Origin of the sequence: Pseudomonas sp. FBF18 (assembly GCF_024261405.1) — a bacterium.
Taxonomy (GTDB): domain Bacteria; phylum Pseudomonadota; class Gammaproteobacteria; order Pseudomonadales; family Pseudomonadaceae; genus Aquipseudomonas; species Aquipseudomonas palmensis.
The window spans coordinates 57,089-99,299 of sequence record NZ_QKRS01000020.1 but is presented as its reverse complement, the minus strand read 5'-3'; the positions used below and the strand labels follow the sequence as shown (position 1 = coordinate 99,299).

Below are 42,211 nucleotides of genomic sequence, written 5' to 3'. Positions count from 1 at the left end.
AGGCGGCGCAAGGCGCGGTCGTCGACCTGCTGCGGCCAGCACAGCACCGCGCCGCAACTGCCCGAGCGCAGGCACTGCTCGGCGGCCCACAGGGCCTCGACGCGGGAGGCCTGGATCAGCGACAGCCAGCGCAGGTCGACACCGGCTGCCAGCCAGGCGGGCGGGTACGGAATGAACGGCGGCGCCACCAGCACCACCCGTTCGCCGCTGGCAGTCAGGCGCGCCAGGCTCGGCCAGAGCAGGTGCAGCTCGCCGGCGCCCTCGGCAGCCAGCAGCAGTTCGCTGAGCGCACCCGGTGGCCAGCCGCCGCCGGGCAGCACCGCGTCCAGCGCGGCATGCCCGGTGGGTTGCAGGCCCCGGGGCTGGGCCAGCGGGCGCCCCTTCCAGACCCGCCGCTCGTCGAGCAGCCCGTCGAGGCTGACCACCGCGCCCATCAGTCGCGCCTCAACAGGCCGCAGAACACCCCTTCGATCACGAAGTCGCGTTCGGGCCCCACGTCTATCGGTGCATAGGCCGGGTTGCGCGGCAGCAGGCGGTAGTGCGTGCCTGCGCGCTGGAAGCGCTTGATGGTGACCTCGCCATCGAGCCGGGCCACCACGATCTGCCCGTCGCGGGCATCGGGCTGCTGGTGAATGCCCACCAGGTCGCCGTCGAAGATACCGTCGTCGATCATCGAGTCGCCGCGCACCTTCAGCAGGTAGGTGGGGGTACGGCTGAACAGGTGCGCATCGAGCATCAGCTGTTCGTGGATGTCCACGTCGGGCCCGATCGGGCGGCCGGCGGCCACCTGGCCCAGTACCGGGATCTCCAGCACCTCGGGGCGGCGCAGCGCACCGGCCAGGCGGATGCTGCGCGCCTGGTTGGGGGTGACCTCGATGAAGCCGGCCTCGCACAGCGCCTGGATGTGCTTGCGCGCCACGCTGCGCGAGGCAAAACCGAAGGCCTGGGCGATGTCGGCCAGGCTCGGGGGCTGCCCTTGCTGCGCGATGCGGTCGCGGATGAAGGTCAGGATGGCGGCACGTTTGGGCGATAGTCTGTTCATGGAGCACATTTGTACTCTTTTCGGGTTTATCTGACCAGCCCCGCTGATCGCCACGGCAAAATGGTTATGATGGCCCGCCGTGCAATGGAAACCGCGCCCCATGCTTGAAGCCCTGCTGTTCGACCTCGATGGCACCCTGACCGACACCGATACCCTGCATTTGCAGGCACTGCAGCAGTTGCTGCGTGAGCAGGGTCGCGAACTGAGCGAGGCCGAGTTCGACGCCCACGTCAGTGGCCGGGCCAACGCCGACATGTGCCGCTACCTGTTCCCCGGGCGCCCGGTGGCCGAGCATGAGGCATTCGCCGACCGCAAGGAGGCGCGCTTTCGTGCGCTGTCGCCGACCTTGCAGCCCACTGCCGGCCTCGAACGCCTGCTGGCGCATGCCGAGCGCCGCGGCATCGGCATGGCCGTGGTCACCAATGCGCCACGGGCCAATGCGCAGCACATGCTGGCAGCCATGGGCCTGGCCGAGCGCTTCGAGCATGTGCTGGTGGCCGAGGAACTGGCACGGGCCAAGCCCGATCCCCTGCCCTACCTCACCGGCCTGGAGCGTCTGGGGGCCAGGGCAGACCATGCGCTGGCGTTCGAGGATTCGGTGCCGGGCGTGACGGCAGCGAGCCGCGCGGGGATCCTTACCGTGGGCCTGTCGACCAGCCAGGCGCCACAGGTGCTGCTGGAGGCCGGTGCGCAGCTGGTGGTGAAGAACTTCGACGATGAGCGCCTGTGGCAACTGATTGCGCAGATGAGCGGCTGAAGCCACCCACCGCGCCGGTTTCGCCAGCCGGGCTGGCACGTGCACCATCGGGGGTCACCTTCGAGCGGTGCACGCTCGCTGTCGGTGCACCCCTGAGCCGGCCAATTCACAAAACATGACCAACGGGTCACATTTATCCCGCCCCTCTCCTACACTGTTCAATCGACCTGATACCGTCCGGAAAACTCGATCGAAAATAGTCGAAACTTCTGCAAACCCGGTAGGTCAGCAACTAAGTAGGCCAACGACTCTGGTTACCCAGGCGCAGCCCACCCCCCACTCGTCAGCACGCCATCGGCAGGAGCGCCGGCTGGCGTAGCGCTTGCACGTGTGTCCGGGGCGTTTCACCGCATCACATGACATAGCGAGAACAACAGTACAGACATGCAGCGGGTGGGATACGCCCGCAGAACAAGGGACGGAGACAAGTATGATCAGCGCCGCTGTCGAACCTCATGCAGAGCATTTCAACCCGGATACCAGCGCGCAGGTGCGTGCTGCCCAGATCGTCACGACAGCCAAGGCCCCTGCCCTCGATACCCGGCGCAACCCGAACAAGCGCAAGGTGCTGTTCGTGACCTCGGAAATCGCCGACCTGGTCAAGACCGGCGGCCTGGGCGACGTCTCTGCCGCCCTGCCGCGCGCCATGCGCCACCTGCACGATGTACGCGTGCTGATCCCCGGCTACCCGCAGGTACTCGAAAGCGACAACCCGATCCACCTGGTGGGCGAGCTGGGCGGCCATGCCGCACTGCCCCCGTGCAAGATCGGGCGCATGGACCTGGCCGACGGCCTGGTCATCTATGTACTGATCTGCCCCGAGCTGTACCAGCGCGAAGGCACCCCCTACGGCGCCAACAATGGCCGTGACTGGCCCGACAACCATATCCGCTTCGCCCGCCTGGGCCTGGCCGCCGCCGAAATCGCCGCGGGCGAGGGCATGGTGCACTGGAAGCCCGATCTGGTGCACGCCCACGACTGGCCTGCCGGCCTGGCCCCGGCCTACATGCACTGGCGCGGCCTGAACACTCCCACCCTGTTCACCATCCACAACCTGGCCTACCAGGGTGTGGTCAGCCGCGGCTGCTGCCCGGAACTGGCGATTCCCGAACACGCCCTGCAACAGGAAGGCATGGAGTTCTACGGCAAGCTGTCGTTTCTCAAGGCCGGCCTGGCCTACTCCAGCCACATCACCACGGTCAGCGCCACCTATGCCCGGGAAATCACCACCCCGACCTTCGGCTGCGGGCTCGACGGTTTTCTTGGCAGCAAGGCGCAGCAGGGCCTGCTCAGCGGCATCCCCAACGGCATCGACGAAAGCTGGGATTCGGCCACCGACACCCACCTGACCCACCGCTTCAGCATCAACGACTGGGAAGGCAAGGCGGCCAACAGCAGCCAGGTGCGCGAGCTGTTCGAGCTGGAGCCCTCCACCGGCCCGCTGTTCGCCGTGGTCTCGCGCCTGGTGTACCAGAAGGGCCTGGACCTGACCCTGGGGGTGGCCGAGTACATCGTCGAACAGGGCGGCCAGATCGCCATCATCGGCCGCGGCGAACCGGAGGAAGAGCAAGCCATGCGCGAGCTGGCCAGCCGCTTCCCGGGCCGCGTGGGGGTGCGCATCGGCTTCAACGAGACCGACGCACGGCGCATGTTCGCCGGCAGCGACTTTCTGCTGATGCCCTCGCGCTACGAGCCCTGCGGCCTGAGCCAGATGTACGCGCAGCGCTTCGGCTCGCTGCCGGTGGCGCGCAACACCGGCGGCCTGGCCGACACCATCGAGAATGGCGTCACCGGCTTTCTGTTCGACGAATCGAGCGTGGAGAGCTACCGCGAAGCACTCTCGCGGGCCTTCTACGTATACGGCAAGAAACACCTGCTCAATGCCATGCGCTGCCTGGCCATGACCCAGCCATTCAACTGGTGTCAGGCCGTGGAACCCTATGCCCACCTGTACGAGGAACTGGTGACGCGCGCCACGCTCAACGCAGGCTGAGGAGAACTGCCGTATGCCCTTCAGGTCACAGGAACACGCGACCCACGGGGCCGTGATGCTGGACAGCCACACCACCCGCTTCGCCCTCTGGGCGCCCGATGCCCGGCAGGTGGAGGTGGAATGTGAAAACGCCGCCCCGCAACCCATGCAGCGCAGTGACGACGGCTGGTTCGTGCTGCGCCTGCCCTGCCCGGCCGGTACGCGCTATCGCTACCGTATCGACGGCGACCTGTCGGTCGCCGACCCGGCCAGCCGTGCCCAGCCCGACGGCGTGCACGGCCCCAGCCAGGTGCTGGGCACCGAATATGCCTGGCAACACCCCGACTGGCAGGGCCGCCCCTGGCACGAGGCAGTCATCTATGAAGTGCACGTGGGCCTGCTGGGCGGTTACGCCGGCGTGGCCAGGCACCTGCCGCGCCTGGCCGCACTGGGCGTGACCGCCATCGAGCTGATGCCCATCGGGCAGTTTCCCGGCCAGCGCAACTGGGGCTATGACGGCGTGCTGCCGTTCGCCCCGCAAGCGAGCTATGGCACTGCGCAGCAACTCAAGGCGCTGATCGACCAGGCCCACGCGCTGGGGCTGATGGTGCTGCTGGATGTGGTGTACAACCACTTCGGCCCCGACGGCAATTACCTGCACCGTTATGCCCAGGGCTTCTTTCGCGAAGACCGGCATACGCCCTGGGGCGCGGCCATCGATTTTCGTCGCCGCCAGGTGCGCGACTTCTTCATCGAGAACGCCCTGATGTGGCTGCACGACTACCGCTTCGACGGCCTGCGCCTGGATGCGGTGCACGCCATCGACGACCCTGATTTTCTGCATGAGCTGGCCCGCCGCGTGCGCGCCAGCACCGCACCGGGCCGGCAGGTGTGGCTCACCCTCGAGAACGAGCGCAACCAGGCGCACCTGCTCCAGGAGGGCTACGACGCGCAGTGGAACGACGATGGCCACAACGCCCTGCACGTGCTGCTGACCGGCGAGCAGGAAGGCTACTACGTCGATTACCGCGAGGCGCCGCTGAACAAGCTGGCGCGTTGCCTGAGCCAGGGGTTCGTGTTCCAGGGCCAGCCGGACCGCAACGGCGAGCCGCGTGGCGAAGCCAGCGGCCACCTGCCGCCCAGTGCCTTCGTGCTGTTTCTGCAGAACCATGACCAGATCGGCAACCGCGCGCTGGGCGAGCGGCTCGAGCGCCTGTGCCCGCCCCAGGCCCTGCGCGCCGCCACCGGGCTGCTGTTGCTGGCACCGATGATCCCGCTGCTGTTCATGGGCGATGACTGGGGGTGCCGCCAGCCCTTCCTGTTCTTCACCGATCACCACGACGACCTTGCCACCGCCGTGCGCGAAGGCCGACGCGCCGAGTTCAAGGGGTTCAAGGCCTTCGCCGACCCCGAGCAACGGGCGCGCATCCCCGACCCGAACGCCGCCCAGACCTTCCTCGACTCGCAACCGCAATGGGGCGAGGACAGCGAGCAATGGGTGGCGCTGTACCGTCGCCTGCTGTACCTGCGCCACCAGCACATCATCCCGCGCCTGCCGGGCACCCGCGCCCTGGGCGCCCAGGTGGTCGACGGCCAGGGCGTGAGCGCCCGCTGGCAACTGGGCGATGGCAGCGAGCTGCGCATCGACCTCAACCTCGGCCAGCAGCCACTGGCCCTGGACCTGCCGGCCCGCGAGCGGCACCTGTTCGAAAGTTGCGAACTGCCCCCGGGCCCACCCTGCCTGCCGCCGTTGAGCTGCGTGGTGAGCCTGACCCCTTCCTGCCCCACGGAGCCTGTGCATGCCTGACCTACCCTTGCTGCAACTGGCCGAACGCGCTGGCCTGGCGGTGGACTGGATCGACGCCAACGGGCGCGCCCAGCGTGTCAGCGAACCGGTCCTGCGGCGCATCCTGGCCGCCCTTGGCCACCCGGCCGCCGACGACATCGCCATCGCCAACAGCCTCAAGGCCCTGGAAAAAGCCCACGATTCCCGTCACCTGCCGCCACTGCTGACGGTCGACCAGCACCAGCCGCTGGACCTGTCGCGCTACTTCGCGGCCAACAGCCGCTGCGAGGTGCAGCACGAGGACGGCACCCGCCAGCAGCTGCAGCTGGATGCCCAGGCCCTGCTGCCGCCAGGGCTGCCACTGGGGTATCACCAGCTGCATATCGACGCCACCACCTTCACCCTGGCCGTGGCCCCGGCGCAGTGCTACAGCCTGGCCGATGCGCTGGGCACCCCGCACCCACGGTGCTGGGGCCTGAGTGCCCAGCTGTACAGCCTGCGCCGCCCGGGCGACGGCGGGCTGGGCGACTGCCTGGCACTGGAGGGCCTGGCACGCAGCGCCGCCGAGCGTGGCGCCACGGCCCTGGCCATCAGCCCGGTGCACGCCATGTTCACCCGCAACCACCCCAGCTACAGCCCGTATTCGCCGTCCAGCCGGCTGTTTCTGAACAGCCTGTATGCCAGCCCCCAGGCGGTGATCGACGAGCGCACGGTGCGCATCACGGTCCAGGCCCTGGGCCTTGAGGCCCAGCTCGAACAGCTCGAAGGCCTGCCATTGATCGACTGGCCACGGGCGGCCGGGGCACGCCAGCAGATATTGCAGGCGCTGTACCAGGGCTTTATCAAGGGCGAGCAACCGCAGCGCGCCGACTTCGACAGCTTTCGCCACGCCGGCGGCCAGGCGCTGGAAGACCACTGCCGCTTCGAAGCGCTGCTCGATGCCGCCGCCGAACGCGGCGAAAGCCAGGACTGGCGCCAGTGGCCGGCCGCCTGGCTCGACCCGCGCAGCGCCGAGATTGCCGCGTTTGCCGCCGACCACGTCGAGCAGATCGGCTTCTATGCCTTCTGCCAGTGGCTGATCGCACGCAGCCTGGAACGTGCCCAGGAAGCGGCGCGCGGCAGCGGCATGGCGGTGGGCCTGATCGCCGACCTGGCAGTGGGGGCCGACGGCACCGGCAGCCAGGCCTGGAGCCGCCAGGACGAGCTGCTGGCCGAGCTGCACGTCGGCGCCCCGCCCGACATCCTCAACCGATCGGGGCAAAGCTGGGGCATCTGCGCGTTCTCCCCCGAGGGCCTGCGCCGCAACGGCTACCGCGCCTTCATCGAGATGCTGCGGGCCAACTTCGCCCACGCCGGGGGCCTGCGCATCGACCATGTGATGGGCCTGCAGCGCCTGTGGCTGATCCCCCAGGGCGCCGCCCCCAGCGAAGGCGCCTACCTGCACTACCCACTGGACGACCTGCTGCGCCTGCTGGCCCTGGAGTCGGTGCGCCACAAGGCCATCGTGCTCGGCGAAGACCTGGGCACGGTGCCCGAAGGCCTGCGCGAAAAGCTCGCGGCCCGCGCGATCCTGGGCATGCGTGTGCTGCTGTTCGAGCAGGACCCGCCCGGGCAGTTCACCCCCATCCTCGACTGGCCCGACAACGCCCTGGCCACCACCAGCACCCACGACCTGCCCCCGCTGGCAGGCTGGCTGCAGGCCCGCGACATCGACTGGGGCCAGCGCCTGGGGGCGATCGACGCGATCACCGAGCGCGACTGGCGCGACAGCCGCCAGCATGAAATCCAGGGCCTGCGTCGCCTGCTGCACAGCAGCTACGGCGACACCAGCAGCGAAGCCGACACCCTGATCGATGCCAGCCTGCGCCTGCTCGGGCATACCCGTGCGCCGCTGGTGCTGGTACCGCTGGAAGACCTGCTGGGCGTGGACGAACAACCCAACCTGCCCGGCACCGTCGACACCCACCCCAACTGGCGCCGCCGCTTCGCGTTGCCCGCCGCACAGCTGCTGGACGACAGCGATGCGGCGCGACGCCTCGAGCTGCTGGCCCAGGCCCGTGAACAAGCCTTCGAGCGTGACCGATGAACAGCCTCACCGCCACACTGCGCCTGCAATTTCATGCCGACTTCAGCCTCGACGATGCGGTGCCGCTGGTGCCCTACTTCGCCCGGCTGGGTATCAGCCACCTGTACGCCTCGCCCCTGTTGCAGGCGCGGCCCGGTTCGCGCCACGGCTACGACGTGGTCGACCCGACCCGGGTGAGCCCCGAACTGGGTGGCGAGGCGGCGCTGGAACGCCTGGTGGCCGCGCTGCGCCAGCACGGCATGGGCCTGATCCTGGACATCGTGTCCAACCACATGGCCGTGGGCGGCGCACACAACCCCTGGTGGCAGGACCTGCTGGCCTGGGGCCGGCGCAGCCCCTACGCCGAGTTCTTCGACATCCAGTGGCATTCGCCCGACCCGTTGCTCAAAGGCCAGTTGCTGTTGCCGTTCCTGGCCAGCGACTATGGCGCGGTGCTGCAGGCCGGGGAAATCCCGCTGCGTTTCGACGCCCGCCACGGGCGCTTTCACATCGAGCACCACGAACACCGCTTCCCGATCAGCCCGCCGGACTATGCGCGCATCCTGTGCGTCAGCGGCCACCCGGAACTGAGCGAACTGGGGGCACGCTTTGCCGCCTTCGAGGGCCAGCGCCACGCCCCGGCCAACGTCGAGGCGGTGCACCAGGCCCTGGCCGAACTGGCCCGCGAGCCGCGCATCGGCCAGGCCATCGACCAGGTGCTGGCCGCCTTCGACGGGCGCACCCCCAGCGGTTTCGAGCACCTGCATCAACTGCTCGAACAGCAGCACTACCGCCTGGCCAGCTGGCGCACCGCCGGTGACGACATCAACTGGCGGCGCTTTTTCGACGTCAACGAGCTGGGCGGCCTGCGCGTGGAGCGCCCGGCGGTGTTCGAGGCCACCCATGCCAAGGTGTTCGAGCTGATCGAGCGCGGCCTGGTCGACGGCCTGCGCATCGACCACATCGACGGCCTGGCCGACCCGCGCGGTTACTGCCGCAAGCTGCGCCGACGCGTCGACGGCCTGCTCCCACGCCGGCCGCTGAGCGCTGCGCTCGAGCACTTTCCGATCTACGTGGAGAAGATCCTCGGCCCCGGCGAGCGCCTGCACGACGACTGGCGGGTGGACGGCAGCACCGGCTACGAATTCATGAACCAGGTCTCGCTGCTGCAGCATGACCCGCAGGGCGAAGCCGAACTGACCGCGCTGTGGCACGACCTGAGCGAGCGCCCGGCGTTCGTCGAGGAACTGCGCCTGGCCCGCCAGCTGGTGCTCAATGCCAGCCTGGCCGGCGACTTCGAATCGGTGGCCCAGGCCCTGCTGCAGGTGGCGCGCAACGACATCATGAGCCGCGACCTGACCCTGGGCGCCATCCGCCGCGCGTTGCAGGCGCTGGTGGAGCACTACCCGGTGTACCGCACCTACATCAATGCCTGCGGGCGCCCGGCGATGGACGAGGGGTTCTTCCAGCAGGCCCTGGCCGATGCGCGTTCGAGCCTGGGCGAAGCCGACTGGCCGCTGCTGGACCACCTGCAGCGCTGGCTGGGCGGCCAGCCCTGGCGCGAGCTGGGCCCGGGGCGGGCGCGCAAGCAGTTGCGCCACGCCTGCGTTCGCTTCCAGCAGCTGACCTCGCCCACCGCTGCCAAGGCCGTCGAAGACACCGCCTTCTATCGCTCGGCGGTGCTGTTGTCGCGCAACGACGTGGGCTTCGACGCCGAGCGCTTCAGCGCGCCGGCCGAGGCCTTCCATGCCAGTTGCCAGCAACGCCTGGCGCACTTCCCCGACAACCTGCTGGCCACCGCCACCCATGACCACAAGCGTGGCGAAGATTGCCGCGCACGCCTGGCGGTGATCAGCGAACGCAGCCACTGGTTCTGCCAGCGCGTGGAGCTGTGGCGTGAACTGGCCTCGCCCCTGCGCACACAACTGGCCGATGGCGTGGCACCGAGTGCCGGCGATGAACTGCTGCTGTACCAGACCCTGCTCAGCAGTTGGCCGATGACGCTGCGCTGCGATGACACCCAGGCCTTGCGCGGCTACGCCGAACGCCTGCGCCAATGGCAGCGCAAAGCCCTGCGCGAGGCCAAGCTGCGCAGCAGCTGGAGCGCCCCCAACGAGGCCTACGAGCAGGCCTGCGCACGCTTCATCGACGCCCTGCTGCTGGAGCCGCAATGCCAGCAGCTGCGCCAGTCGGTGGCCGAGGCGGCGCAGGCCCTGGCCTGCCCGGGCGCGCTCAACAGCCTGGTGCAGAGCCTGCTGCGCATGACCGTGCCGGGGGTGCCCGACCTGTACCAGGGCAACGAATGCTGGGACCTGAGCCTGGTCGACCCGGACAACCGCCGCGCGGTGGACTACGCCGCGCGTCGCCAGGCCCTGGACGACAGCCTGCCCCCCGCCGAACTGCTCGGGCACTGGCAGGACGGGCGGGTCAAGCAGGCCCTGATCGCCCAGGTGCTGGAGCAGCGCCGGGCCTACCCCGAGCTGTTTCGCCACGGCCGCTACCAACCCCTGGAGGTACGCGGCAAACACGCCGAGCGGGTGCTCGCCTTTGCCCGTATCGGCGAGGCGCAACGTGCGGTGGTGGTGGTGCCGCGGCTGGCCTCGGGCCTGCTGGGCAACGCCACGCAACCCTTGATCCCGGCACAGAACTGGGACGATACCCGTGTGCTTTTACCGTTCGCCTTGTGCGCTGCCAATTGCACGGGACTTTTCGCCCAGGGCGCAGTCACACCCTCTAACGAGCTGTGGCTGAGCACTGCGCTCAAAGCCTTCCCCGTCAATCTCTTCATAGAACAGACTGAGTCATCAGGAGCGTCGAGATGAGTGCTGAGGAAAAACGTATCCGCGAATTCGCCTACCAGATCTGGGAGTCGGAAGGTAAACCCGAAGGCCAGGAGGAGCGCCACTGGGAGATGGCGCGCAAGTTGGCCGAAGCCGAGGCCATTGCGCCCAAGGCCGCCCCGCGCAAGCCCCGTACCACCCCGCCAGGCGCACCGCCGGTAGCCCCTGGCGCCAAGCCAAAGCCCGGCGCCGCCGCGTCCAAGGCCAAGCCACCGGCCCCTGCGGCCAAGCCCGACCCGGCAAAGAAGCCGCGTACCGCGAAGAAGCCCGCCACGCCCTGACGCCGCCGTACCTTGCGTCACTACCGCCCCGGGGCAGCGCAACGCTGCCCCGGCGCCCAGTGCGTCGCCTTTCGCCCCCCAAGGATCGCTACAAGGATTGCCATGACCCAGCCCAAGTCCAAACACAACACCCAGCCCGACGCCGTTGAACCTTCGCGCATCCGCGAGGGCCTGCCCTTCCCCCTGGGCGCCACCTGGGATGGCCTGGGTGTGAACTTCGCACTGTTCTCGGCCAACGCCACCAAGGTCGAACTGTGCCTGTTCGACGCCAGCGGCGAACATGAGCTCGAGCGCATCGAACTGCCCGAGTACACCGACGAGATCTACCACGGCTACCTGCCCGACGCGCACCCGGGGCAGATCTACGGCTACCGCGTGTACGGCCCCTACGAGCCGCAGAACGGGCACCGTTTCAACCCCAACAAGCTGCTGATCGACCCGTATGCCAAGCAGCTGGTCGGCGAGCTGCGCTGGTCCGAGGCGTTGTTCGGTTACACCATCGGCCACCCCGATGGCGACCTCAGTTTCGACGAGCGCGACAGTGCGCCGTTCGTGCCCAAGTGCAAGGTCATCGACCCGGCCTACACCTGGGGCCGCGACCAGCGCGTGGGCGTGCCGTGGGATCGTACCGTGTTCTACGAAGCGCACGTGCGCGGCATCAGCATGCGTCACCCGGCGGTGCCGGAAGCGGCGCGCGGTACCTTCGCCGGGCTGATGAACGACGAACTGCTGGGGCACATCAAGGGCCTGGGCGTCAGCTCCATCGAGCTGCTGCCGATCCACGCCTTCGTCAACGACCAGCACCTGCTGCAAAAGGGCCTGAACAACTACTGGGGCTACAACAGCATCGCCTTCTTCGCGCCCCACCCGCGCTACCTGGCCAACGGCAAGATCGCCGAGTTCAAGGAGATGGTCGCGCACCTGCACGACGCCGGCCTGGAGGTGATTCTGGACGTGGTCTACAACCACACCGCCGAAGGCAACGAGCAGGGCCCCACGCTGTCGATGCGCGGTATCGACAACGCCTCGTACTACCGCCTGATGCCCGACGACAAGCGCTACTACATCAACGACTCGGGCACCGGCAACACCCTGGACCTGAGCCACCCCTGCGTACTGCAACTGGTCACCGACTCGCTGCGCTACTGGGCAGGCGAGATGCACGTTGATGGCTTTCGCTTCGACCTGGCGACCATCCTGGGCCGCTACCACGAAGGCTTCGACGAGCGGCACAGCTTTCTGGTGGCCTGTCGCCAGGACCCGCTGCTGAGCCAGGTCAAGCTGATTGCCGAACCCTGGGACTGCGGCCCCGGTGGCTACCAGGTGGGCAACTTCGCGCCGGGCTGGGCCGAATGGAACGACCGCTTTCGCGACACCGTGCGCGCCTTCTGGAAAGGCGACGAAGGCCAGCTGGCCGACTTTGCCGCGCGCATGACCGCCTCCGGCGAGCTGTTCAACCGCCGCGGCCGGCGCCCCTATGCCTCGGTCAACTTCATCACCGCCCACGACGGCTTCACCCTGCGCGACCTGGTGTCGTACAACGACAAGCACAACGAGGACAACGACGAGAACAACCAGGACGGCAGCAACAACAACATCTCCTGGAACCACGGGGTCGAGGGGCCCACCGACGACCCCGAGATCAACAGCCTGCGCCAGCGCCAGATGCGCAACTTCTTCGCCACCCTGCTGCTGGCCCAGGGCACGCCGATGATCGTGGCCGGCGACGAGTTCAGCCGCACCCAGCACGGCAACAACAACGCCTACTGCCAGGACAGCGAGATCGGCTGGATCAACTGGGACCTGGACGAGCAAGGCAGCGCCCTGCTCAAGTTCGTCAAGCGCCTGACCAAGCTGCGCCTGGCCTACCCGATCCTGCGCCGCAGCCGCTTCCTGGTGGGCGACTACAACGAGGCGATCGGGGTCAAGGACGTGACCTGGCTGGCGCCGGACGCCAGCGAGATGAGCGTGGAACAGTGGGAAGACCCGCAAGGGCGTTGCCTGGGCATGCTCATGGACGGGCGCGCGCAGGTCAGCGGCATCCTGCGCCCGGGGGCAGACGCCACCTTGCTGCTGATCGTCAACGCGCACCACGACGGCGTGGACTTCACCCTGCCCGACGTGCCCGAGGGCGAGTACTGGAACTGCCTGATCGACACCGACCGGCCGCAGCTGCGCAAGGCCCAGCGCCTGGAATTCGGCAGCGTGTTCAACGTCACCGGACGCTCGTTGCTGCTGTTGGAACTGCAACGGGACGAGGACGCCTGACGCTTTAGCAATCATTCGAAATAGCCAGCCGCGTTGTCATTCGCAACGCGGCTATGCCCATTCAGTAACCGCTATTTTTCAACCGCTTACCCCCTCCAACACGGGCATCACAAAATAATCACACAATCTTGACGCCTGCCTGCGACTCTCCTTAGCTACACCTAGAACCACCGTGTTCAACTTCATTCCGGGCCTCTGGCACGCGGCTTTGCGCGCGCCATGGGGCAGGTTTGCTGGTTTGGGTCGCTCTCTGTTCCTGCCTTACAGCCCGTGACATCAGGCCAGACCTTTGGCTGTAACACACAGAGGAGATCGGCCATGAAAAGCGCACCCTGCCCTTCGGGGCTCGAGTATGTTTTCTACGCACTGTCGACGTCGCTGCTGCTGGCAACCCCGCTCGAAAGCCTGGCGGCGGGGCTGGAAGACGACGACCCGATGTTCAACCCGGCACACGGCCTGGCGCTGCCGTCGCTGGTCCCGGCCAGCGTGTCGGGGCTGAGCCTGGGTACGCTGGGGGCGTTTTCCGAACGCCTGGCAGAGCGCACGGCGGTGTTCGGCGACGAAGGCATTGCCAGCCAGTGGGCGCAGTTCTTTCCCACCCCGGTCAGGACCGCCCCGCAACGCCTGGATGCCCCCAACCAGAACCTGCAGATCGCCCCCGACCTGTTCGTGCGGGAAACCGCCGGCGGCAACACCCACCGCGCCGGGATCTTCATGGGCCACAGCAACCTGCAGGGCGGCCTGGACAATCGCCGGCCACAGCTGGGCGACAAGCAGAACGCCGTGCGCCTGGAAGGGCAAAGCCTGGGCATGTACTGGAGCCTGCAGCATGACCAGGGCTGGCATGTGGATGCGGTGGCCATGGGCACCCGTTTCGACGCCAGCGGGCGCGGCAGCGACGGCGAACGGCTCGATGGCAACGGGCACGCGCTGACCTTCTCGGTGGAGGGCGGCTTCCCCATCGGCCTGGGCAAGCACTGGGTGATCGAGCCCCAGGCGCAGTTGATCAACCAGCAGTACTATCCCGGCAACGACGCCCAGGCCCAGACCCTGCAGGCCTATGACAGCCAGCCGAGCTGGACCGGCCGGGTGGGCGCGAAGCTGTCGGCCCGCTACGAGGTGCGCGGCATGCCCATCGAACCCTATGTGCGCACCAACGTGTGGTACGACTTCTCGAACGCCGACACGGTGAGCCTGGACAAGGTCGACAAGATCAGCAGCGGACGCAACGCCACCACCGTGGAGGTGGGCCTGGGCCTGGTGGCACGGGTGACGCCCAAGGTGGCGCTGTTTGTCAGTGCCGATTACAGCAGCGACGTGGACGACAACGACTTGAACGGGTTGATCGGCAACCTGGGGGTGCGTGTGCGCTGGTGAGCGGCGCTTAATGCATCGCGGGTCAGGCCCGCGATGCGACACGCATACCCCCGTCAACCTGAGGTTGACAGCTTATGTATACTGGCCGGCCATGCCCTCGCCAAGGACACCCCAGCGCATGACCGAAAACAGCTTCGCCTTTCGCCTCAAGGAACTGCTCGAACACCACAAGCTGACGCTGCAGGCGGTAGGCACGGCCCTGGGGATCTCGCGCACCGCCGTGCACAAATGGACCCGCGGCGGCGAGATCGACTACGCCAACCTGCGCAAGCTGGCCGACTTTCTCAAGGTCAACTGGATCTGGCTGCGCTACGGCGAAGAAGCCCTGCAGGACGTGCAGCAGACCCAGGTGGTGGAGCTGCCGATGACCGACCTGCGCCGGCGCTACACCGCCGAGATCATGGAGAGCGAAACCCGCATGAAGCTGGCCCAGGAAGGCGCCCGCATCGTGACCTGGGAATGGAACCTGATCAGCGACGAACTCACCTACTCGCCCAACGTCGAGGCCGTGTACGGCTGGCAGGTGATCCGCAACGAAGACTTCTGGGTGCACCTGCCCCCCGAAGACGTCGAGATGCTGCAGGCGCTGTACAGCAAGACCCTGCTCGAAGGCGAAGGCTGCGAGTGCGACTTTCGCATCTATCGCCCCGACGGCGAGATGCGCTGGATCGCCTCCCGCGCCACGGTGGTGCGCGACAGCGCCGGGCGCGCGGTGAAGATGGTCGGCATCAGCATGGACAACACCGAGCGCAAGGTCGCCGAAGAGCAACTGCGCAACAGCGAGGAACGTTTTCGCGCCATCTTCGAACTGGCCTGGGGCGCGCTGGCCTACATCGACCCGGACGGCACCTGGCAGCGGGTCAACGGCAGCTTCTGCGAGCTGCTGGGCTACAGCGCCGAAACGCTGTACGGCATGACCTTCCAGCAACTGACCCACCCCGACGACCTGGCCGCCAACCTGCAGTTGCTGCAGCGCCTGCTGGCCGGCGAGATCGAGCGCTACGAAGTGGAAAAGCGCGTGCGCCACAAGCAGGGCCACTACATCTGGGTACGTGCACGTACCGCCCTGCAGCGCCGCCAGGACGGCCAGCCGCAGCATCTGATCAGCGTGTTCGAGGACATCGGCGCCGAACGCCTGGAACGCGAACGCCTGCAGGCACGTATCGAGGCGCTTGAAGCACAGCGCGGGGCTTCGCAGGCATGAGCCGCTTCGTGGGGGTGTTTCACCTGCGAAGCCGGCATGCCGTGGACAGGGGCTTCAAGGTGCACGCGCTACACAGCGACAATCATGCCGATGCGCACCTTGAAGCGGGCGACATACGCAATGAACAGGGCTACCAGGACGATCAGACCTGCGACTTCACCGTGATCGAGATTGCCAGCACTGCCCAGGCGCCCCGGCGCCTGAGCTGGCTGGAGCGCATCACGGGCAAGCTGCATGCATGACCCCATCCCTGATCTGACTGCGGGGCACACATGAGCCGCTTTGTCGCTGTGTTTCACCACTGGCATATCACCAAACGCAACCTTGGCTTCGAGGTGCACAGCCTGGCAGGTCGCGATCAGGCACAGGCGCACCGCGAAGCCTGCGCACGGTTGGCCGATCAGGAAGTGAGCGATATCGTGCGCTGCGCCTTCACCCTGGTTGAGATCGGCGCGCATGAACACGTTGCGCGCCCGCTGAGCTGGCGCGAGCGCATCACCGGGCGTTTCGAGGGGCGTGGCTAGAGGCAGGTGGCCAACGCCGCCATGCGCCGCTGGGCCAATGCATCGTCCTTGAGGGTGTAGAACTTGACCACCGTGCCGCCGGCTTCGGCGCGCACATCGGCGAAGTATTCGGCATCGCGTGTCGACACCGTGGCCCCGCCGTTGGGGCCGGCGTCGAGGTAGCCGCTGGCATCCACGCCGAAGACGGCTTCGTCCTGCCAACCGAACTGGATGCACTCGGCCACCAGCGGCTCGGCCTTGGCCGAGGTGAAGGTCTTGTGCGGTGCGCCCAGGCGAGCCTGGTTCATCGTCGACGAGGCGCATCCGGCCAGCACCAGTGCCGTACCCAATAGCATTGCTGCGCGCATGGTTGTCTCTCCCGTTGGTTGTGTGTCGGCAGTACCGGGCTCTTCGCTGGCCCTGCAGAAGCTGGCCTTGCCAGCGAAGAGGCCTGGCCTGCTGATTGAAAAAGGAGCGACTGTAGCATTGCCCCGGCCCCCGGTGAGAGAATGCCGCGCAGAAAAACGGACCCTCCCCCTGTGCCAAGGAACAGCACCATCCGAATCCTCTCGCTCGCCCTCATCGTCTCTACCCTCGCCCTCACCAGCTGCGGCACCATGATGCGCGGTGGGTACTGCGCCGAATGTGCATCCCCAGGCATGTACCGGGGCGTGCGCAACAACTTCTCGTTCCTGTTCAGCGCCACCTCGGCGCAGTTCTGCTGGCCGCTGATCGTGTGCCCGCTGGCGTTTATCGTCACCGCACCCGTGGATATCGTGATCGATACCGCGATGATCCCCGCCGACCTCTCGCGCTGAATGCCAAACAATCGAATCCCTCTATAGGTTCATCGACAAGGTCGATTAGTCACAAATTAAGTAAGGGCATAAACTGCCCCCGATTGCGCGCAATACACCCACGATAGAAAGGGTCTTGGCGCGCACCCTCTGTGACTAGCCTGCATACCACTTACCGATCCTGACGCTGATCTCGGCGGGCCTGCGCGTGCGCGGCCGATTCTGGAGCTCGTTTGTACAAGGAGATAACCATGGGACTGGGCAGAAGACAGTTCTTCAAGCTGTGCACCGTCGGCGCTGCCACCGCCACTGCGGCCAGCCTGGGCTTCGCCCCGGGCATGGCCCAGGCCACCCAATCACGCCAGTACAAGCTGCTGCGCGCCAAGGAAACCCGCAACAACTGCACCTACTGCTCGGTGGGTTGCGGCGTGCTGATGTACAGCCTTGGCGACGGCGCCAAGAACGCCAAGGCGCGTATCTTCCACATCGAAGGCGACCCCGATCACCCGGTCAGCCGCGGCTCGCTGTGCCCCAAGGGCGCGGGCCTGGTGGACTACATCCACAGCGAACAACGCCTGCTCTACCCCGAATACCGCGCCCCTGGCTCGGACAAATGGCAGCGCATCAGCTGGGATCACGCCATCGAGCGCATCGCACGCCTGATGAAGGACGACCGTGACGCCAACTTCATCGAGAAGAACGACAAGGGCACCACGGTCAACCGCTGGCTGAGCACCGGCATGCTGTGCAGCTCGGCCGCCAGCAGCGAAACCGGCTCGCTGGACCAGCGCTTCACCCGCGCCCTGGGCATCCTGGGCACCGACAGCCAGGCCCGTGTGTGCCACGCCCCTACCGTCTCGGCCCTGGCGCCGACCTTCGGGCGCGGCGCCATGACCAACAACTGGGTCGACATCAAGAACGCCAACGTGGTGCTGATCATGGGCGGCAACCCCGCCGAGGCGCACCCGGTGGGCTTCAAGTGGGTGATCGAGGCCAAGATCCGCAATGGCGCCAAGGTCATCGTGGTGGACCCGCGCTTCAACCGCAGCGCCGCCGTGGCCGACATCTACTCGCCGATTCGCGCCGGCTCCGACGTGACCTTCCTGATGGGCGTGGTCAACTACCTGATCACCCACGACAAGATCCAGCACGACTACGTGCGCGCCTACACCAACGCCAGCCTGATCGTGCGCGAGGACTACAGCTTCGACGACGGCCTGTTCAGCGGCTACGACCCGGCCAAGCGCAGCTACGACCGCAGCTCCTGGACCTACGAGCTGGACGCCGACGGCTTCGCCAGGCGCGACATGACCCTGAGCCACCCGCGCTGCGTGTGGAACCTGCTCAAGGCCCACGTCAGCCGCTACACCCCGGACATGGTCACCAACATCTGCGGCACGCCCAAGGCCGACTTCCTGCAGATCTGCGAAATCCTCGGCACCACCAGTGCCCCGGACAAGACCGCCACCTTCCTCTACGCCCTGGGCTGGACCCACCACACCAACGGCGCGCAGATGATCCGAGGCTCGGGCATGATCCAGCTGCTGCTGGGCAACATCGGCATGGCCGGTGGCGGGGTCAACGCCCTGCGCGGCCACTCCAACATCCAGGGCTACACCGACCTGGGCCTGCTCTCGCTGCGCCTGCCCGGCTACATGAACCTGCCATCGGATGCGCAGACCGACCTGGCCACCTACCTCAAGCAGACCACGCCCAGCGCGGTGCTGCCCGACCAGGTCAACTACTACAAGCACACCCCCAAGTTCTTCGTCAGCCTGATGAAGAGCCTGTGGGGCGACAAGGCCACCAAGGACAACGACTGGGGCTTCGACTGGCTGCCCAAGTGGGACGACAGCTACGACGTGCTCAACTACAGCAACCGCATGTACGAGGGCAAGGTCAACGGCTACATCGCCCAGGGCTTCAACCCGGTGGCGGCGTTCCCGGACAAGAACAAGGCCCAGGCCGCGCTGGAGAAACTCAAGTTCCTGGTGATCATCGACCCGCTGGCCACCGAGACCTCGAGCTTCTGGCAGAACCACGGCGAGGAGCACGACGTGGACACCGCGGCGATCCAGACCGAAGTGTTCCGCCTGCCCTCCTCCTGCTTTGCCGAGGAAGACGGCTCGATCGTCAACTCCGGGCGCTGGCTGCAATGGCACTGGGCCGGCGCTGCGCCGCCCGGCGAGGCCTGGCACGACGGCAAGATCCTCGGCCACCTGTTCCTGAAGATCCGCGAGCTGTACGAGAAGGAAGGCGGTGCCAACCCCGCGCCGATCCTCAACATGGCCTGGGACTACGCCGACCCGTTCGACCCCAAGCCCGAGGAAGTGGCCAAGGAATCCAACGGCCGCGCCCTGGCCGACCTGCACGACGAACAGGGCAACCTGATTCTGCGCAAGGGCCAGTTGCTCGACGACTTCTCGCAGCTGCGCGACGACGGCACCACTGCCAGCTTCAACTGGATCTTCGCCGGCTCCTGGACCGAAAAGGGCAACCAGATGGCACGGCGCGACAACGCCGACAGCGGCCTGGGTTGCACCCCGGGCTGGGCCTGGGCGTGGCCGCAGAACCGGCGCATTCTCTACAACCGCGCCTCGGCCGACCCGCAGGGCAAGCCGTGGGACCCCAAGCGCAAGCTGATCGGCTGGGACGGGGCGCGCTGGAGCGGCGTGGACGTGCCGGACTTCGCCGTCACCGCTGCACCGGGCAGCAACACCAACCCGTTCATCATGCTGCCTGAAGGCCTGGGCCGGCTGTTCTCGGTGGGCGCGATGAACGACGGGCCGTTCCCCGAACACTACGAGCCCACCGAAAGCCCGCTGGCGAACAACCCGCTGCACCCGAACGTGACCTACAGCCCCACCGCGCGGGTGTACGAAAGCGATCGCAAGCGCATGGGCAGCCGTGAGCAGTTCCCGTATGTGGCCACCACCTACTCGATCACCGAGCTGTTCCGCCACTGGACCAAGCATGCGCGGCTCAACGCCATCGTGCAGCCCGAGCAGTTCATCGAGATCGGCGAGAAGCTGGCCGCCGACAAGGGCATCGTGCAGGGCGACCTGGTGCGCGTCAGCACCCAGCGTGGCTACATCAAGGCCAAGGCCGTGGTGACCAAGCGCATCCGCCGCCTGGCCATCGACGGGCAGGACGTCGACACCATCGGCATCCCCTGCCACTGGGGCTATGAAGGCACCACGCGCAAGGGCTTTCTGGCCAATACCCTGACCCCGGGGGTGGGCGATTCCAATACCCACACGCCGGAATACAAGGCGTTTCTCGTGAACATCGAAAAGGCCTGAGGGAGCGAACTTCATGTCCATGCAATCCCAAGACATCATCAAGCGCTCGGCCACCAACGTGCTGACCCCGGCGCCGCGCGCGCGCGACCACCAGGCCGAAGTGGCCAAGCTGATCGACGTGAGCATCTGTATCGGCTGCAAGGCCTGCCAGGTGGCCTGCAACGAGTGGAACGACCTGCGCGACGAGGTCGGCCACAACGTCGGCGTGTACGACAACCCGGCCGACCTGTCGGCCGAAACCTGGACGCTGATGCGCTTCGATGAAGTCGAAGATGAAAGCGGCAAGCTCGAATGGCTGATCCGCAAGGACGGCTGCATGCACTGCGCCGACCCGGGCTGCCTGAAGGCCTGCCCGCAACCGGGGGCGATCATCCAGTACGCCAACGGCATCGTCGACTTCCAGTCCGACCACTGCATCGGCTGCGGCTACTGCATCGCCGGCTGCCCGTTCGATGTGCCGCGCATCAGCAAGAAGGACAACAAGGCCTACAAGTGCACCCTGTGCGTGGACCGCGTGTCGGTGGGCCAGGAGCCAGCCTGCGTCAAGACCTGCCCCACCGGTGCGATCAACTTCGGCAGCAAGCAGGACATGCTGCACCAGGCCAGCGAGCGCGTGACCGAGCTGCAGGGCCGCGGCTTTGCCGGCGCCGGCATCTACGACCCGCAGGGCGTGGGCGGCACCCACGTGGTGTACGTGCTGCAGCACGCCGACAAGCCGCACCTGTACCACAAGCTGCCCACCGACCCGCGCATCAGCAGCGCCATCCATGGCTGGAAGGGCTGGCTCAAGCCGGTGGCGGCCGTGGCCTTCTTCGCCACCCTGGCCGGCACCCTGTTCCACTACGTGGGCGTGGGGCCGAACGAGGTCGAGGAAGCCGACGAGAAACACGAGGAGGACACCCACGCATGAACAAGGACAAACTGATCCTGCGCACCCGCTTCATCGAGCGTGCCAGCCACTGGGTAATGGTGCTGTGCTTCCTTGCCGTGGCCCTGTCGGGGCTGTCGTGGTTCTTCCCGTCGCTCAACGGGCTCAACGCCGTGTTCGGCACCCCGCAGCTGGCGCGCATCCTGCACCCGTTCTTCGGGGTGGTGGTGTTCCTGCTGCTGGCGTTCCTGTTCGTGCGCTTCGTCAAGTACAACCTGCCCGAGCGTGAAGACCTCGCGTGGTTCAGGAACGTGCGCCAGGTGCTGGCCGGCGAGCACGAGCCGGCGCTGCAGATCGGCAAGTACAACGCCGGGCAGAAGATCCTGTTCTGGGGAATCATGGGCCTGATCAGCGTGCTGCTGGTCAGTGGCGTGGTGATCTGGCGGCCTTACTTCGCGCCGTGGTTCAGCATCCCGTCGATTCGCATCGGCCTGCTGGTACACGCCATTGCCGGCATCTGCCTGATCCTGCTGATCATCGGCCATGCGTACCTGGCGTTCTGGGTCAAGGGTTCGATTCGCGGCATGGTCACCGGGTATGTGAGCCGCAGCTGGGCCAAGACCCACCATGACCGCTGGTACCGGCAGATCAGCAACAAGCAGAGCGGGAGTGGCAAGCAGCAATGAACAGCATCCAGATGACCCCTGCCGAGCAGCGTAGCGCCGGCGTTGGCGAAATACCTGCCGTGCTGCTGCCGACCCTGGGCGAGCGCTACCGCCAGCGCGCCACCCGCCTGCGTCAGCTGGCCGAGGGGCACCCGATGGCCGACTACCTGCGGTTCGTGGCACAGGTGGCCGATGCCCAGCAGCAATTGCTCGAACGCCTGCCGCTACCGGCAACGCTGGTGAGCAGCCTGGCCGGGCGGGTAGCCGCCGGCAAGGCGCCGCTGGCCTGGGCCAGCCTGCCGCGCGATGCCTACTGGCAGCAACTGTTGCGCGGGCTTGGCGAGCACATCGAACACGCCACCCTGCAGGGCCTGTGTGCGCAGGGCGAGGCCGCCCTGGACGTGGCGGCCGATGCGTTGCTGGCAGGCCGCTTCAGCGAAATCGACAGCGGTCAGGCGCTGTTCCTGTGGGCCGCCCTGTCGCTGTACTTCACCCAGCTGGCGGCGCACCTGCCCGCCATCGGCAATGCCGGCGTGGGCGAGCAGCGCCAGCATTGCCCGGTGTGCACCGGGGCGCCGGTGGCCAGCGTGATCATGACCGGTGCCCAGGCCGGGCTGCGCTACCTGCACTGCGGGTTGTGCGAGAGCCGCTGGCACATGGTGCGGCTCAAGTGCAGCAACTGCGAAGAGACCGGCAGCCTGGACTACTGGTCGCTGGATACCCATGAAACCGCGATCAAGGCCGAGAGCTGCGACGACTGCCACAGCTACCTGAAGGTGTTCTACCCCGAGCACGAGCGCGACCTTGAGCTGGTGGCCGATGACCTGGCCTCGATCGCGCTGGATGCCGAGGTGGAGCGCCAGGGGTTCGATCGCAGCGGCGTGAACCCGTTTCTGTTCCCGGGCTAGAGCGGGTACTGCATCAGCCAGTGTGATTTGCCCCAGGCCTGGAACTGCTCGAGGTACTGCCACCCCCGCTTGTGGTAGTACTCGGCGCGGTCGTGGGTGTGCAGGTAGAGGTGCGTGTGCCCCAGGGCCCTGGCCTTGGTGCAGATGCCCTCGATCAGCGTTTCGGCCAGGCCTTGGCCGCGGGCTTGCGGGCTGACGAACACGCAGGCCAGCCACGGGCTCAGGTCGGGCCGCAGGGGCAGGTCGTCGCGCGCCAGTGAAGCGCTGCCCAGCAGGTTGCCGTCATCCAGCGCCAGCAGGCTGTACAGGCTGCCGTCAGCCTGGCCATCGGCGAACTCCTGTTGCCATTGGGCCAGCGGTACATCGGCGTATTCGTAGGCGAACTGCTCGTGCAGCCAGCGGGCCAGGGTATCGCTGTGGTGTGGGTGGTTGCTGAGCCAGTCGATCATGGGTGTGCTCTGGGCGTTGGGGGGATGCAAAGGTACACCGAATTGGATGAGGGGTGTGGCCACCTGCATCTACACTTGTCAGTGCCACCGCACCTTCCCGGAGGACCGCGCCATGCCCCACTCTGACGTCCTGATCATCGGCGCCGGGCCCACCGGCCTGGTCCTGGCCCTGTGGCTGAGCAAGCTGGGCATCTCGGTACGTATCCTCGACAGGACCAGCGCCGCCGGCACCACCTCCCGCGCGCTCGCCGTGCAAGCCCGCACCCTGGAGCTGTACCGCCAGCTGGACCTGGCCGACGCGGTCGTTGGCGCCGGCCACCAGGTGCCCGCCGCCAACCTCTGGGTCAAGGGCGAGCCCGCCGCACGCCTGCCTTTGGACAGCATCGGCGCCAACCTCACGCCCTACCCCTTTCTCGAAATCTACCCGCAGGACCAGCACGAGAACCTGCTGATCGAGCGCCTGCGCGGCCTTGGCGTGGAGGTCGAACGCAGCACCGAACTGCTCGGTTTCACCCAGCACGACACCACCGTCAGCGTACGCCTGCGCCTGCCCGACGGCAGCGAGCAAGACTGCGAGGCGCATTACCTGGCCGGCTGCGACGGCGCCCATTCGACCGTGCGCAACGGCCTGCATGTCGACTTCCCCGGCGGCACCTACCAGCAGCTGTTCTATGTGGCCGACGTGGATGCCAGCGGCCCGCCCATGAACGGCGAGCTGCACGTGGACCTGGACGAGGCGGACTTTCTGGCGGTGTTCCCGCTGGCCGGCGCAGGCCGCGCGCGGTTGATCGGCACGGTGCGCGACGCACGCGCCGAACACCCCGAGCAACTGCGTTTCGAGGATGTCAGCCAACGTGCCATCGAGCACCTGCAACTGCAGGTGCTCAAGGTCAACTGGTTTTCCACCTACCGCGTACACCATCGCGTGGCCGGGCATTTCCGCCAGCAGCGCGCCTTCCTGCTCGGCGACGCCGCGCACGTGCACAGCCCGGCCGGCGGCCAGGGCATGAACACCGGCATCGGCGATGCAATCAACCTGGCCTGGAAGCTGTGCAGCGTACTCAAGGGCAAGGCCCACGATGACCTGCTCGACAGCTACCCGGTCGAGCGCATGGCCTTCGCCCGGCGCCTGGTGGCCACCACCGACCAGGTGTTCACCTTCGCTACCGCCGATGGCAGCATCGCCAACCTGTTGCGTACCCGCCTGGCACCGGTGCTGATACCGCGCATGGCGGCATTCGCCAAGGCGCGCAGCCTGCTGTTTCGCACGGTCTCGCAGCTGGGCCTGAACTACCGCCTGATGCCGCTGAGCTTCGGCAGCGCCGGCCATGTGCAGGGCGGCGACCGCCTGCCCTGGGTGGTCACGCAGGAACACGACAATTTCAGCGCGCTGTCGCACCTGGGCTGGCAGGTGCACGTGTACGGCCTGGCCAGCAAGGAACTGAGCGCCTGGTGCGCCGCACGCCAGCTGCCACTGCAGGTTTACCCCTGGTCGGCCACCTGCACGGCCGCCGGCCTGGCACGCAACGCGCTGTACCTGCTGCGCCCCGACAGCTACGTGGCGCTGGCCGAACCCTCGGCCTCCACCGCCGCCGTGGAGCGCTACTTCAGCGAGCGGGGCCTGCGCCCCTGGTGAGGTGCTTACGCCGGTTTGTCGGCGCCCAGCACCCCGGCATAGCGGTAGGTTGTCACGCAACACAGCACCAGGCCGCTGACCGCGACCGCGCCGCCCACCAGGCCGATGTCGCCAAGGCCCATGTGGGTACTGACCAGGCTGCCCAGCAATGCCCCGCCACCGATGCCCACGTTGTACAGCCCCGAGAACATGGCCATGGCCACGTCGGTGGCATCCGAAGCCAGCACCAGTACCTTCGATTGCAGGGCCAGGCTGAAACACATGATCGCCATGCCCCACACCATGCTCAGCGCGCAGAGCAGGGTCGGGTTGACTGCCAGCGGGGCCAGCAGCAACAGGCTCAGGGCGATGGCGCCGATGGCGCCAATCGCGAACCCCCGCGGGAAACGCTCGCTGTAGCGACTGAACAGGATCGAGCCGAAGATGCCCGCCCCGCCATACAGCAACAGCAGGATGGTGGTCATTTCGCCGCTCATCGCCGCGACCTGCTGGCTGAACGGCTCGATGTAGCTGTAGGCGGTGAACTGCGCGGTGATGCCCAGCACCACCAACGCATACACCGAGAGCAGCGCCGGCCGCTTGAGCAGCATCGGCAGGCTGCGCAGCGAACCGGAGTTCTGGCTGGGCAGGCGCGGCAGCGAGCGCATCAGCCAAAGCAACGTCAGTACCGAGACCCCGGCGATGCCCATGAAGGTGGTGCGCCAGCCCAGCGCCTCGCCCACCACTCGCCCCAGCGGAATGCCCAGCACCATGGCCAGGGTGGTGCCGGTGGCCAGCACCCCGAGGGCCTTGGCCTGCTTGCCCGGCGGCGCCACCCGCACCGCCAGCGACGCGGTGATGGCCCAGAACACCGCGTGGGCCAGTGCGATACCGATGCGGCTGAACAGCAGCATGCCGAAGCTGGTGGCCATGCTCGACAGCACATGGCTGGCAATGAACAGCACGAACAGGAACGCCAGCAGCTTGCGCCGCTCGATGTTGCGGGTCATCAGCATCATCGGCAGCGAGGCCAGCGACACCACCCAGGCATAGATGGTCAGCATCAGCCCGACCTGGGCGGTGGGCATGTCGAAGCTGCGGCCGATATCGCTGAGCAGGGCCACCGGCACGAACTCGGTGGTGTTGAAGATGAATGCAGCCAGGGCCAGCGCGAAAACGCTGAGCCAGCTGCCATTACGGGTATCTGCGGGGTTGTTCATCGGACGGGGCAAGGCTCCGGGGCGGGCGCGTCAGACGCGACCCTGGGTTCAATGAAACCTGCGCGGCAAAAGGCGCGCAGGCAAAAGCCACCCCTGGGCCGGCGGCCTGGGTGTTGCGCTGCAGAAGGTTGTTATAGGTAGGTGCGGGTCGCAGGCCCGATGGTACGTCATGCGTCGGGGGGGCGACAATAACGCTCGCCGCGCCGCGCCGGCCCCACCGATGAAACTTGCCACGGACATGCAGTGTCTTTGTCATGAGCCCGTAGTAGTGCAAAGCCTGACAAGGGCTGCAGCATTGTCCGATGGTCAGGGTTTACCGACACACGCCTAATCGGGGTCCCTTGAGTACCGGATCTGCCAGGAGGCCGTATGCGCCTAGTTTCGCAACTGCTCCAACGTCTCAGACAAAAAGGCCTGCGTCGCGCCTTGCGCCCGCTGTGGCAACGCCACGTGTTCCAGCACTGGCAACTGGTGTGGCTGGACCGCGACCCGTTGGCCAGGGTGCCTCGACAACGCACCCGCCCCTGCCCTCCCGTGCGGCTCGTCCAGATCACCCCGAGCAATACCGACGCGTTCGCGCGCCATTTCCCCGGCCAGTTGCAGGCCATGAACGACCTTGCACGCGAAGGCCACACCGGCCACATGTACCTGGACGAAGCCGGTGACGCGGTGGCGATGGTGTGGGCCAGCACCCGTGACTATCACGACCGGCACTACTACGGCTGCACCTTCCCGGTACAGCCCGGCGAATACTTCCAGTTCGCCGGCGAAGTCGAGCGCGCCTACTTCGGCACCGGCCTGTCCACGCGGGTGCAGACCGAGCTGTGGGAGGCCATGCTCGCCAAAGGCTGCACGCGTATCGTGGTGGTGGTGGCGCTGGACAACGCACAGGCAGTCAAGATGCACCTGCACCTGGACTACCACGAACAGGGTCGCATCACCCACGCGTACAGGTTCTTCGGGCGCTGGTACTTCTCCCGCGTGACCCACTACAGCGGCTCGCGCCTGGCCCACCTGGCCCCGCGGGCCAGACGCAAGGCCGACAGCGAGCCGGCGCCGCAGCTGCACGACACCGACGCCTGAGCGCCTACGCCCCGGGTTGCAAGGTCATGCAGCGCGCATGACCTTCAGCTTACCGGGGCTGTAGAGAAGGCCGATGGCATGCAACTGCCGGTGGACGCCTAATCGGAGCTCCTGGAATAAAACCTGTCGGAGTTCTCATGCAATTGATCGAAATCGCCCACCAGCGCATCAGACAAAAAGGCTTGCTGCGTGCGCTTCGCCCGCTGTGGCGCCGCTACATCTTCTCGCACTGGCAACTGGTGTGGTTGCAGCGCAGCCCCCTTGCGCCCGTCGCCGCGCAACGCAGGCGCACCTGCCCGCCAGTGCACCTGGTAGCGATAACACCCCATAATACCGAGGCCTTCAGCCGTTACTTCCCTGGCCAGGTGCAGGCCATGACCGACCTCGCCGAACAGGGCCACACCGGCCACATGTACGTGGACAGCCACGGCAACGCGGTGGCGATGGTGTGGGCCAGCACCCGCGATTACCACGACCGCCATTACTACGGCTGCACCTTCCCGGTGCAGCCGGGCGAATACTTCCAGTTTGCCGGGGAAGTCGACCGCGCCTACTTCGGTACGGGCCTGTCGACCCAGGCCCAGCTTGACCTGTGGTCCGCCATGCTGGCCAAGGGGTGTACGCGCATCGTCAATGTGGTGGCGCTGGACAACGTGCAGGCGGTGAAGATGCACCTGCAGCTGGATTATCAGGAACAGGGTCGCATCACCCACGCCTACAGAGTGTTCGGTTGCTGGCGGTTCTCGCGCACCACCCACTACAGCGGCAAGCGCCTCGCTCACCTGGCGCCGCGGGCCCGGCCACGGGCCCCTGACACCTTCATCGCCTGAGCAGAACCGCGCCTTGATTCAGGCGCCATTAAATCGTCAAAAAAGCGTCAGACCTTTCCGATCAACTGCTCTATGCCGGTAACCACCGGTGTAGAGCAGTTCACCCTTGTTACACATATTTTGAAACAACCACTGCGATGGCTTTTTGACACGCCGTCAAAACGCTGGGCTATACCATGAAAAAGATTTCATCAAACCCACCGTTTCATCCGCCCTATCCGGCAAGGAGGCACCATGGGTGCTTTGCAGAACGTGCGCGACAAGATCAGAAGAAAAGGCCTGCGCCGCGTCGCCAGAACCCTCTGGGAACGCCATGTGTTCTATCACTGGGAACTGCTGTGGATGGAGCGCGACCTGGTCAGTGCGGTACCGCCGCACAACCTGCGACCGCACAAGCCGGTGCGCCTGGTGACCATCACCGAGGACAACGCCGTCGCCTTTGCCCGCCACTTCGGCGACCGTGTGCAAACCATGGCCGAGCTTGCCCGCGAAGGCCACACCGGGCACATGTACCTGGACGATGCCGACAATGCGGTGGCGTTCATCTGGGGCAGCAAGCGCGACTACCTGGACCGTCACTATTACGGCTGCACCTTCCCGGTCAAGGAGGGCGAGTTCTTCGAGTTCGGCGGCGAGATGACCCCGTCGTACTTCGGCACCAGCCTGTCGGTGGATGCCCAGGTCAACCTGTGGGCGGCCATGCAGGCCCAGGGCTGCAACAAGGTGGTGGACGTGGTCGAGACGCACAACGTACCGGCCATGAAGCTGCACCTGCGCATGGGTTATCACGAACAGGGACGCGTGGCGCACGTGTACTGCCTGTTCGGGCGCTGGAAGTTCTTCCGCGAGACCACCTACAGCGGTTCACGCCTGGAACAGCTGCGCAAGCCGCGGGCAGTCAAGACAGCCGCCGCACCGGCATGAACCTGGCAGCCCCTGCGCCCGCGCTGCGGGTGCAGGGGCCTGCTCGACATCCCTGCTCAACCCCGCATCTACCCGCCCTGCGCGGCGCTTGACCGTACCTGGAGCGCATGCAAGCATCCGCCGGCCATAACGCCCACGAATGCAGTTCAGAGACGAATGCCCCGGGATGAAGATTCCATTGCAGATCCACGCATTGAAGACGCTCGCCTGGCAGGCCGGGTGCTGCACGGAACGACGATGGCGCGAGAGAGTCTAGGCATTGGCATTACCAATGCCTGCTCACTGCCGACATGAGACCCCGACCATGAATGCCCCCGCCTCCCCTGCGCCCGAAACCGGCCGCTGCCAACGCCTCAAGGCCGCCAGCCGCCGCGAGCACGACAGTGTCGATACGCTGGTGCTGGGCGTTCGACCGTTCGAGAGCCGCGAGCGCTATGCATTGTTTCTGCAAGTGCAGCACCGCTTTCATGGCAGCCTTCAAGCCTTGTATGGCGATGCGCAGTTGAACCGCACATTGCCCGGGCTGGCGGCGCTGTCGCGGTTCGAGGCAGTGCAGGCCGACCTGCGCGACCTTGGCCTGCCGGTGCCCGGTGTACCGGCCCCTGTGCAGCTGTCTGCGCCAGCTGAAGCACTGGGCTGGCTGTACTGCAGCGAGGGCTCGAACCTGGGGGCGGCGTTTCTGTTCAGGCAGACCCAGCAACTGGGGCTGGGCGCGCAGCGTGGCGCCCGGCATCTGGCGCCGCACCCGGACGGGCGTGCGCTGCAGTGGCGCCAGTTCGTGGGGTTGATCGATGCACTGGTGCTGAGTGAGGAACAGGAGCGCCAGGCGGTGGATGGGGCGCTGGCGGCGTTCGAGTTCTATCGCAGCAGCGTGCGCGACATTTTCGGCTGAGGCCTGTGGCGACGTCTTCGCCGGCTCCTGCAGGAGTCACGATGATCCTGCAGGAGCCGGCCTTGCCGGCGATCGAGTGCGCAGCGCTCGCTAACCCTGCTCGGTCATCGCCTGCGGCTGATGCTCGATACGCGCCCGCTTGCGGTAGAACGCGATGCCCAGGATCAACGCCGTCACCGCCGCCGTCATCAAGGTCTCGTAGCGGTAGTCGGGGCTGAACAGCATGTAGCCCAGCACCAGCGAAATCACCACGATCACCAGCCAGGTCAGCCACGGGAACAGCCACATCTTGAACGCCAGCTCGGTGCCCTCGCGCTCGACGATGGCACGCATGCGCAGCTGCGACACGGCAATCACCAGGTACACCAGCAGCGCGATGGCCCCGGTGGTCGACAGCAGGAAGCCGAACACCTTGCCCGGGAAGGCGAAGTTCACGAAGCAACCGACAAACCCGGCCAGGGTCGACAACAGCACCGCCACGGTGGGCACGCCACTGCCGGAAATACGCTTGGTCAGCGGGTGCGCCTCACCCCGTGCGCCCAGTGAATAGAGCATGCGCGAAGCGGTATACAGCCCCGAGTTCATGCAGCTGGTGACCGCCACCAGCACCACCACGTCGATCAGAAACTTGGCACCCGGCACGTTGAGGATTTCCAGCGCGCGCTGGAACGAACCCACCTGCAGCAGGCGCGGGTCATTCCACGGCACCAGCGCGACGATGAAGAAGATCGAGAACACGTAGAAGATCGCGATGCGGTACACCACCAGGTTGGTGGCGCGGCGGATCTTGTCTTTCGGGTTGGCGGTTTCGTCGGCGGCAATGGTGACGATCTCGGCACCGAAGAACGAGAAGATGGTCACCAGCACGCCGGCCAGCACGGCGCCGAAGCCGTTGGGCATGAAGCCGCCATTGGACCACAGGTTCTCGACGCCCGAGGTCTGCGCCAGCGGCCATACACCGCTCACCCCCATCAGGCACACCACCAAAAAGCCGATGATCGCCACCACCTTGACCAGGGCGAACCAGTACTCGAACTTGCCGAAGTTCTTCACGCTGATCAGGTTGCTGCACGACAGCACGATCATGATCAGGAAGGCAAAGGCCCAGGACGGCACGTCGGGGTACCAGGCGTGCAGGATGTCGGCACCGGCGATTGCCTCGACCGGAATGATCAGTACCCAGAACCACCAGTACAGCCAGCCGATGGTGAAGCCTGCCCATGGCCCGATGGCCCGCCCTGCGTAGGTGGAGAACGAGCCGCTGTTGGGGTCGGCGATGGCCATTTCGCCGAGCATGCGCATCACCAGCAGCACCAGCAGGCCGGTAATCATGTAGGAGATGAGGATGGCCGGACCGGCCTTGGCGATGGCGTTGGACGAACCGATGAACAACCCGGCGCCGATGATGCCGGCGATGGAGATCATCGAGACCTGACGCGAGGTCAGGCCGTGCTTGAGCGAGCGTTGCGGTTTTTCTTGTAGGGACGACATGGTTGCCTCTCTGGCCAATGCCTGCTGCACCTGGTTGCGCGATGACCGCGCAGGTCAGGCCAAGGTCTTCATGGAAAGTGTGCGGCAGCAGAAATGTAAGGAGCCGTTATTGTTTTTTGGGCATCAAACGTAATGTAACGGGTACTGATCGGCCTCTTTTCGATAAGTTTCAGACGCACTTTTCCCGGTCCCTCGGGGCATCGAAACTAGCAGTTGAAATGATTGACGCAGGTCAGTATTAATCTGCGAACAGGCTGCTTACAAACGACCTTTTATCACCACATGATTCCTCCATGGAATGAACTCAGTCCTTTTCATCTGCCCGGTGCCCTCGATGTCCAAGCGTTTGATGCCCTCCACCACCACCCTGCAATGCTTCGAAGCGGCGGCCCGCCACCTGAGCTTCACCCGCGCCGCGCAGGAGCTGCACCTGACCCAGAGCGCGGTGAGCAAGCAGGTGGCGCAACTCGAGGAGATGCTCTGCCACAACCTGTTCCAGCGCGTGCGCCGGCGCCTGCACCTGACACCTGCAGGCTCGCTGTACCTGGCCGAGGTGAACAAGATCCTCACCCAGCTGGACATCTCCAGCCGCTACATCCTGACCTACGGCGGCGAGACCCAGGTGCTGACCGTGGCCACCCAGCCCACCTTCGGCGCACGCTGGCTGGTGCCCAACCTGCACGGTTTCAGCCGGCAGCACCCGAACATCCATCTGGACATCAAGAGCGAGCTGGAACCCTTCGACCTGCTCAACAACAAGGCCGACATCGCGTTTTTCTTCGGCCAGGGCACCTGGCCGGGGGCCACCTGCATCGAGCTGTTCCATGAAGAGGTGGTGCCGGTGTGTCACCCCGAGCTGATCGCGGCAGCGCTGCCACGCAGCGCCGAAGACCTCGCCCGCCACCCGTTGCTGCAATGCACCTCGCGCCCGGAGGCCTGGCACGAGTGGTTCCTGCAGCAGGACCTGCAGTCCCAGCACAGCTACCACGGGCCGCGTTTCGACACCTTCTACCTGTGCATCCGCGCGGCCCAGGCCGGCTGCGGCATCGCCCTGGTGCCACGCTACCTGGTGGCCGAAGAACTGGCCGAGGGCAAGCTGGTGGTGGCCTGGGCGCACACCATGCCCAGCGAGGGCGCGCACTTCATCGCCCATGCCGAGCATGCGGCGCAGGTGCCGAAGGTGAAGGCGTTCGTCGAGTGGATACAGGGCAGGATCACGATTTGACGGAATGATTGCTCGACTTTATTTCGCTTGTGGCGTTTGCCGGATGTTGGCTTAGATATATAAAAACTTCCGTCACCCAGGTACTTGCCCATGACGCACGAAACAATCAGCCGATCTCTTTCCATTGTGCATCCCATTACACTTTCACACGGGCGCAATGCCCAGGTGTGGGATACCGATGGCAAGCACTACATCGACTTCGTGGGCGGTATCGGCGTACTCAACCTGGGGCATTGCAACCCGGCGATCGTCAGCGCCATCCAGCACCAGGCCACGCAACTGACCCATGCGGCGTTCAACGCCGTCCCGCACGGGCCCTATGTGCAGTTCATGCAACGCCTGGAGGCGTTCGTGCCACTGAGCTACCCGATGGCAGGCATGCTCACCAACAGTGGCGCCGAGGCGGCGGAGAACGCCTTGAAAGTGGCCCGCGCCGCCACCGGGCGTACGGCGGTGGTGGCCTTCGATGGCGGCTTCCACGGACGTACCCTGGCCACGCTCAACCTCAATGGCAAGGTGGCACCCTATAAGCAGAAGGTCGGCGTGCTGCCCGGCCCGGTGTTCCACCTGCCCTACCCCAGCGCCGACAACGGCGTGACCGGCGAGCAGGCGATGCAGGCGCTGGAGCGCCTGTTCAGCGTCGAGATCGACGTCAACGAAGTGGCCTGCTTCATCTTCGAGCCGGTGCAGGGCGAAGCCGGCTTCCTGGCAATGGACCCCACCTTTGCCCAGGCCCTGCGCACGTTCTGCGATGCACACGGCATCCTGATCATCATCGACGAGATCCAGTCGGGCTTTGGCCGCACCGGCCAGCGCTTCGGCTTCCCGCGGCTGGGCATCGAGCCGGACCTGCTGCTGTTGGGCAAGAGCATTGCCGGCGGCGTGCCGCTGGGAGCGGTGGTAGGCCGGCGCGAGCTGATGGCCAGCCTGCCCAAGGGTGGCCTGGGCGGCACCTATTCGGGCAACCCGCTGGCCTGTGCGGCAGGGTTGGCGACCCTGGAACTGATGAGCGATGCCAACCTGGCGACCTGGGGCGAGTTGCAGGAGCGCGCCATCGTCGGGCGGTATGAAGCGTGGAAGGCCCGCGGGTTGACGCCGTACCTCGGGCGCCTGACCGGTGTGGGCGCCATGCGCGGCATCGAGCTGGTCACGCCACAAGGCAAGCCGGCCACCGCGCAGCTGGCCGAGGTGCTGGAGAAGGCACGCGCGGCCGGGCTGCTGCTGATGCCGGCGGGCAAGGCGCGGCACATCATCAGGTTGCTGGCGCCATTGACCGCCGAGGCAGACGTGCTGGAGCGTGGGCTGGATATCCTGGAGCGCTGCCTGGCAGAACTGTCATGAGCAAGTGCTTTTGCCCAGCGCAATCAGGCTTTATCCTGCATCGTTTCGCACGCTGGCCCTGGGAGTTCCAATGTACATCGATGTACCGCGCCGCCTGGTGTTCTTCGACAAGGACGACACCGTTCGCCCGCCCTGCCTCGTGCAGTACCATCCCGACACCGGCACCCTGAGCCGGCCGACTTTCGCCCAGCCCGACGACAGCGTGTGGGACATCGCACGCGACCAACGCCGCATCGCGCTGAGCGGGGTCAAGTGGCTGGTGGTGCGCGGGGCAAGCCGCTCGCGGCTGAACCTTGTGCACGACGGCGCGCCGCTGCATGCAACCCAGAACCTGCTGTCGTACTGGGCACGCTTCGACCCCAGCGCCCGCTACGCGCTGGTCAGCGTGGCCAATGGCAAGAAACGCCCGGTGATCATCGACCTGGACAGCGGTGAACACAGCGACCCTGTGGAGCGTGACGTGGACGCCAGGTTCGGCAGCATCGACCCGCTGCAGGGCAGGCTCTGGGCCCCCGACGAGCGTGCCCACAATGGCGTGCTGACGGTCGATTGCGCCAGCGGCGAAATCGGCAGGGTCAGCGTGCCGCTGGAGGCAAAGGTGCGCAGCCTGCGCTTTTCCCGCGACGGGCAGTACCTGTTCGTGACCGGGGAAAACAACCGGCTGTTGTGCTGCGACCGCGAGGGCGCAACGGTATGGACCAGGGACGTCAGTGCGTATGGCCATGTCGGCTCGGGCCGGATCCTGTTCAACGAATCCGGCAGCCACCTGTGCCTGCCGACCTCGCCCACCGACAGCTCCACGCTCGCCGGCAATCTCATCATCGCAACCGCCACCGGCCATGCCGAGACCACCATCATGCCCAAGGCGCGACTGGCCGCTGACTGGTTTGGCGACCACGTGCTGAGCCATCGTGGCGAGGTTGTGGACTTCTTCACCGGCGCCATCGTGGCCAAGCTGGACCTGGCCAGCCCCTGCTGATCGTCACCTGACCCGCCCCTTCAACGGCCCCCGCCGCCCCGTGTGCTAGCGTCTATGGGTGGCCTGCGCCTTGCGCACGGCCACGCCCATAAGAAATCAAGACCTGACCGACTGATGACGGGTGAGCCATGCAACTGCGAATCAACCAGACGACCTACGAGGTCGATGCTGACGCGGACACACCCCTGCTGTGGGTGATCCGCGATGACCTGGGCCTGACCGGTACCAAGTACGGCTGCGGCCTGGCCCAGTGCGGCGCCTGCTCGGTGCTGGTGGACGGCGCCGTGGTGCGTGCCTGCGTGACCCCGGTGGCCGGCGTGGTGGGGCGCGAAATCACCACCATCGAAGCCGTGGAGGCCGACGCCGTGGGCAAGCGCGTGGTCAGCGCCTGGGTCAAGCACCAGGTGGCCCAGTGCGGTTACTGCCAGTCGGGCCAGGTGATGGCGGCCACCGCCCTGCTCAAGCACACCCCGCACCCGAGCGATGCCCAGATTGCTGCCGCAATGGTCAACCTGTGCCGTTGCGGTACCTACAACGCCATCCATGCCGCCGTGCACGACGTGGCCGCCGCGCAGGAGAACGCCTGATGAACGACAGCCTGCGTGTTACCGGCGTGGCCCAGCCCTTCCCTGTGGGCGAGCCGGTCAATATCTCGCGCCGCAGCTTTCTGCTGGCAAGCGCCGGCACGGCAGTGGGCGCACTGGTGCTGGGCTTCGGCCTGCCCCTGGGCCTGAGCCGTGTGCAGGCCGCCACGGGCAACGCAGCGGCGCCCGGCACCCAGGTGCCGGCCTTTCTGGAGATCCGCCCGGACGGCCGCATCCGCCTGCTCAGCCCGTTCATGGAGGGCGGCCAGGGCATCTTCACGGCCATGGCGCAGATCGTGGGCGAAGAGCTCGATGCCGACCCCGCCACCTTTTTGATCGACAGCGCACCGCCCGGCGAGCAGTACGTGGTGATGGACAACGGCATGCGTATCACCGGCGGCAGCATGTCGGTGCGCACCAGCTACCCGACCATGCGCCGCCTCGGCGCCCTGGCCCGCGCCATGCTGCTGCAGGCCGCTGCCGAGCGCCTGGGCGTGCCGGTGGGCGACCTGAGCACCGAGCCCGGCCGGGTGATACACGCCGCGTCGGGGCGCACGCTGGGCTATGGCGAACTGGCAGCCCAGGCCATGGACCTGCCCGTGCCAGACCCTGCCAGCGTGACGCTGCGCGACCCCAGCCAGTTCCGCTGGATCGGCAAGCCGGTGCAACGGGTGGACGCCTATGACAAGTCCACCGGCAAGGCCGTGTACAGCATCGACGTGAAGGTCGACGGCATGCTGCATGCCGCGGTGCAGCATGCACCGCGCCTGGGCATGCGCGTGGGCGAGCTGCGCAACGAGGCGCAGGTGAAAGCCATGAAGGGCGTGCATTCGGTGCATCGGCTGCCCGGTGCGGTGGCCGTGGTGGCCGAGCGCTGGTGGCACGCCAAGCGCGCGGTGGAGGCCGTGCAGGTGCAGTGGCTGGAGGCATCGGCCGACGCGAAGGTGCGCCAGATGCCTGCGGACTTTTCCAGCGACGCCTTTCGCGACCAGTTGGCCGCGGCCACCGGCCCGGCCCGCGACGAGGAGAATGAAGGCGACTTCGGCAAAGCCTTTGCCGACGCCGCCACCCAGGTGGAGGCCACCTACCACAACCAGTTCCTCAACCATGCACAGCTGGAGCCGCCTTCGGCCCTGGCGCGCTTCAACCCCGACGGCACGCTGGAGGTGTGGCTGCCCAACCAGGCGCCCGACATGTTCCGCGCCGACATGGCCAAGCGCACCGGCCTGGACCCGTCACAGATCACCCTGCACTCGCCGCTGCTGGGCGGCTTTTTCGGCCGCCACTTCCTGTACGACAGCGCCAACCCCTACCCGCAGGCGATCCTGCTGGCCAAGGCAGTCGGGCGCCCGGTCAAGCTGATCTGGAGCCGCGAAGAGGAGTTTCTGCGTGACGTGCTGCGCCCCATGGCCGTGGTCAAGTTCCGCGCCGCACTCGACGCCCAGGGCCTGCCGGTGGCCATCGAGGCAGTCAGCGCCACCGAAGGCCCCACCGAAGCCATCGCCGGCAAGCAGGGCGAGAAAATCGACCCCACGGCACTCGAAGGGCTGTCGGGCAAGGCCTACGCCATCCCCAGCAAACGTATCGCCCAGGTCTATGTGAAAGGCCCGGCGATGCTCGGTTACTGGCGTTCGGTGGGCAACTCGCTGAATGACTTCTTCTATGAGGCGTTCCTCGATGAGCTGGCCGACAAGGGCAAGCAGGACCCGTTCGAACTGCGCCTGCACCTGCTGCGCGACAACCAGCGCCTGACCAACCTGCTGCAGGCGGTGGGCGATCTGTCCGGTGGCTGGAAGCGTGGCCCGTTCACCGCCGAGGACGGCTCGCGGCGCGCTCGGGGTGTGGCCATGGCCTCGCCGTTCGGCTCGGAGGCGGCGGTGATCGCCGAGGTGTCCATCGAGCAGGGCCAGGTGAAGGTGCACGATATCTGGGAGGCCATCGACCCCGGCAGCATCGTCAACCCGGCGATCATCGAGGCGCAGGTCAATGGCGCGGTGTCGCTGGGGCTGTCGCAGGCACTGGTGGAGGAAGCGGTGTACGTGAACGGCCAGCCGCGCGCGCGCAACTATGACCTGTACCCGATCCTGTCGGCGCAGCGCATGGCGCGGGTGCATGTACGCATCGTCGAGAGCGGCGCGAAGATGGGCGGTATCGGCGAGCCGCCATTGCCGGCGGTGGCCCCGGCGGTGGCCAATGCGGTGGCGCACCTGACCGGCCAGCGCATCCGCAGCATGCCGCTGTCGCGCTACACCTTCAGCTAGGCCTCGATCAGGGACATCGCGCACATGACCAAGAGTCGACTCGCAACAACGCTGGGCTGTTTCGCGCTGCTGTGCCTCGTCATCGCAGCCGTGCTGGCCTGGTACGTGACCCGCACGCCGGCGTCGCCCTTCGCTGCCCAGGCCAGTGCCGCACCGCCAGACCCGGCCCTGGTGCAACGCGGCGAGTACCTGGCGCGGCTGGGCGACTGCGTGGCCTGCCACAGCCTGCCAGAGGCGGCGCCGTTTACCGGCGGGCTGAAGATGGCCACCCCGCTGGGCGCGATCTACGCCACCAACATCACTGCCGACCGCGCCACCGGCATCGGCGCCTACAGCCTGGCCGACTTCGACCGCGCCGTGCGCCATGGGGTGACCCCGGACGGTCGCCGGCTGTACCCGGCCATGCCCTACCCCTCGTACGCCAAGCTCAGTGACGACGATATCCGCGCGCTGTATGCCTTCTTCATGCACGGGGTGAGCCCGGCGGCGCAGGCCAACAAGCCCAGCGAAATCCCCTGGCCACTGAACCTGCGCTGGCCGATTGCGCTGTGGAACGGCCTGTTCACCGACCCCGCGCCCTACCCGGCCAAGCCGGACCAGGATGCGCAGTGGAACCGCGGCGCCTACATCGTGCAGGGGCCGGGCCACTGCGGCAGTTGCCATACGCCGCGCGGCCTGGCCTTCAACGAGAAGGGCCTGAGCGAGGCCAGCAAGACGTACCTGGCCGGCGGGCTGCTGGATGGCTGGTATGCGCCGAGCCTGCGCAACGACCCCAACACCGGGCTTGGGCGCTGGAACGAGGCGGATATCGTCAGCTTCCTCAAGCACGGGCGCAACCGGCACGCGGTGGTGTACGGCTCGATGACCGAGGCGTTCAACAATTCCACGCAGTTCATGAGCGACGAAGACCTGGGCGCGATCGCGCACTACCTCAAGTCGCTGCCCGGCGACCCCAGCCGCGACGGGCCGGCATGGCAGTACCAGGCGAGCGAGCTGTCGGCCGCATCCACGGCCCCCGGCGCCCACACCTACGTGAGCCGCTGCGCGACCTGCCATGGCCTGGACGGGCGCGGCCAGGCCGAGTGGATGCCACCCCTGGCCGGCGCCACCTCGGCGCTGGCCAGGGAGGACGCATCGGCCATCAACATCACCTTGAACGGCTCGCAGCGCATCGTCGCCGCGGGCGTGCCGGACGCCTACCGCATGCCGGCATTTCGCGAACAGCTGTCGGACCGGGAGATCGCCGAGGTGCTGAGTTTTGTGCGCAGCACCTGGGGCAATCACGGTGGCGCGGTAGAGGCCAAGGCGGTGGGCAAGCTGCGCGAGCACACCGGGCCGGCCAGCAGCAACCCGATCATCTTGCAGATGCGTTGAGCATCACTACCAGGAAGCCCCCATGCCATTGCAACGCCTGTCGAGGACACCCCATGGAAAGCATTGACCTGCTGGTGCTGCGAACTGCCCGGGAGTGGCTTGCCGGCGGCGAGCGCTGCCTGCTGGCCACCGTGGTGCGCACCTGGGGCTCGTCGCCGCGACCGGTGGGCTCGATGATGGTGCTCAGGCAGGACGGGCGCGCGGTGGGCAGTGTGTCGGGCGGGTGCATCGAGGACGACCTGATTGACCGGTACAGCAGCCTCCATGGCGGGCCGGGGATACCCGGCGGCGCGCCACAGGTGGTGCGCTACGGCGTGAGTGCGGACGAGGCGCACCGGTTCGGCCTGCCATGTGGCGGCACCCTGGAACTGGTGCTGGAGTTCGCACCCTGCGCGCAGGCGCTGGGCCGTTTGCTGGCGCTGCTTGATGAGGGAGTACTGATGCGCCGCGAGCTTGACCTGGCCTCGGGCGAGGTGACGGTGCAGGCCGACCAGCCCCATGCACCGTTCAGCTTCGATGGGCAGCGGCTGAGCAACCCGCTGGGGCCGGCTTACCGGATGCTGCTGATCGGCGCCGGTGTGCTGGCCGAGTACGTGGCGGTGATGGCGCTGTTCAACGGGTTCAAGGTGTCGGTGTGTGATCCGCGGCCCGAGCACATGGACGTGTGGATGGTCGCCGGGGTAGAGAAGCTGATGGGCATGCCGGACGACGTAGTGCGCGCGTTTGCGGTGGATGCTCGCACCTGCGTGATTGCCCTGAGCCATGACCCCAGGCTGGATGACCTGGCGCTGATCGAAGCGCTGCGCGGGCCGGCGATGTACATCGGGGCGATTGGCTCGCGGCGCAACAGCGAGAGCCGCCGCCAGCGCTTGATCGGGCATTTTGGCCAGACGCCGGAATCGCTGCGGCGCCTGCATGGGCCCATCGGGCTCTACATCGCCAGCAAGACCCCAGGGGAGATTGCGGTGAGCGTGATGGCCGAGGTGCTGGCGGTGAAGAACGGCGTACCCCTGCCCGGCGCTGTCGGCGCGGGGCCGACCCAGCCCCGGGTGGAGCACCCGCCACTGACTCAGGCGTCGTGTTGTGCGCACCCAGGGTGACTGCATCGCCCTGGTGCTGGCTGCAGGCCGTGCCAGGCGCTTTGGCAGCGACAAGCGCCTGGCACGGCTGGCGTCGGGGCAAACGCTGCTGGCAGCCACGCTGGCACGGGCACTGGAGGCGTTCGACGACGTCCGGGTGGTACTCAGGCCCGGGGACGATCCCGCGACCCTGGCAATTGACGGGCGGGTACGGGTTCTGTGGGCCGAGCAGGCCGACCAGGGCATGGGCAGCAGCCTGGCAGCCGGGGTGCGTGCCCTGGAACAGTCACAGGCCCCGGCCGTGGCGGTGTTGCTGGGCGATATGCCCTGGGTGCAGGGGCAGACGCTCAAGCAGTTGAAGGCCCTGTGCAACGCCCGGCAGATCGTGCTGCCGCTGCATCACGGGGTGCGTGGGCATCCGGTGATCTTCGGTCGACAGTTCTGGCCGGCCCTGGCATGCCTGCAGGGCGATCAGGGCGGCAAGGACATCGTGCGCGGCGCGCACGACGCCTGCGTCCAGGTGCCGGTGGAGGATGCGGGTGTCATCAGGGATGTGGATCAGCCGCGGGACATCCCGGCTGGCTCGAGGTGAGCGACGCCACCCGCGCGCAACTGCCGCTGCACGCTGGCGCCGCGCTCAAAGCGCCGCATAGACAAGGGCTGACAGCCGGCCGGGGCGCGGATCGATCATGCTGTGGCCGCCCGAGGTCGTGGTGACGAAACCGAAACTCACGCGCCGCTCGGGGTCGGCAAAGCTGATCGGGCCGCCCAGCCCGATATGGCCGAAGGTGTCCGGGCCCATGGCGTGGGTAGCCGCCGGGTCGATTTGCTGCTCCAGCATGCAGCCCAGCCCGTAGCGCATCGGCCGCATCCATACCCGATCCATGCCATGACTGTGCTCTCGGGTGAATTCGTCGAGCAGTTCAGGGCCGATGAAGTGGCCCGCCAGCAGCGCACTGTAGAATCCGGCCAGGCCGTGAGCGGTGGCATGGCCACACACCCCCGGTTGCCGATAGGCCCACCAGCGCGGGTCACTGGTGCGCCGGGGCACCATGCCGGGGTTGGTGAAGGCGAATGTGGCGATATGCGAGGGCTCGCTCTTCACCACCGTGCGCAGCGCTTGCGAGTAGGGGTCGCCAACGCGCCCGGAGGCACTGTCGAAGCGAGCGATACGGTGAAACTGCGTCTCGTCCACGCCAAGGTGCACGTCCAGGCCGTGAGGGTCCAGCATCTGTTCATGGATGAAGGCGCAGGGGTCGCGCCCGTCCACCCGACGAATCAGCTCGCCCAGAATCCAGCCAAAGGTGGTGGTGCCGTAGCCCAGGTCGGTGCCCGGTTCCCACCACAGCGGCTCGTCTTCCAGCACCCGCACCATGTGCTCCCAGTCATACATCATCGGGTTATGGTCGGGGCCCCGCAGCGCCGGCAGGCCGGCGGTGTGGTTCATCACCTGACGCACACTGACCCTGGCCTTGCCGTTGCGGGCGAACTCGGGCCAGTAGCGGGCCACCGGCGCATCCAGTTCCAGCCGGCCCGCCTCGACCAGCATCAGGATGGCCACTGCCACATAGGGTTTTACAACACAGAAGGTGTTGGCCAGCGTGTCGTGCGTCCAGGGCCTGCCGCCCTCCTGGTCCGCCACACCGGCCCACAGGTCGACGACCCGCTCCCCGTCCACCTGCACACAGAGCCCGGCACCCCGCTCCTGCGGATCATCGAACATCGCTTCGAAGGCCTGCCGGACCGCCTCGAAGGGCTGGGCACATATCCCTTGCGATTTCATGCCTCGTCTTCCTCGTCGTTGAAATGTTGCCCTGTAACCGAGCGACGTTGCTGCGTAGCAGACCTACCAGGCGACAATGATTGTCTCGGCGCCTGACAGACCCGAACGCATTACTGTTGGCTCGTGAACCTGACTACCGACTGCGCCCCCTGGGGCGCCCCCTCAAACACACAGGTTGATGGAACGTTCATCCACGCGAGCGCGTGTGCGTGTGTGCCAGGGAATAACGATTCGCGCGTTTATAGGTGCCGAAGTCATTGAACCGAACACCGGCCTCGGCCATGACTTGATGCGCATAAGGCGCGGTCATCTGGCGCAGGTAGAACGGGTCCCTGACAACGAAGTGGTGAATACTGTGGGTGCTGCCGAAGTTGAAGCAGAACAATTGAAACGGCCATAGCCACCAGGCGTTCATGACCTGAGTTTGCTGCAGCGCATTGCGCGGT

The 42,211-nt window shown here is 66.7% G+C and carries 37 protein-coding genes (1 of these 37 only partly in view); 29 read left to right on the top strand and 8 right to left on the bottom strand.

Annotated elements, in window-relative coordinates:
* A partial coding sequence (gene imuA / locus DN387_RS23430) for a translesion DNA synthesis-associated protein ImuA (RefSeq protein WP_254506367.1) occupies positions 1-434 on the bottom strand: 434 nt, incomplete at its 3' end.
* Positions 434-1,051 (bottom strand): transcriptional repressor LexA, encoded by a 618-nt coding sequence (lexA, locus tag DN387_RS23425; RefSeq protein WP_054915390.1) that lies wholly within the window; start codon positions 1,049-1,051, stop codon positions 434-436. The genes imuA and lexA, both read right to left, overlap by 1 nt.
* 91 nt (positions 1,052-1,142) lie before the next feature.
* Between lexA and DN387_RS23420 the strand changes: the two genes are divergently transcribed.
* From DN387_RS23420 to DN387_RS23370, 11 genes are all read left to right on the top strand, one after another.
* Complete coding sequence (locus tag DN387_RS23420; RefSeq protein ID WP_054915391.1) at positions 1,143-1,799, top strand: HAD family phosphatase; 657 nt, start codon at positions 1,143-1,145, stop codon at positions 1,797-1,799.
* Between the two features lie 430 nt (positions 1,800-2,229).
* Positions 2,230-3,792, top strand: coding sequence for a glycogen synthase GlgA (gene glgA / locus DN387_RS23415; protein WP_054915392.1), 1,563 nt, complete (start codon positions 2,230-2,232; stop codon positions 3,790-3,792).
* Positions 3,793-3,805: 13 nt separating this feature from the next.
* Positions 3,806-5,578, top strand: a complete 1,773-nt coding sequence (gene treZ / locus DN387_RS23410; RefSeq protein ID WP_043862949.1) for a malto-oligosyltrehalose trehalohydrolase — start codon at positions 3,806-3,808, stop codon at positions 5,576-5,578.
* Positions 5,571-7,643, top strand: a complete 2,073-nt coding sequence (malQ, locus tag DN387_RS23405) for a 4-alpha-glucanotransferase (protein WP_054915393.1) — start codon at positions 5,571-5,573, stop codon at positions 7,641-7,643. The genes treZ and malQ overlap by 8 nt, the downstream gene beginning before the upstream one ends.
* A complete protein-coding gene (locus DN387_RS23400; RefSeq protein WP_054915394.1) occupies positions 7,640-10,444 on the top strand; it encodes a malto-oligosyltrehalose synthase in 2,805 nt (934 codons plus the stop codon). The genes malQ and DN387_RS23400 overlap by 4 nt, the downstream gene beginning before the upstream one ends.
* Entirely contained in the window at positions 10,441-10,743 is a 303-nt protein-coding gene (locus DN387_RS23395; RefSeq protein WP_043862952.1) for a DUF2934 domain-containing protein, read from the top strand. Before DN387_RS23400 ends, DN387_RS23395 begins: the two co-directional genes overlap by 4 nt.
* Before the next feature lie 102 nt (positions 10,744-10,845).
* Positions 10,846-13,011 (top strand): glycogen debranching protein GlgX, encoded by a 2,166-nt coding sequence (gene glgX, locus DN387_RS23390; RefSeq protein ID WP_054915395.1) that lies wholly within the window; start codon positions 10,846-10,848, stop codon positions 13,009-13,011.
* 318 nt (positions 13,012-13,329) lie between these two features.
* Entirely contained in the window at positions 13,330-14,388 is a 1,059-nt protein-coding gene (locus DN387_RS23385; RefSeq protein WP_043862954.1) for an autotransporter outer membrane beta-barrel domain-containing protein, read from the top strand.
* Between the two features lie 118 nt (positions 14,389-14,506).
* On the top strand, positions 14,507-15,592 hold the full coding sequence (locus tag DN387_RS23380) for a helix-turn-helix transcriptional regulator (RefSeq protein ID WP_054915396.1): 1,086 nt from the start codon (positions 14,507-14,509) through the stop codon (positions 15,590-15,592).
* Entirely contained in the window at positions 15,589-15,834 is a 246-nt protein-coding gene (locus tag DN387_RS23375) for a hypothetical protein (protein WP_043862956.1), read from the top strand. The genes DN387_RS23380 and DN387_RS23375 overlap by 4 nt, the downstream gene beginning before the upstream one ends.
* A gap of 30 nt (positions 15,835-15,864) precedes the next feature.
* Positions 15,865-16,116 carry a hypothetical protein gene (locus DN387_RS23370; RefSeq protein ID WP_043862957.1) on the top strand — a complete coding sequence of 84 codons (252 nt, stop codon included), beginning with the start codon at positions 15,865-15,867 and terminating at the stop codon, positions 16,114-16,116.
* On the opposite strand, the gene DN387_RS23365 is transcribed toward DN387_RS23370, so the two are convergent.
* Complete coding sequence (locus DN387_RS23365; RefSeq protein ID WP_043862958.1) at positions 16,113-16,463, bottom strand: hypothetical protein; 351 nt, start codon at positions 16,461-16,463, stop codon at positions 16,113-16,115. The genes DN387_RS23370 and DN387_RS23365 overlap by 4 nt on opposite strands.
* A gap of 171 nt (positions 16,464-16,634) precedes the next feature.
* On the opposite strand from DN387_RS23365, the gene DN387_RS26195 reads away from it, so the two are divergent.
* The 5 genes from DN387_RS26195 (at position 16,635) to fdhE (ending at position 22,635) form a co-directional block, all read left to right on the top strand.
* On the top strand, positions 16,635-16,913 hold the full coding sequence (locus tag DN387_RS26195; RefSeq protein WP_116054465.1) for a YceK/YidQ family lipoprotein: 279 nt from the start codon (positions 16,635-16,637) through the stop codon (positions 16,911-16,913).
* Between the two features lie 230 nt (positions 16,914-17,143).
* On the top strand, positions 17,144-20,194 hold the full coding sequence (gene fdnG / locus DN387_RS23355) for a formate dehydrogenase-N subunit alpha (RefSeq protein WP_078480172.1): 3,051 nt from the start codon (positions 17,144-17,146) through the stop codon (positions 20,192-20,194).
* A 19-nt stretch (positions 20,195-20,213) separates the two neighbouring features.
* A complete protein-coding gene (fdxH, locus tag DN387_RS23350; protein ID WP_269210608.1) occupies positions 20,214-21,104 on the top strand; it encodes a formate dehydrogenase subunit beta in 891 nt (296 codons plus the stop codon).
* Positions 21,101-21,748 (top strand): formate dehydrogenase subunit gamma, encoded by a 648-nt coding sequence (locus DN387_RS23345; protein WP_043862960.1) that lies wholly within the window; start codon positions 21,101-21,103, stop codon positions 21,746-21,748. Before fdxH ends, DN387_RS23345 begins: the two co-directional genes overlap by 4 nt.
* Positions 21,745-22,635, top strand: a complete 891-nt coding sequence (gene fdhE / locus DN387_RS23340) for a formate dehydrogenase accessory protein FdhE (protein WP_043862961.1) — start codon at positions 21,745-21,747, stop codon at positions 22,633-22,635. The genes DN387_RS23345 and fdhE overlap by 4 nt, the downstream gene beginning before the upstream one ends.
* On the opposite strand, the gene DN387_RS23335 is transcribed toward fdhE, so the two are convergent.
* Complete coding sequence (locus DN387_RS23335) at positions 22,632-23,084, bottom strand: GNAT family N-acetyltransferase (protein WP_054915397.1); 453 nt, start codon at positions 23,082-23,084, stop codon at positions 22,632-22,634. The genes fdhE and DN387_RS23335 overlap by 4 nt on opposite strands.
* Positions 23,085-23,196: 112 nt before the next feature.
* Between DN387_RS23335 and DN387_RS23330 the strand changes: the two genes are divergently transcribed.
* Entirely contained in the window at positions 23,197-24,720 is a 1,524-nt protein-coding gene (locus tag DN387_RS23330) for an FAD-dependent oxidoreductase (protein ID WP_054915398.1), read from the top strand.
* A gap of 5 nt (positions 24,721-24,725) precedes the next feature.
* Here DN387_RS23330 and DN387_RS23325 read toward each other — a convergent pair whose 3' ends face one another.
* Entirely contained in the window at positions 24,726-25,919 is a 1,194-nt protein-coding gene (locus tag DN387_RS23325) for a sugar transporter (RefSeq protein ID WP_043862964.1), read from the bottom strand.
* A 369-nt stretch (positions 25,920-26,288) separates the two neighbouring features.
* Here DN387_RS23325 and DN387_RS23320 point away from each other — a divergent pair, with 369 nt between their 5' ends.
* From DN387_RS23320 to DN387_RS23305, 4 genes are all read left to right on the top strand, one after another.
* On the top strand, positions 26,289-27,002 hold the full coding sequence (locus tag DN387_RS23320) for a GNAT family N-acetyltransferase (RefSeq protein ID WP_229589264.1): 714 nt from the start codon (positions 26,289-26,291) through the stop codon (positions 27,000-27,002).
* Positions 27,003-27,139: 137 nt separating this feature from the next.
* A complete protein-coding gene (locus DN387_RS23315) occupies positions 27,140-27,832 on the top strand; it encodes a hypothetical protein (RefSeq protein WP_054915399.1) in 693 nt (230 codons plus the stop codon).
* Positions 27,833-28,066: 234 nt separating this feature from the next.
* Complete coding sequence (locus tag DN387_RS23310) at positions 28,067-28,756, top strand: hypothetical protein (protein ID WP_054915400.1); 690 nt, start codon at positions 28,067-28,069, stop codon at positions 28,754-28,756.
* Between the two features lie 304 nt (positions 28,757-29,060).
* Entirely contained in the window at positions 29,061-29,648 is a 588-nt protein-coding gene (locus tag DN387_RS23305; protein WP_054915401.1) for a biliverdin-producing heme oxygenase, read from the top strand.
* Between the two features lie 90 nt (positions 29,649-29,738).
* Here DN387_RS23305 and DN387_RS23300 read toward each other — a convergent pair whose 3' ends face one another.
* Positions 29,739-31,139, bottom strand: coding sequence for an amino acid permease (locus DN387_RS23300; RefSeq protein ID WP_054915402.1), 1,401 nt, complete (start codon positions 31,137-31,139; stop codon positions 29,739-29,741).
* Between the two features lie 334 nt (positions 31,140-31,473).
* Here DN387_RS23300 and gcvA point away from each other — a divergent pair, with 334 nt between their 5' ends.
* The 8 genes from gcvA (at position 31,474) to DN387_RS23260 (ending at position 40,574) form a co-directional block, all read left to right on the top strand.
* The gene (gene gcvA / locus DN387_RS23295; RefSeq protein ID WP_043862969.1) at positions 31,474-32,364 is read left to right on the top strand and encodes a transcriptional regulator GcvA; all 891 of its coding nucleotides are present in this window, start codon (positions 31,474-31,476) and stop codon (positions 32,362-32,364) included.
* A gap of 90 nt (positions 32,365-32,454) precedes the next feature.
* Positions 32,455-33,705 carry an aspartate aminotransferase family protein gene (locus DN387_RS23290; RefSeq protein WP_054915403.1) on the top strand — a complete coding sequence of 417 codons (1,251 nt, stop codon included), beginning with the start codon at positions 32,455-32,457 and terminating at the stop codon, positions 33,703-33,705.
* A gap of 70 nt (positions 33,706-33,775) precedes the next feature.
* On the top strand, positions 33,776-34,684 hold the full coding sequence (locus DN387_RS23285) for a YncE family protein (RefSeq protein ID WP_054915404.1): 909 nt from the start codon (positions 33,776-33,778) through the stop codon (positions 34,682-34,684).
* Between the two features lie 128 nt (positions 34,685-34,812).
* On the top strand, positions 34,813-35,271 hold the full coding sequence (locus DN387_RS23280; RefSeq protein ID WP_043862972.1) for a (2Fe-2S)-binding protein: 459 nt from the start codon (positions 34,813-34,815) through the stop codon (positions 35,269-35,271).
* Positions 35,271-37,529 (top strand): xanthine dehydrogenase family protein molybdopterin-binding subunit, encoded by a 2,259-nt coding sequence (locus tag DN387_RS23275; RefSeq protein WP_054915405.1) that lies wholly within the window; start codon positions 35,271-35,273, stop codon positions 37,527-37,529. The genes DN387_RS23280 and DN387_RS23275 overlap by 1 nt, the downstream gene beginning before the upstream one ends.
* Before the next feature lie 24 nt (positions 37,530-37,553).
* A complete protein-coding gene (locus DN387_RS23270; RefSeq protein ID WP_054915406.1) occupies positions 37,554-38,903 on the top strand; it encodes a cytochrome c in 1,350 nt (449 codons plus the stop codon).
* A 53-nt stretch (positions 38,904-38,956) separates the two neighbouring features.
* Entirely contained in the window at positions 38,957-40,003 is a 1,047-nt protein-coding gene (locus tag DN387_RS23265; RefSeq protein ID WP_082405745.1) for an XdhC family protein, read from the top strand.
* Positions 39,987-40,574: an NTP transferase domain-containing protein gene (locus DN387_RS23260; RefSeq protein WP_054915407.1), complete on the top strand. Its 588-nt coding sequence runs from the start codon at positions 39,987-39,989 to the stop codon at positions 40,572-40,574. The genes DN387_RS23265 and DN387_RS23260 overlap by 17 nt, the downstream gene beginning before the upstream one ends.
* Before the next feature lie 45 nt (positions 40,575-40,619).
* Here DN387_RS23260 and DN387_RS23255 read toward each other — a convergent pair whose 3' ends face one another.
* Both DN387_RS23255 and DN387_RS23250 read right to left on the bottom strand, forming a co-directional pair.
* Positions 40,620-41,765: a serine hydrolase domain-containing protein gene (locus DN387_RS23255; protein WP_054915408.1), complete on the bottom strand. Its 1,146-nt coding sequence runs from the start codon at positions 41,763-41,765 to the stop codon at positions 40,620-40,622.
* Positions 41,766-41,952: 187 nt separating this feature from the next.
* Positions 41,953-42,211: the 3' portion of a fatty acid desaturase gene (locus tag DN387_RS23250; RefSeq protein WP_054915409.1), read on the bottom strand. 809 nt of this gene lie beyond the right edge of the window; 259 of the gene's 1,068 nt are visible here — the last part of the coding sequence; its start codon lies off the right edge, out of view — the gene reads right to left on this strand; its stop codon occupies positions 41,953-41,955.

Bases quoted from the DNA above. Each gene is read 5' to 3' on its own strand.
- DN387_RS23330 (WP_054915398.1), top strand. From the start codon at position 23,197: ATGCCCCACTCTGACGTCCTGATCATCGGCGCCGGGCCCACCGGCCTG.
- glgX (WP_054915395.1), top strand. From the start codon at position 10,846: ATGACCCAGCCCAAGTCCAAACACAACACCCAGCCCGACGCCGTTGAA.
- fdxH (WP_269210608.1), top strand. From the start codon at position 20,214: ATGCAATCCCAAGACATCATCAAGCGCTCGGCCACCAACGTGCTGACC.
- treZ (WP_043862949.1), top strand. From the start codon at position 3,806: ATGCCCTTCAGGTCACAGGAACACGCGACCCACGGGGCCGTGATGCTG.
- DN387_RS23335 (WP_054915397.1), bottom strand. From the start codon at position 23,084: ATGATCGACTGGCTCAGCAACCACCCACACCACAGCGATACCCTGGCC.
- DN387_RS23285 (WP_054915404.1), top strand. From the start codon at position 33,776: ATGTACATCGATGTACCGCGCCGCCTGGTGTTCTTCGACAAGGACGAC.
- DN387_RS23290 (WP_054915403.1), top strand. From the start codon at position 32,455: ATGACGCACGAAACAATCAGCCGATCTCTTTCCATTGTGCATCCCATT.
- fdnG (WP_078480172.1), top strand. From the start codon at position 17,144: ATGGGACTGGGCAGAAGACAGTTCTTCAAGCTGTGCACCGTCGGCGCT.
- DN387_RS23345 (WP_043862960.1), top strand. From the start codon at position 21,101: ATGAACAAGGACAAACTGATCCTGCGCACCCGCTTCATCGAGCGTGCC.
- DN387_RS23375 (WP_043862956.1), top strand. From the start codon at position 15,589: ATGAGCCGCTTCGTGGGGGTGTTTCACCTGCGAAGCCGGCATGCCGTG.
- DN387_RS23400 (WP_054915394.1), top strand. From the start codon at position 7,640: ATGAACAGCCTCACCGCCACACTGCGCCTGCAATTTCATGCCGACTTC.
- DN387_RS23320 (WP_229589264.1), top strand. From the start codon at position 26,289: ATGCGCCTAGTTTCGCAACTGCTCCAACGTCTCAGACAAAAAGGCCTG.
- gcvA (WP_043862969.1), top strand. From the start codon at position 31,474: ATGTCCAAGCGTTTGATGCCCTCCACCACCACCCTGCAATGCTTCGAA.
- DN387_RS23305 (WP_054915401.1), top strand. From the start codon at position 29,061: ATGAATGCCCCCGCCTCCCCTGCGCCCGAAACCGGCCGCTGCCAACGC.
- DN387_RS23275 (WP_054915405.1), top strand. From the start codon at position 35,271: ATGAACGACAGCCTGCGTGTTACCGGCGTGGCCCAGCCCTTCCCTGTG.
- DN387_RS23385 (WP_043862954.1), top strand. From the start codon at position 13,330: ATGAAAAGCGCACCCTGCCCTTCGGGGCTCGAGTATGTTTTCTACGCA.
- glgA (WP_054915392.1), top strand. From the start codon at position 2,230: ATGATCAGCGCCGCTGTCGAACCTCATGCAGAGCATTTCAACCCGGAT.
- fdhE (WP_043862961.1), top strand. From the start codon at position 21,745: ATGAACAGCATCCAGATGACCCCTGCCGAGCAGCGTAGCGCCGGCGTT.
- DN387_RS23280 (WP_043862972.1), top strand. From the start codon at position 34,813: ATGCAACTGCGAATCAACCAGACGACCTACGAGGTCGATGCTGACGCG.
- DN387_RS23315 (WP_054915399.1), top strand. From the start codon at position 27,140: ATGCAATTGATCGAAATCGCCCACCAGCGCATCAGACAAAAAGGCTTG.
- DN387_RS23265 (WP_082405745.1), top strand. From the start codon at position 38,957: ATGGAAAGCATTGACCTGCTGGTGCTGCGAACTGCCCGGGAGTGGCTT.
- DN387_RS23270 (WP_054915406.1), top strand. From the start codon at position 37,554: ATGACCAAGAGTCGACTCGCAACAACGCTGGGCTGTTTCGCGCTGCTG.
- DN387_RS23395 (WP_043862952.1), top strand. From the start codon at position 10,441: ATGAGTGCTGAGGAAAAACGTATCCGCGAATTCGCCTACCAGATCTGG.
- lexA (WP_054915390.1), bottom strand. From the start codon at position 1,051: ATGTGCTCCATGAACAGACTATCGCCCAAACGTGCCGCCATCCTGACC.
- DN387_RS23300 (WP_054915402.1), bottom strand. From the start codon at position 31,139: ATGTCGTCCCTACAAGAAAAACCGCAACGCTCGCTCAAGCACGGCCTG.
- DN387_RS23365 (WP_043862958.1), bottom strand. From the start codon at position 16,463: ATGCGCGCAGCAATGCTATTGGGTACGGCACTGGTGCTGGCCGGATGC.
- DN387_RS23325 (WP_043862964.1), bottom strand. From the start codon at position 25,919: ATGAACAACCCCGCAGATACCCGTAATGGCAGCTGGCTCAGCGTTTTC.
- DN387_RS23370 (WP_043862957.1), top strand. From the start codon at position 15,865: ATGAGCCGCTTTGTCGCTGTGTTTCACCACTGGCATATCACCAAACGC.
- DN387_RS23255 (WP_054915408.1), bottom strand. From the start codon at position 41,765: ATGAAATCGCAAGGGATATGTGCCCAGCCCTTCGAGGCGGTCCGGCAG.
- DN387_RS23380 (WP_054915396.1), top strand. From the start codon at position 14,507: ATGACCGAAAACAGCTTCGCCTTTCGCCTCAAGGAACTGCTCGAACAC.
- DN387_RS23420 (WP_054915391.1), top strand. From the start codon at position 1,143: ATGCTTGAAGCCCTGCTGTTCGACCTCGATGGCACCCTGACCGACACC.
- DN387_RS23310 (WP_054915400.1), top strand. From the start codon at position 28,067: ATGGGTGCTTTGCAGAACGTGCGCGACAAGATCAGAAGAAAAGGCCTG.
- malQ (WP_054915393.1), top strand. From the start codon at position 5,571: ATGCCTGACCTACCCTTGCTGCAACTGGCCGAACGCGCTGGCCTGGCG.